This window comes from Novosphingobium sp. BL-A-41-Hi4A-0G (genome assembly GCF_055521735.1).
Map to the genome: position 1 here is coordinate 607,531 of NZ_CM145501.1, position 55,961 is coordinate 663,491.

The 55,961-nt window shown below is 62.8% G+C and carries 54 protein-coding genes (2 of these 54 only partly in view); 31 read left to right on the plus strand and 23 right to left on the minus strand.

Going from position 1 to position 55,961, the window contains the following annotated elements; genetic code table 11:
* Window positions 1-592 carry the start of a glycosyltransferase family 4 protein gene (locus tag ACZ1JX_RS03150; protein ID WP_465126346.1) on the minus strand. Its footprint begins 596 nt before the window's first position, so the window shows 592 of its 1,188 coding nt (coding positions 1-592); its start codon is at window positions 590-592; its stop codon lies off the left edge, out of view.
* A gap of 172 nt (window positions 593-764) precedes the next feature.
* Here ACZ1JX_RS03150 and ACZ1JX_RS03155 point away from each other — a divergent pair, with 172 nt between their 5' ends.
* Window positions 765-1,400, plus strand: a complete 636-nt coding sequence (locus ACZ1JX_RS03155; RefSeq protein ID WP_465125342.1) for a hemerythrin domain-containing protein — start codon at window positions 765-767, stop codon at window positions 1,398-1,400.
* A gap of 702 nt (window positions 1,401-2,102) precedes the next feature.
* Here ACZ1JX_RS03155 and ACZ1JX_RS03160 read toward each other — a convergent pair.
* The 5 genes from ACZ1JX_RS03160 to ACZ1JX_RS03180 form a co-directional block, all read right to left on the minus strand.
* Entirely contained in the window at window positions 2,103-4,037 is a 1,935-nt protein-coding gene (locus tag ACZ1JX_RS03160) for a TonB-dependent receptor (RefSeq protein WP_465125343.1), read from the minus strand.
* Window positions 4,038-4,335: 298 nt separating this feature from the next.
* Complete coding sequence (locus ACZ1JX_RS03165) at window positions 4,336-5,274, minus strand: FecR family protein (protein ID WP_465125344.1); 939 nt, start codon at window positions 5,272-5,274, stop codon at window positions 4,336-4,338.
* A complete protein-coding gene (locus tag ACZ1JX_RS03170; protein WP_465125345.1) occupies window positions 5,271-5,897 on the minus strand; it encodes an RNA polymerase sigma factor in 627 nt (208 codons plus the stop codon). Before ACZ1JX_RS03170 ends, ACZ1JX_RS03165 begins: the two co-directional genes overlap by 4 nt.
* Window positions 5,898-5,905: 8 nt before the next feature.
* Window positions 5,906-6,283 (minus strand): hypothetical protein, encoded by a 378-nt coding sequence (locus tag ACZ1JX_RS03175; RefSeq protein ID WP_465125346.1) that lies wholly within the window; start codon window positions 6,281-6,283, stop codon window positions 5,906-5,908.
* The gene (locus ACZ1JX_RS03180) at window positions 6,273-6,797 is read right to left on the minus strand and encodes a cytochrome b (RefSeq protein WP_465125347.1); all 525 of its coding nucleotides are present in this window, start codon (window positions 6,795-6,797) and stop codon (window positions 6,273-6,275) included. The genes ACZ1JX_RS03175 and ACZ1JX_RS03180 overlap by 11 nt, the downstream gene beginning before the upstream one ends.
* Before the next feature lie 150 nt (window positions 6,798-6,947).
* Between ACZ1JX_RS03180 and ACZ1JX_RS03185 the strand changes: the two genes are divergently transcribed.
* The 3 genes from ACZ1JX_RS03185 (at window position 6,948) to ACZ1JX_RS03195 (ending at window position 9,517) form a co-directional block, all read left to right on the plus strand.
* Window positions 6,948-8,291, plus strand: coding sequence for a hypothetical protein (locus tag ACZ1JX_RS03185; protein WP_465125348.1), 1,344 nt, complete (start codon window positions 6,948-6,950; stop codon window positions 8,289-8,291).
* Window positions 8,292-8,301: 10 nt separating this feature from the next.
* The gene (locus ACZ1JX_RS03190; protein WP_465125349.1) at window positions 8,302-8,673 is read left to right on the plus strand and encodes a c-type cytochrome; all 372 of its coding nucleotides are present in this window, start codon (window positions 8,302-8,304) and stop codon (window positions 8,671-8,673) included.
* Window positions 8,674-8,737: 64 nt separating this feature from the next.
* Window positions 8,738-9,517, plus strand: coding sequence for a COG4705 family protein (locus ACZ1JX_RS03195; protein WP_465125350.1), 780 nt, complete (start codon window positions 8,738-8,740; stop codon window positions 9,515-9,517).
* Between the two features lie 438 nt (window positions 9,518-9,955).
* Here ACZ1JX_RS03195 and typA read toward each other — a convergent pair whose 3' ends face one another.
* Entirely contained in the window at window positions 9,956-11,779 is a 1,824-nt protein-coding gene (gene typA, locus ACZ1JX_RS03200) for a translational GTPase TypA (protein WP_465125351.1), read from the minus strand.
* A gap of 367 nt (window positions 11,780-12,146) precedes the next feature.
* On the opposite strand from typA, the gene ACZ1JX_RS03205 reads away from it, so the two are divergent.
* The gene (locus tag ACZ1JX_RS03205; RefSeq protein WP_465125352.1) at window positions 12,147-14,819 is read left to right on the plus strand and encodes a TonB-dependent receptor; all 2,673 of its coding nucleotides are present in this window, start codon (window positions 12,147-12,149) and stop codon (window positions 14,817-14,819) included.
* Between the two features lie 275 nt (window positions 14,820-15,094).
* On the opposite strand, the gene ACZ1JX_RS03210 is transcribed toward ACZ1JX_RS03205, so the two are convergent.
* The 4 genes from ACZ1JX_RS03210 to pdeM form a co-directional block, all read right to left on the minus strand.
* Entirely contained in the window at window positions 15,095-15,841 is a 747-nt protein-coding gene (locus ACZ1JX_RS03210) for a hypothetical protein (protein ID WP_465125353.1), read from the minus strand.
* Window positions 15,842-15,931: 90 nt separating this feature from the next.
* Entirely contained in the window at window positions 15,932-16,240 is a 309-nt protein-coding gene (locus ACZ1JX_RS03215; protein WP_465125354.1) for a hypothetical protein, read from the minus strand.
* 271 nt (window positions 16,241-16,511) lie between these two features.
* Window positions 16,512-17,030: a translation initiation factor IF-3 gene (gene infC / locus ACZ1JX_RS03220; RefSeq protein WP_465125355.1), complete on the minus strand. Its 519-nt coding sequence runs from the start codon at window positions 17,028-17,030 to the stop codon at window positions 16,512-16,514.
* Window positions 17,031-17,180: 150 nt separating this feature from the next.
* The gene (gene pdeM, locus ACZ1JX_RS03225; RefSeq protein ID WP_465125356.1) at window positions 17,181-17,855 is read right to left on the minus strand and encodes a ligase-associated DNA damage response endonuclease PdeM; all 675 of its coding nucleotides are present in this window, start codon (window positions 17,853-17,855) and stop codon (window positions 17,181-17,183) included.
* A 63-nt stretch (window positions 17,856-17,918) separates the two neighbouring features.
* On the opposite strand from pdeM, the gene hemF reads away from it, so the two are divergent.
* The 3 genes from hemF to ACZ1JX_RS03240 all read left to right on the plus strand — a co-directional run bounded on the left by hemF (window position 17,919) and on the right by ACZ1JX_RS03240 (window position 21,572).
* On the plus strand, window positions 17,919-18,782 hold the full coding sequence (gene hemF / locus ACZ1JX_RS03230) for an oxygen-dependent coproporphyrinogen oxidase (RefSeq protein WP_465125357.1): 864 nt from the start codon (window positions 17,919-17,921) through the stop codon (window positions 18,780-18,782).
* Window positions 18,783-18,786: 4 nt separating this feature from the next.
* On the plus strand, window positions 18,787-19,407 hold the full coding sequence (locus ACZ1JX_RS03235; RefSeq protein WP_465126347.1) for a GNAT family N-acetyltransferase: 621 nt from the start codon (window positions 18,787-18,789) through the stop codon (window positions 19,405-19,407).
* Window positions 19,408-19,481: 74 nt separating this feature from the next.
* Window positions 19,482-21,572, plus strand: coding sequence for a RelA/SpoT family protein (locus ACZ1JX_RS03240; protein ID WP_465125358.1), 2,091 nt, complete (start codon window positions 19,482-19,484; stop codon window positions 21,570-21,572).
* 81 nt (window positions 21,573-21,653) lie between these two features.
* Here ACZ1JX_RS03240 and ACZ1JX_RS03245 read toward each other — a convergent pair whose 3' ends face one another.
* The 4 genes from ACZ1JX_RS03245 to ACZ1JX_RS03260 form a co-directional block, all read right to left on the minus strand.
* On the minus strand, window positions 21,654-22,520 hold the full coding sequence (locus ACZ1JX_RS03245) for a reverse transcriptase family protein (RefSeq protein ID WP_465125359.1): 867 nt from the start codon (window positions 22,518-22,520) through the stop codon (window positions 21,654-21,656).
* Window positions 22,521-22,560: 40 nt separating this feature from the next.
* Window positions 22,561-22,863 (minus strand): helix-turn-helix transcriptional regulator, encoded by a 303-nt coding sequence (locus ACZ1JX_RS03250; RefSeq protein ID WP_465125360.1) that lies wholly within the window; start codon window positions 22,861-22,863, stop codon window positions 22,561-22,563.
* A 610-nt stretch (window positions 22,864-23,473) separates the two neighbouring features.
* A complete protein-coding gene (locus tag ACZ1JX_RS03255; protein ID WP_465125361.1) occupies window positions 23,474-24,238 on the minus strand; it encodes a transglutaminase-like domain-containing protein in 765 nt (254 codons plus the stop codon).
* 94 nt (window positions 24,239-24,332) lie between these two features.
* Window positions 24,333-24,740 carry a DoxX family protein gene (locus ACZ1JX_RS03260; RefSeq protein WP_465125362.1) on the minus strand — a complete coding sequence of 136 codons (408 nt, stop codon included), beginning with the start codon at window positions 24,738-24,740 and terminating at the stop codon, window positions 24,333-24,335.
* 352 nt (window positions 24,741-25,092) lie between these two features.
* Between ACZ1JX_RS03260 and rpsM the strand changes: the two genes are divergently transcribed.
* From rpsM to ACZ1JX_RS03335, 15 genes are all read left to right on the plus strand, one after another.
* Window positions 25,093-25,461 (plus strand): 30S ribosomal protein S13, encoded by a 369-nt coding sequence (gene rpsM / locus ACZ1JX_RS03265; protein ID WP_465125363.1) that lies wholly within the window; start codon window positions 25,093-25,095, stop codon window positions 25,459-25,461.
* A 49-nt stretch (window positions 25,462-25,510) separates the two neighbouring features.
* Window positions 25,511-25,900, plus strand: a complete 390-nt coding sequence (gene rpsK, locus ACZ1JX_RS03270) for a 30S ribosomal protein S11 (RefSeq protein ID WP_008065643.1) — start codon at window positions 25,511-25,513, stop codon at window positions 25,898-25,900.
* A 119-nt stretch (window positions 25,901-26,019) separates the two neighbouring features.
* Window positions 26,020-27,081, plus strand: a complete 1,062-nt coding sequence (locus ACZ1JX_RS03275; protein WP_465125364.1) for a DNA-directed RNA polymerase subunit alpha — start codon at window positions 26,020-26,022, stop codon at window positions 27,079-27,081.
* Window positions 27,082-27,202: 121 nt separating this feature from the next.
* Window positions 27,203-27,628 carry a 50S ribosomal protein L17 gene (gene rplQ, locus ACZ1JX_RS03280; RefSeq protein WP_465125365.1) on the plus strand — a complete coding sequence of 142 codons (426 nt, stop codon included), beginning with the start codon at window positions 27,203-27,205 and terminating at the stop codon, window positions 27,626-27,628.
* 295 nt (window positions 27,629-27,923) lie between these two features.
* The gene (locus tag ACZ1JX_RS03285; RefSeq protein ID WP_465125366.1) at window positions 27,924-30,065 is read left to right on the plus strand and encodes a prolyl oligopeptidase family serine peptidase; all 2,142 of its coding nucleotides are present in this window, start codon (window positions 27,924-27,926) and stop codon (window positions 30,063-30,065) included.
* A gap of 59 nt (window positions 30,066-30,124) precedes the next feature.
* On the plus strand, window positions 30,125-32,365 hold the full coding sequence (locus ACZ1JX_RS03290) for a prolyl oligopeptidase family serine peptidase (RefSeq protein WP_465126348.1): 2,241 nt from the start codon (window positions 30,125-30,127) through the stop codon (window positions 32,363-32,365).
* A gap of 127 nt (window positions 32,366-32,492) precedes the next feature.
* Entirely contained in the window at window positions 32,493-33,089 is a 597-nt protein-coding gene (locus tag ACZ1JX_RS03295) for a hypothetical protein (RefSeq protein WP_465125367.1), read from the plus strand.
* Between the two features lie 114 nt (window positions 33,090-33,203).
* The gene (locus ACZ1JX_RS03300) at window positions 33,204-33,737 is read left to right on the plus strand and encodes a hypothetical protein (protein WP_465125368.1); all 534 of its coding nucleotides are present in this window, start codon (window positions 33,204-33,206) and stop codon (window positions 33,735-33,737) included.
* Window positions 33,738-33,834: 97 nt separating this feature from the next.
* Entirely contained in the window at window positions 33,835-34,158 is a 324-nt protein-coding gene (locus tag ACZ1JX_RS03305; RefSeq protein WP_465125369.1) for a DUF1476 domain-containing protein, read from the plus strand.
* Window positions 34,158-34,391, plus strand: a complete 234-nt coding sequence (locus tag ACZ1JX_RS03310) for a BolA family protein (RefSeq protein WP_144901683.1) — start codon at window positions 34,158-34,160, stop codon at window positions 34,389-34,391. Before ACZ1JX_RS03305 ends, ACZ1JX_RS03310 begins: the two co-directional genes overlap by 1 nt.
* A 24-nt stretch (window positions 34,392-34,415) precedes the next feature.
* Window positions 34,416-34,739, plus strand: coding sequence for a Grx4 family monothiol glutaredoxin (grxD, locus tag ACZ1JX_RS03315; protein ID WP_465125370.1), 324 nt, complete (start codon window positions 34,416-34,418; stop codon window positions 34,737-34,739).
* 311 nt (window positions 34,740-35,050) lie between these two features.
* Window positions 35,051-35,836 carry an NUDIX hydrolase gene (locus ACZ1JX_RS03320; protein ID WP_465126349.1) on the plus strand — a complete coding sequence of 262 codons (786 nt, stop codon included), beginning with the start codon at window positions 35,051-35,053 and terminating at the stop codon, window positions 35,834-35,836.
* A gap of 66 nt (window positions 35,837-35,902) precedes the next feature.
* The gene (locus ACZ1JX_RS03325) at window positions 35,903-36,178 is read left to right on the plus strand and encodes a hypothetical protein (RefSeq protein WP_465125371.1); all 276 of its coding nucleotides are present in this window, start codon (window positions 35,903-35,905) and stop codon (window positions 36,176-36,178) included.
* A gap of 39 nt (window positions 36,179-36,217) precedes the next feature.
* Window positions 36,218-36,691: a hypothetical protein gene (locus ACZ1JX_RS03330; protein ID WP_465125372.1), complete on the plus strand. Its 474-nt coding sequence runs from the start codon at window positions 36,218-36,220 to the stop codon at window positions 36,689-36,691.
* An 82-nt stretch (window positions 36,692-36,773) separates the two neighbouring features.
* Window positions 36,774-38,057 (plus strand): metal-dependent hydrolase family protein, encoded by a 1,284-nt coding sequence (locus ACZ1JX_RS03335; RefSeq protein ID WP_465125373.1) that lies wholly within the window; start codon window positions 36,774-36,776, stop codon window positions 38,055-38,057.
* Here the strand turns inward: ACZ1JX_RS03335 and ACZ1JX_RS03340 are convergent.
* Complete coding sequence (locus ACZ1JX_RS03340) at window positions 38,054-38,425, minus strand: winged helix-turn-helix domain-containing protein (protein WP_465125374.1); 372 nt, start codon at window positions 38,423-38,425, stop codon at window positions 38,054-38,056. The genes ACZ1JX_RS03335 and ACZ1JX_RS03340 overlap by 4 nt on opposite strands.
* Window positions 38,426-38,492: 67 nt before the next feature.
* Here ACZ1JX_RS03340 and ACZ1JX_RS03345 point away from each other — a divergent pair, with 67 nt between their 5' ends.
* Window positions 38,493-39,650: an aminotransferase class I/II-fold pyridoxal phosphate-dependent enzyme gene (locus tag ACZ1JX_RS03345; RefSeq protein WP_465125375.1), complete on the plus strand. Its 1,158-nt coding sequence runs from the start codon at window positions 38,493-38,495 to the stop codon at window positions 39,648-39,650.
* Here the strand turns inward: ACZ1JX_RS03345 and ACZ1JX_RS03350 are convergent.
* From ACZ1JX_RS03350 to ACZ1JX_RS03360, 3 genes are all read right to left on the minus strand, one after another.
* A complete protein-coding gene (locus ACZ1JX_RS03350) occupies window positions 39,625-40,665 on the minus strand; it encodes an alcohol dehydrogenase family protein (protein WP_465125376.1) in 1,041 nt (346 codons plus the stop codon). The genes ACZ1JX_RS03345 and ACZ1JX_RS03350 overlap by 26 nt on opposite strands.
* Window positions 40,662-41,399 carry an SDR family NAD(P)-dependent oxidoreductase gene (locus ACZ1JX_RS03355; RefSeq protein WP_465125377.1) on the minus strand — a complete coding sequence of 246 codons (738 nt, stop codon included), beginning with the start codon at window positions 41,397-41,399 and terminating at the stop codon, window positions 40,662-40,664. Before ACZ1JX_RS03355 ends, ACZ1JX_RS03350 begins: the two co-directional genes overlap by 4 nt.
* 123 nt (window positions 41,400-41,522) lie before the next feature.
* Window positions 41,523-43,952, minus strand: coding sequence for a TonB-dependent receptor (locus ACZ1JX_RS03360; RefSeq protein WP_465125378.1), 2,430 nt, complete (start codon window positions 43,950-43,952; stop codon window positions 41,523-41,525).
* Between the two features lie 219 nt (window positions 43,953-44,171).
* Here ACZ1JX_RS03360 and ACZ1JX_RS03365 point away from each other — a divergent pair, with 219 nt between their 5' ends.
* Window positions 44,172-45,182, plus strand: coding sequence for an AraC family transcriptional regulator (locus ACZ1JX_RS03365; protein WP_465125379.1), 1,011 nt, complete (start codon window positions 44,172-44,174; stop codon window positions 45,180-45,182).
* Here the strand turns inward: ACZ1JX_RS03365 and ACZ1JX_RS03370 are convergent.
* Window positions 45,179-46,132 (minus strand): LysR family transcriptional regulator, encoded by a 954-nt coding sequence (locus tag ACZ1JX_RS03370; protein ID WP_465125380.1) that lies wholly within the window; start codon window positions 46,130-46,132, stop codon window positions 45,179-45,181. The genes ACZ1JX_RS03365 and ACZ1JX_RS03370 overlap by 4 nt on opposite strands.
* Window positions 46,133-46,229: 97 nt before the next feature.
* On the opposite strand from ACZ1JX_RS03370, the gene ACZ1JX_RS03375 reads away from it, so the two are divergent.
* The 6 genes from ACZ1JX_RS03375 (at window position 46,230) to ACZ1JX_RS03400 (ending at window position 52,862) form a co-directional block, all read left to right on the plus strand.
* Window positions 46,230-47,777 carry an acetyl-CoA acetyltransferase gene (locus tag ACZ1JX_RS03375; RefSeq protein ID WP_465125381.1) on the plus strand — a complete coding sequence of 516 codons (1,548 nt, stop codon included), beginning with the start codon at window positions 46,230-46,232 and terminating at the stop codon, window positions 47,775-47,777.
* 13 nt (window positions 47,778-47,790) lie between these two features.
* Window positions 47,791-48,981, plus strand: coding sequence for a CaiB/BaiF CoA transferase family protein (locus tag ACZ1JX_RS03380; RefSeq protein ID WP_465125382.1), 1,191 nt, complete (start codon window positions 47,791-47,793; stop codon window positions 48,979-48,981).
* Between the two features lie 142 nt (window positions 48,982-49,123).
* Window positions 49,124-51,070 carry a TadE/TadG family type IV pilus assembly protein gene (locus ACZ1JX_RS03385; RefSeq protein WP_465125383.1) on the plus strand — a complete coding sequence of 649 codons (1,947 nt, stop codon included), beginning with the start codon at window positions 49,124-49,126 and terminating at the stop codon, window positions 51,068-51,070.
* On the plus strand, window positions 51,067-51,651 hold the full coding sequence (locus ACZ1JX_RS03390; RefSeq protein ID WP_465125384.1) for a TadE/TadG family type IV pilus assembly protein: 585 nt from the start codon (window positions 51,067-51,069) through the stop codon (window positions 51,649-51,651). Before ACZ1JX_RS03385 ends, ACZ1JX_RS03390 begins: the two co-directional genes overlap by 4 nt.
* Window positions 51,645-52,313, plus strand: a complete 669-nt coding sequence (locus ACZ1JX_RS03395; RefSeq protein ID WP_465125385.1) for a TadE/TadG family type IV pilus assembly protein — start codon at window positions 51,645-51,647, stop codon at window positions 52,311-52,313. The genes ACZ1JX_RS03390 and ACZ1JX_RS03395 overlap by 7 nt, the downstream gene beginning before the upstream one ends.
* Window positions 52,314-52,430: 117 nt before the next feature.
* Complete coding sequence (locus ACZ1JX_RS03400; RefSeq protein WP_465125386.1) at window positions 52,431-52,862, plus strand: CHRD domain-containing protein; 432 nt, start codon at window positions 52,431-52,433, stop codon at window positions 52,860-52,862.
* Window positions 52,863-53,034: 172 nt separating this feature from the next.
* Here ACZ1JX_RS03400 and ACZ1JX_RS03405 read toward each other — a convergent pair whose 3' ends face one another.
* From ACZ1JX_RS03405 to ACZ1JX_RS03415, 3 genes are all read right to left on the minus strand, one after another.
* Window positions 53,035-53,649, minus strand: coding sequence for a hypothetical protein (locus ACZ1JX_RS03405; RefSeq protein ID WP_465125387.1), 615 nt, complete (start codon window positions 53,647-53,649; stop codon window positions 53,035-53,037).
* A 968-nt stretch (window positions 53,650-54,617) separates the two neighbouring features.
* Window positions 54,618-55,832: an argininosuccinate synthase gene (locus ACZ1JX_RS03410; protein WP_465125388.1), complete on the minus strand. Its 1,215-nt coding sequence runs from the start codon at window positions 55,830-55,832 to the stop codon at window positions 54,618-54,620.
* A gap of 92 nt (window positions 55,833-55,924) precedes the next feature.
* Window positions 55,925-55,961, minus strand: the end of a protein-coding gene (locus tag ACZ1JX_RS03415; RefSeq protein ID WP_465125389.1) for an MBL fold metallo-hydrolase. The gene runs 947 nt beyond the window's last position; only the last 37 of its 984 coding nucleotides appear in the window; its start codon lies off the right edge, out of view — the gene reads right to left on this strand; the stop codon is at window positions 55,925-55,927.

The window sequence follows — 55,961 nt, forward strand, 5'->3', positions numbered from 1 at the left end:
GATGGAAGATCTCGCGATCGACACCACGCGACCAGATATCGATGTCGTAGTTCATGCGCTGGTCGCGCAGGACCTGGGCCATCGATTCCGAGGGTGCCACGAGCGCGTCGCAGCGGCGGTAGAAGCGGCGCATCAGGGCTTCGACGGCGGGTTCGGCCCATGCCATGTTGTAGTAGCGGAAGTAGGTCTCGAACCGGGTGTGGACCGAGGCAAGGATCGGCAGCTTGCGATGCCGCGCCCACGACACGGCGCGATGGGCCACCACGTCGGGCGAGGAAACGTGCACCACGTGCGGATCGAACGCTGCCAGATCGCGGCGGACGCGGGGGCTGAGCGAAAGCGGGAAGCGGTATTCGGCCCGGCCCGGAATGGCGAACGAGGGAATGCCGACGAGCGTGCCGGTGGCGGGAAACGCGGGGTTCTCGACCTTGGGCGCGTAGATGCGGACGTCCGCGCCTTGCCGCAGCAGGTAGCCGACGAGGCGGTTCAATGCCTGGTTTGCGCCATCGCGCACGTAGTTGTAGTTGCCGCTGAACAGCGCCACGCGAAGGTTCGACAGGTCGGTCGGGAAGGGGGAGTTTGCCTCGCTCATCGCCTGCGCCATAGACCGGGCGAACATGAATGGCGAGTGACAGCGGCCAAAGCTTGCGACTTTTGCGCAGCCTGCGTCAGACAGCGCACGCCCTGTCGCGGTGGGCAACTAGCTCCGGAACTGCCACCCCTGCCACCCGCTCAGCGAGTGAGCTTCAGCAGGAGTTGAGCAAATGTCGTTTCTGGACAAGATCGTAGCTGCCATCACGCCGCCCGAAAGTGAAGACGACCGCCGCCAGGCACGCGCCCATGCGCAGGGTCTGGCCCGGCCCGGAGACTGGCTGTCGCATGCACTCGAACATCATCGCCGGATCGAGGCCTGTTTCGAACTGGCGCTGGGTGCCAATTCGGTGGCCGAGCGCCGCGCGGCGCTGCGCGACCTCTCGATGGTGCTGACCGCCCATGCCAATGCGGAAGAGGCGGTGCTCTATCCGGCGATGGCCAACTTCAGCAGCAAGTCGAGCGCGGGTATGTCCTATGAGGAGCACGCGATGACCCGCATCCAGATGGGTGCGCTCGAGACGCTCGATCCGATGGGGCAGGACTGGCGCGACAAGCTGGGCCATATCCGGGGCGCGGTGATGACTCATGTCTTCGAGGAGGAGGGCAGCCGCTTCCCCGAATTGCGCGAGGCGATCGACCCGCAGGAGGACCAGCGCCTGACCCGCCGGTTCCTCGACGAGTTCGACCGCTACATGGGCAAGGACGCGTTCGAGGCGCCCCGCCAGGTGGCGGCGGAAATCCCGCCGGGACAGGTTGACCAGAGCAATCGCCAGCCGCCGAAGAACTGGGGCGCAGCGGACTACTGACGCTGACGTCCGGCGCGACGGCGCGGCCGGACAGTCCCCTTGTCCGGCGTGACAGGCGACGTGACAGGCGGCGTGACAGGCGGTGCGGAAGGCACTCGGCCGGAGGCATCGCCGCCGCCCGCTGGTGCGCGGCGCGCCCTTCAAAGGGATCGCGCATGGCCTCGCCCATGCCCTCAAAATCGATGGGGGGTTTACGGGGTTTACACTGTCCAAGGGAATAACTGGAATCGATCACTTGGGCGTGATTGATCGCTTTTTCCGATTTGCGTTCGGCGGGTTCCGCGCGGGTCTCGGCCTGCCGACCTCGCGCGCGCGGCGCATGCCCACCCCCGACCCCTCCCGCCTGCGGGAGGGGGGAAGGTCGGCGCGGATCGTGTGCGGCAGTGCTGACGGTGGGGGCGGCGGTGTGAGCGGGGGTGAGGTGCGTCATGCCCCGGAGGCTATGTCGGGCGGGGGTTTGTAGGAAAGTTGTTTTTGTATCTATTTTGTTCGTTCGCATAGAATGATGTCGGCAACGGTGAACGGATTGGGCGTTTGGTGCACCTTCACTGTAATCCAGTGTTTTGGGCCGTAGGGTTGGGCGAAGCAAAAAGTCGCGCTGTGGGACAAAGCCGTCATACCGGTCTGGCCAATCCGGCGGCGGGTTTATCGACAACAGCTGACGTTCAGCAAACGATAGGCTGGACAAGCAGCGCGGCCACGTCAGAATGCGAAACCAACATTCGCTTCCACATAACGCGGCCTCGGCGCAGACATTTGCGGGCTGGAACCTGAGGCAACCGGGCTTCCAAAGGCAAAGTCTTGTCTTCTACTGCCGAGCAGGTTGGACCCACGCAGAAGAAATGACAGCTGATTGTGTTGCAGGCGCAAGGATGCGCTCATGTCTAATGCGGCAGGCAGTCTCGCTCCCCCCAGAGTTGAGGGGAAGAAGTCACGCCTCGCTGTAAACGTCGCATCGGATTGAACGATGACGCGCCAACCGGCCAGGTCGAACTGTTTCGCAAGTTCTGCGTTGCCACGAAACGGCGCGGCGAATGTCAGCCCGATCTCGGCATCTCGCCGGTTGGCGGTGCTCAGGCTGGTTGCCAGCAGAAAGATGCCACTTCGGAACGAGACCCCATGTGACAGTGAAACCTCGCCGCGCAAGTCAAGGCCGGTCAGTGTCGCGTCGCCGATGTTGCGCGCAGAGATTATGCCTCCCGCGATCAGCACGTCGGCCTGAATGTCATGCCAGCGCGCGTGATGGAGATTTGCTTCCAGAACCAGCCCCGGCGAGCGGTGCCGCCAGCCAAGTTCCATCGAACGAAGCTCGTCGCCATCGGTTCGCGAGACGTCGGCGTCCGTGCGCGCCAGCCCGCCCTGGCGGAATCCCGTGCTGACCCGGGCGTAGATCGAATCCGTTGTGTTCGGCCGCCAAGCCAGCGTTATGGCGGGCGTGAAGGCATCCTTTGATACACTTTGTTCATAGCGTGCAGCCGAGGTAATGATCGTGTCTTCGACCGTGCCGTGGAGCAGCCGTCCGGCGAATGTAAGGTCAACCGCGCGCTGGATTGGCACTTCGATGCTCGCAAAGACGGCAAGGTCATGGGAAGCACGGGCCGCTGCTGAACCCTCGTCGCCGTAGACGCGGCCTACGTAACGTCGTGACAGGTCCTGTCTGGCAAAGACGTAGGATAGGCCCGCCAGCCATTTCACATTGCCCGATTGGCCATCGGCGCGAATTTCGTTGTCCCATGTGCTGTACTGACGATTGTCTAGCGCCTGTTCCGCATCTGGCGAGGCATCGAAAGCCTCGCTCGCTTCATGCCATGTCTTGGCCGAGATCGCGACGAGCCGGGTGCTACCCAGCTTGCCCTGCAGGCGGACCGCCAAGTGATCGAGATCGTTGTCGTGCGGTTCCGGCCTCTGCGCCGAACGGGACCGGTCGCCCTCGCCGCTGACATATTGCGTGTCGTCAATGGCCAGACGCTGGTGCAACCCGCTCAGGTTGATGTCCCAATCGGGTGAGAGCGAGGCCTTCAAGGCAAGTCGCACTCCGAACAGGGAGCCGCTGTTGCTGTCACGGCGATCTCCGGTATCGATCCAGCCTGGCATTCGCTCGCCGTAGCTGACGAGCCGCACAGCAGAAGAGCCCGATAGCGGCAGATTGACCATGGCATTGCCAAGATAGCCCTGGCCGCCATCGGTGACGCCGGAGACGCCCACAGACATGCTGGCGCTGGCATGCCGCGGGTCGGGCTGGTTCGGGATGATGCGATACAATCCGCCGATCGCGCCAGCACCGTGAAGAAAGCCCTGCGGGCCATCGATGACTTCAACCCGCGCCACATCGACAAGGCGGACGTCCGGATCGGGCGCCGAATAGGTCAGGCGGCTGTCGTCGAACATCACGCCGACCGTCGCCTGTGTCGGACCGTTGAAAGGGCTGTCGGCAATGCCGCGAAGGAACAGGCGATTGCGGCCGGGGCCAGCGCCTGCCAGTGTCATCCGCTCGTCAAGTGCCGCAATCGCAGACGTACCTGCAACCTCACCGCGAAGGCCGATCTGAGCAGGCTGTCCGACAAAGATGGAGAGCGGCAGCGCGCCGAGCAGTTCCGGCTGCTTACGGGCGGTAACCTCGATGGGGTCGCCGATCACGATGGGCGGCGGGGCCGGCGCTTTTATCCGCCGGGGTGCGAGGTTTGCCTGCTCTATGCGGTAAGCGCTGGGGCCCACGGCCACCGCACGCAAATGTGTACCGTCTAGCAATCGGGACAAGGCCGTTGCAGCAGTCATATGTCCGCGCAGGGGCTTCGTCCTGACCGCAGGTAGAGTTCCCGAAGCGCCTATCGAGACTCCGGCTTGCTGCGCTAGCTCAGCGATGGCGTCGACAAGCGGCGCTGCAGCGATTTCGATGCTGACGCTTTGGGACTGCCGCGTCGGCCTTGCCCGGGCTTCAGGGCTTGAGGCGAGAGAGACGCACGCGGTCGCCGCCGCGGTGCAGCGCAAGGCCCATGATACCGGCAAGGTCCTCAACCGCCGCGATGCCATTGTCTGTTGCCAGCGTTCCCGAAAAGCGCATCGCCGCGATCTCCGGCGATATCTCGACCCGGACCCCGGCATAGCGGCCAAGATCCTGCACGACCAGAGAAAGCGGCGCGTCTACGTAGGACAACTGTCCCTTTGTCCAAGCACCCACGCCTCTCACAGGCGTAGCGGCAACAGTGGCATTGCCAGCCCGATCCGATACGAGCGACTGGCCCGCATGGAGTTGCGTTGGCGAGGCAATTTGCGCGATCGCCACGCTCACCTTTCCTTCGGCGACGCTGACGCGGGTCTCGTCTGCTCCGGTCTTCATTTCGAAGATCGTGCCGATGTCGGTTACCTCCACAGAACCTGCTGACACGGTCAAGGTGCGTGATGGGTCGTGCCGGATCGTGAAAAGGGCATCGCCGTTCAACGCGATGCGATCCGAACCCCGGATACTGAGTTGGCTGTGCGGTGCCAGATCGATGAGTGAACCATCGCCGAGTGCGATCTGGCGCGCTTGCGAACCGGTTTCATAGGATTCGACGCGCTCGGGATTGGCGAAGGTGAGCGCAAGGGCGATCGAGGCGGCAGCTGCCAGTCCGCCACCGATCCAGCGCCACGGATGAGGGTGGGGAAGCGGGGCTGGCGGGCTCTCCGGTGGCCGACGGGATGCAGCCTCATTGGCCGCCTCATCCAGAAGGAAGTCTGCCAACGCAACTCCGTCATAGGCCGTCCGGTGGCGCGGGTCCTCCTCGAGCCAGCGCGTGAACGCATCCCAATCCATGTCATCGGACTGGCTAGCTGTGTGCCAGCGAGCCGCGATGGCGATGATCGCGTCCTCCTCGTCGTGCTGCATCTGGCTCATGGTTCCCCACCGTTTCTGGTTCTGTCTGCCCCTTCTGACGATTGAGACGTCACCGCACCTGCATCACCCCAGCCCATGAACGTCCGGCGCAAGTGCTTCATCGCGACAGCGAGGTGCTTTTCCACGGCGCTCCGGCTAATCCCCATTCGGCCTGCAACTTCCGCCTGGTTCAGGCCATCGAAGCGGTTAAGCTTCAATGCGCGCTTGGCACCTTGCGGCAGCGCATTTACGGCGTGATGCAGCAATGCAAGCTCTTCCGCTTGCGCCAAACTTTCGTCGGCGAGGCAAGCGGGATCGACCCGGTCCTGCACCTCGCCCGCGCCATGTTCGTCGGCCACCCAGCGGCCTTGGCGAGCCGCCTCACGCAAGGCGGAGCGGGACCTGTCGAGAACCAGGTTGTTGGCAACGCGGAAAAGATAGGCGCGCCCGTTTGCAATTGGGCCGGGACGCAGCGCCTGCAGCTTCAGCCACAGGTCCTGCATGTGGTCTTCGGCGTCGGCTGCACTGCCGCAGCGTGCCACAAGGAACCGGTGCAGTTCGGCACGATGCCTATCGAACAGGACAGCAAGTCCTCCCGTGTCACTACGGTCGCTAGCAGCACTGTCCTCATTCGGGTCGAGCATCGCAGGGATCAATGCGCGCGTTGCTCGCCTCCTGCAACCAGAACCCAATGCGGGCCACTTTGGCGCAAGGTCACGCCGGCCTTTCCAGCCAGTTCGCGAACGGCGGCCTCTCCCCCTTGGGCCAGACTCACGCTGCCGGTGAAAGGCGTGTCACAGATTGCCGGGAATGCTACAGCGCGAAAGCCGGTGCGCTGTGCTATGCTCTCGGCCGCTTCTCCGATCGTTGCGCGGTCGAATGTCAGCCAGTCACCGTGTCTTTCACCGAGCCACCGCGGCGGAGATTGCGCAGATTCGGCGTTCAGCAATCTCGGAATCGCAACGTCTGCGAGCACCAGTCCGCAGACCAGAAAGACCCCGCGCAACAGGAAGCGCCGCTCAAGCTTCACGCAGTCGCACCATGTCGACAAGCACCGTGTCGCGCCGGACGAAGTGGTGGAATAACGCGGCAAGGCTGTGCAAGCCAATCAGCGCAAGCAGGCCCCAGGCTACGGTCTCGTGCCATTGCGACAACACAGCGGCGAGATCGCCGTCATGGTGCACAAGCGACGGAAGTTGTACGTCGAAAAGCTTGAACTTGCGCGCCTTGGCACTTGATTGCGCCCAACCAAGCAGTGGCAAGGCCACAAGGCCGAAGTACAGCAACCCGTGGCTGGCCTTGGCAACCAAGCGCAGCGCAGCCGTTGGCTCATGGGGTGCTGGCACCGGGAAGCGCAGGCGCGAGATCAACCGCACGACTGTCAGCAGCAGGATGGCAAGGCCGATCGCGCGATGGCAATCGAGCCAGAACAGCTTGCTGTCCGGGTCCTCGATGTCTTCGCGGAGTAAGGCAATGGCGTAAGCTGCGGCGATCAGCGCCAGCGTCAGCCAGTGGAAGGTGATGCGTAACCTGCGACCCGTCATTACCGCTCCTCAAAAGAAGTCCGTGCAAACACCAGACGACACCGCAGCTTCAGCACCTCAGTCCGGCACGAAAAAATTCTCACCGCAACGACTGTGGAGGCTCGCAAACGGCGACGTCTCAGCGGCATCGGGTACTGGAAGGGAGTTTCGATGCGCGGTTATGTTCTGGGCGGCGCCGCCGTAATTCTGGGGGGATCACTGCTGGCTGGCGGTTCGCTGGCGCCGAATCGGGCAAGTGCATTGCCATCCTATGCTCGCCAGACCGGCGAGGAATGCGCGGCCTGTCATGTTGGCGGGTTCGGGCCGCAACTGACGCCGCACGGACGTGCGTTCAAGATTGGCGGATACTCCGATGGCAAGGTCACCGTTCCGCTTTCGGGCATGGCCGTCGCTAACTGGACGCATACCAAGAAGGATCGGGCCGATCCCATCTCGGGCCACGACGGGGTCAACAACAACGTCGCGCTGCAGGAAGCATCACTATTCGTCGCCGGGAAGATCGCTCCGGGGCTCGGAACATTCATCCAGACCACCTATTCCGAGATCGATCGGCACACCTCGCTCGACCAGTTCGAGGTCCGCTACGCCCACCCGATCAAGCTTATGGGGGCGGAGGCGACACTCGGCATCTCGATCAACAACAATCCGACCCTGTCCGACCCCTACAACTCGGTCGGTGCATGGTCCTTTCCTTACACATCGTCCGATCTCGGCTTCGAAAGCGCGGCAGCGCCGCTGCTGCAAGGCGGGGTGGAGCACCAGGTCCTGGGCACATCGACATACCTTGCTACCGAGAGCGGCCTCTATGTCGAAGTCGGCGGCTACCGCTCGCTCAAGCCCGCATTCCTGAGCAAGCTCGGCATCGACAGCGAAGCTGGCAGCCTCAAGGGCGTCGCGCCCTATTGGCGCGTTGCCTATGCCAAGGATTGGGGCAAGCAGAACGCCTCGATCGGCTTTATTGGCATGAGCGCGCGACTGAACCCCGACCGCGACGGCCTTGCGCCGGACAAGTACAGCGACTGGGGCGTGGACGGGACCTATCAGTTCCTTGGCAACCGCAAGAACATCTTCAGTCTCAACGGATCCTATCTGCACGAGCGCCAGACCCTGAACCATGCTCTGGCACTGGGCGACGTCTCGGCCGAGAAGCATACGCTCAACACCATTTCCGGCGATGTCAGCTGGTATCACGACAAGCACTATGGCCTAACTCTGGGTGCCTTCCACACGACCGGTACGCCCGATCCCGACCTTTATGCGCCCAACCCGGAAGACGGCAGCAGCACCGCTGCGCCCGACACCACGGGATACATCGCGCAGGCTGACTGGACCCCATTCGGTGGCGAAGGACAGTCCACTTTCGCGAACCTGCGACTTGGTCTGCAATACAAGGGCTACACCAAGTTCAACGGGGCAAAGACTGACTACGACGGCAACGGACGCAATGCTTCGGACAACAACACGCTCTCGGCATTCGCTTGGGTTGCCTTCTGAGGAGAACAGCGTGATCAGGATCTTTACGAGTTCAGTGGCCCTGTTGTTGATCGCGACCCCCGCACTTGCGCAGGGGGACGCGTCCGCTGGCGGCGATGCCTTCGACAGCTATTGCAGCGATTGCCACTCGGTCAGCCCGAAAGGCACGAACAAGAAGGGGCCAACCCTCTACAACGTCGTCGGGCGGCGTGCGGGATCGGTTCCGGGCTTTGCCTATTCGGGAATGCTCAAGGCCTCGAACATGCAGTGGACGCCGGAAAAGCTGGACATCTATCTCGCCAACCCAAAGGGTCTGGTCCCGCAGGGCATCATGAAGTTCAAGGGCTTGCCCAAGCCTCAGGACCGCGCAAATGTCATTGCCTATCTGATGCATCCGGACTGACCGACCGCGTTGACAATCTGATGGGAAAGGTGGCCATTTGCCCAAGCTCGCGACTACCAATCTGATGAAAGTCCCAGCGGCAACGCTGGGCTTCTGGACCATCAAGATTCTCGCCACCACCTTGGGCGAAACCGCCGGGGACAGCGTTTCGATGTCGTGGCTCGGCGAAACGACCGCTGACGCTTCGACATCGTTCTGGACCAACGGCTATCTTGTGGGCACCGGCCTGTTTGGCGGGCTTCTGTTGCTGCTCGTGACCTTCCAGATCCGCGCCCGAAGGTACAATCCCTGGCTTTACTGGGCGACTATCCTCGCCTCGACGACAGCAGGGACGACACTTGCGGACCTGGCCACCCGCGCGCTGGGGATCGGGTATGCGGGAGGTTCGCTTGTCCTCGCCAGCCTTGTCGGACTGTCACTCCTGATATGGCACCGCACGCTGGGAAGCGTATCGATCTATTCGCTCCATGAACCGAAAGCCGAACTCTTCTACTGGCTGACGATCACTTTCTCACAGACTCTCGGCACCGCAATGGGGGACTGGATCGCCGACGGCCCGCTTGGCTATGCAGGCTCGGCCGCGATCTTTGGGGCGCTGCTTGCCATGGTGGCGATGGTTTACCTCAGCACCACGGCAAGCCGCGTTGCTCTCTTCTGGACGGCGTTCATACTGACTCGACCGCTAGGGGCCGTCGTCGGCGATTTCCTGGACAAATCAACCGCGCAGGGCGGGCTTGATCTCAGTCGGGTTGAGGCGTCACTCGCATTGGCCTTTGCAATCGCTGTGCTGATTGCCGTCAAGGACAGGCGCGCTTCGGGCAACTCTGCCGAAATCCGACAATAAAACAGATTAATTCCAGAAGTTTTGCACCAGCCTTCGCAAAGGATGGGGCGCCGTCCTGACAGTCTGCATCGGAGCGAAACGGCGGCAGCTTCTGTAACGAGCCGACGATCGCGGTAGCCAATCTGAACGACCGGCTTTGGTCGTGACCGGACGGTAACGATCTTGATAGATAACAGTTGGTTACCGGGAGGCCTACAGTTCTATTGGCTGGTTAGCAGCCGTTTCCAAACTTCCGGGAGCGCGAGGGCTTTGGCCCTCGCATTTGTTTTGCCTTTTTATGTTTCGCGTTGTTGTGGGTGCCCCTCCACCATCCTGCGGATGGTCCCCCTCCCCGGGGCGGGGAGGAATTTTTGTGGCAGGCCCACCCCCGGCCCCTCCCGCTTGCGGGAGGGGAGGTGAAAGAGAAAGGGCGGCCTGTTGGCCGCCCTTTCGTGTTTCTTATGCCGCTTCCTTTTTCCGCGAGGCCTTCTTGCGCTCGTTCGGGTCGAGGATGGCCTTGCGCAGGCGGATGGACTTGGGGGTGACTTCGACCATTTCGTCGTCGTCGATGTAGGCGATGGCCTGTTCGAGCGTCATGATCTTGGGCGGGGTCAGGCGGATGGCGTCGTCCTTGCCGGTCGAACGGAAGTTCGTCAGCTGCTTGGACTTCATCGGGTTGACCTCGAGGTCTTCGGGCTTGGCGTTCTCGCCGATGATCATGCCTTCATAGAGCGGGGTGCCGACGCCGACGAAGAGAATGCCGCGCTCTTCAAGCGGACCGAGGGCGTAGGCGACGGCCTCGCCGTTGCCGTTGGAGATCAGCACGCCGTTCTTGCGGCCTTCGATGCGGCCCTTGTGGGGACCGTACTTCTCGAACAGGCGGTTCATGATGCCGGTGCCGCGCGTGTCCGAGAGGAATTCGCCGTGGTAGCCGATCAGGCCGCGCGACGGAGCCGAGAAGGTGATGCGGGTCTTGCCACCGCCCGAGGGGCGCATGTCGGTCATCTCGGCCTTGCGGATGGCCATCTTGTCAACCACGGTGCCCGAGTATTCGTCGTCCACGTCGATCACGACGGTTTCGTACGGCTCGGTGCGGTTGCCGTTCTCGTCTTCGCCGAACAGCACGCGCGGGCGGCTGATGCCGAGTTCGAAGCCTTCGCGGCGCATCGTCTCGATCAGAACGCCGAGCTGGAGTTCGCCGCGCCCGGCCACCTCGAAGCTGTCCTTGTCGGCCGATTCGGTGATGCGGATGGCGACATTGGATTCGGCCTCGCGCTCAAGCCGGTCGCGGATCATGCGGCTGGTGACCTTGGAGCCTTCGCGGCCGGCCATCGGCGAATCGTTGACGGCAAAGCGCATCGACAGTGTCGGCGGATCGATCGGCTGGGCCTGGAGCGGTTCGCTGACCGAGGGATCGGCAATGGTGTTGGCGACAGTGGCGATGGCGAGGCCGGCGATGGAGATGATGTCTCCGGCCTTGGCTTCATCGACCGGAACGCGCTCGAGCCCGCGGAAGGCCATGAGCTTGGACGCGCGGCCGGTTTCGACGACCTTGCCATCGCGATCGAGCGCGTGGATCGGCGAGTTGACCTTGATCGTGCCCGACTGGACCTTGCCGGTAAGGATGCGGCCGAGGAAGTTGTCGCGGTCAAGCAGCGTCACGAGGAACTTGAACGGACCGTCGACGTCGGCTGCCGGGGGCGGCACGTGATCGACGATGGTCTGGAACAGCGGGGTGAGGTCACCCTCGCGCACGGTTTCGTCGTTGCCGGCATAGCCGTTGCGGCCCGAGGCGTAGAGCACGGGGAATTCGAGCTGTTCGTCGTTGGCATCGAGGCTGACGAAGAGGTCGAACACTTCGTCGAGCACTTCCTGCGGGCGGCCATCGGGACGGTCGATCTTGTTGACGACGACGATCGGCTTGAGGCCGAGGGCGAGCGCCTTGCCGGTGACGAACTTGGTCTGCGGCATCGCGCCTTCGGAGCTGTCGACCAGCAGGATCACGCCGTCGACCATCGAGAGGATGCGCTCGACCTCGCCGCCGAAGTCGGCGTGGCCGGGAGTGTCGACGATGTTGATGTGGGTGCCGTTCCACTCGACCGAGGTGCACTTGGCGAGAATGGTGATCCCGCGTTCCTTTTCGAGGTCGTTCGAATCCATCGCGCGCTCTTCGACGCGCTGATTGTCGCGGAAGGTGCCGGACTGGCGGAAGAGCTGGTCGACGAGAGTGGTCTTGCCGTGGTCGACGTGGGCGATGATCGCGATATTGCGCTGGGCGGACATGAAAACGGGCTTTCGGTTGGATTCTTCGGAAGGACGGGACAAGCACTGACCCGCTCCGACTTCGGCGCGCGCTTACAGGGAATTGTGCGTTGCGGCAAGCACGCTTGGAACGAGTGGCTCGCGTTGCGGCAAGCACGGTGGGAATCAGGCGCGCGCGTTGCGGCAAGCGGTTGCATGTGTGACCGGCTTGCAACAGCGCATGAAAATGCATGGGGGCCGCGAAGGATTTGGTCGAGTTGGAATTGTTCGGGGCATTTCCGCACCCTAGAACGAGGTCAGGGAACAGGATGACCTACCGGCCACGTGGCCATCGGCCGAGGCTGCCCTTGCAGGCAGGAACCCGGCCCAGAAAAGGAAAAGATCGCAGATGAAGTCCGTATTCGCCGGTCGTACCGGTCAGGCAGCGCTCCTTGCCGGGGCTTGCAGCCTCGCTCTTGCCTTCTCGGCTGCCGCCCAAGCGCAGGACGCCGCGGCGCCGGCAGAGGAAGAAGCCCAGCCTGCGCCGCCGGCTCCAGAGCAGATCGCCGAGGGCAACGAGATCATCGTCACCGCCTCCAAGCGCGAGCAGACACTGCAGGACGTGCCGATCGCGGTATCGGTGACCAGCGCCAAGACGCTGGAACAGGCGCAGATCCGCGACCTCAAGGATCTGACCAGCGTCGTTCCCTCGCTGCGCGTTACGCAGCTGCAGTCGAGCGCGAACACCAACTTCATCATCCGCGGCTTCGGCAACGGCGCCAACAACGCCGGGATCGAGCCTTCGGTCGGCGTGTTCATCGATGGCGTGTACCGTTCGCGCTCTGCTTCGCAGATCGGCGATTTCCCTGACGTGCAGCGCATCGAGGTGCTGCGCGGGCCGCAGTCGACGCTGTTCGGCAAGAACGCCAGCGTTGGCGTGATCTCGATCGTGACGGCGGCGCCCAAGTTCGACTTCGGCGGGAACGTCGAGGCGAGCTATGGCAACTATGATGCCGTCGTGCTCAAAGGCGTGGTCACAGGCCCCGTGACCGAAGGGCTGGCAGTGAGCGTGGCGGGCGGCCTCAACAAGCGTGACGGCTATAACAAGGACCTCGGCACCGGCAACACGACGAACGAGCGTGACCGCTGGTTCCTGCGCGGACAGGCGCTGTGGGAGCCCAATGCGCAGGCGTGCGTGCGGCTTATCGGCGACTATTCGAAGATCGACGAGATCTGCTGCGCGGTCGTCAACCTTCAGCCCTCGACGTCGACGCTCGCGGTGCGCGCGCTGGGCGGGAAGGTCAACGGACCGAACGAGATCTATTCGAACCGGGTCTATTCGAACTTCGATTCGACCAACGATATCGAGAACTGGGGCGCTTCGGGCCAGGTCGACTATGACTTCGGGCCGCTGACCTTCACCTCGATCACCGCCTATCGCCGTACCAACGCGCTGACCAACCAGGATTCCGACTTTTCGAGCGCCGACCTGATCGGGGTCAACGCGCAGGATCAGGCGATCAAGACCTTCACGCAGGAACTGCGCGTGGCCACCAACATGGACGGTCCGCTGAACTTCCTCGCCGGTGGTTACTACTTCAACGAGAACATCCGTCAGGCGAACCAGCTTGGCTGGGGTGACGATGCGCGCAATTATGCCAACTTCCTGATCCAGGGGCTTAGTGGCGGTGCACTTTCAGTGCCGACACTGGAAGCGACGTTCGGGGCGCTCGAAGGCAATCCGGCCAAGTATGCCGGACAGTTCTTTGCCTCGGGCCAGAAGCTGGACGAGCGCTATCGCCTGCGCAACGAGGCGTTCTCGTTCTTCGGGCAGGCCGATTTCAAGATCGGTGACCGGATCACGGTGACCGGCGGGGTGAACTACACCAAGGACCGCAAGCGCTATGCCCTCGACATCAATTCGACCGACGTCTTCTCGGGCATTGACTTCGACAATCCGGCTTACGCTCCGTTCCGCCGCAACCTGCTGCTGGGTGGCGCGCTGAGCCGGGCCGGGGTCAACCCTAACGATCTTGCAGCTGTTGGCGCCTTTGCAACCAACCCGGCGACTGCAGCGACCTTTGCCGCGTTCAATGCCTTTGCCACGGCCAACCAGAACAATCCGGCGGCCAATCCCCTGGCTGGTCTTCGTCCGCTGCAGTATCTCCCGGCGGCTGTCCCCGTACCGAACGCGGTGGAGCCCGGTCGCACGAACGACGACAAGTTCACGTATATCGTTCGCGTTGCCTATGACCTGACCGACGACATCAACGTCTACGCGAGCTATGCGACGGGCTTCAAGGCAAGCTCGATCAACCTTTCGCGCGACAGCCGTCCTTTCGCCAGCGACCGGGAAGCGCTGATTGCCCGCGGTCTGACTGTGGTCAACCAGACCTACGGAACGCGTTTTGCGGGGCCGGAAAGCTCGACGGTCTATGAAATCGGCCTGAAGGCGGACTGGGGTCTGGTCACGGCGAATTTTGCTGCCTTCGACCAGCGCATCAACGGTTTCCAGTCGAACACTTTCACCGGATCGGGTTTCGTGCTGGCCAATGCCGGCAAGCAGTCGGTCCGCGGGTTGGAGTTCGAAGGCACGGTGAAGCCAGGGAAGGGCTGGCAGTTCAACGTTGCAATGACCTACCTTGATCCGAAGTACGACAGTTTCGTCCTTTCGGCAGTGGGCGATCTGTCGAAGACCCGGCCGGCTGGCATTCCGTCGATCTCGTCGACCTTTGCCGCTTCCTACGACCACGAGTTCGGCAGCGGACATCACCTGATCTTCCGTGGCGACTTCCATTATGAATCGCCGGTCCAGATCGTTGAGGGCCTGCCCGGCTTCCTTGACGCCGGAACGCAGGTTGCCGTCGCTGCGGCCCGTCCGTTCCGCCGTGAGGTGAACGAGGCCAATGCCTCGATCACCTGGGCCATGCCGAGCGGTTTCGAGCTGACGGCATGGGGTCGCAATCTGACCAACAACCGTTACCTGCTCTCGATTTTCGACACGCCGGCCCAGCCGGGCTCGATCTCGGGCTACACCAGCCAGCCGCGCACTTATGGCGTGACGGGGCGTTACCGCTTCTGAGTTGTGTGGTTTGAAGGACAAGGGGAAGGGGGCCTGCGCGGCCCCCTTTTTCGTTTCGGTGTCAAACGTTGCTGTTACTGGGATTGGGGTAGCTTGTGGGCGATAGCGATTGGGCCCCGGCCTTCGCCGGGGCGACGGGAATTGTTGGTTGCGACTTTTGACGAGGTGACTTCGGAGAGGCAATCCTCACCCCAAACTCCGTCATCCCGGCGTAGGCCGTTATCCACTCGCGCTCGTTGACGGGCGCAAGCCGGGAGACGCAGTGCTGTAACCGCTCAGCGGGTGGACGTGCTTTCCGAAGCGACCGTCGGCGCCACGGTCATGGGACGGGCGTGGAGCGGGGGAAAGGCGTCTTCCAAGGGTTTTACGTCAGGCAGGATGTAGACGTAGCCGCCTTTCCTGGCGAACAGCGGGGCGATCTTGCCGTTGTAGAGGGCCTTGGGGACGTTGATGCAGCCGAAGGTTATGCGGTTGTCGTCGATCGACGGTGAAAGCATCCGTTTGGCGCGGTTTTCCTTGGGGTTGCCGGTGGGGATGGTGTGCATGGCGACGGACGTCGCGTAATCGACCCAGAGGACCTTGTTGTGGCCGGCGGCGAGGCCGAACTTGGCGAGGTAGCGGCCTGCTGGCGTGGTCTTTTCGGCAGGGCCGATCTCGGCAAGACTTTTTGAGCCGACGCCGGGGGTGGCATCATCGCCAAGCGCACGGCCGATGAGGACCGGGCCGAAGCCCACCGGCTTGCCGGTGGCATCGAAGGCGTAGATTGCGGCCGCAGGCTTGTCGATCACGACATAGGGCAGGCCATTGTGGTCCCCGCTCTCGGCGACCCACGCGGTGACGCGCTGTGCCCCGATGGACAGGGCTGGAAGCTCAACAGGCGGAGCCGGAGCCTTCGCTTTGCGTGGCTTCTTCTTTGCGGGAGCGGACTTGGCGGATTTTGGCGCAGCCGCCTCGGCCAGGGGTGTCGCAGGGAAAGGGAGAATCAGCGCCAGACCCGCAAGCGCCACCAGAGCCTTGATCATTTTCTTGTCGTACTCAACCCGGAGATGCCGGACAGGCAGATCGTGCCACTGTAGCCACGAGCGACCTGTCCGGTGCTTGAACAGCGCGGCTTAGTTGCGAGCGCGCTTCTGAGGCCGTTGCTGCATCTGGGTTACGCGCTGGTCGATGTTATCGACGCGGCCAGTGAGCTGGTCGAGGCGCTGGGTGTTGGTCTGGGCTTGGGCGTTGGCGGCCTGGGCTTCGCTGCGCGCAGCCTGGGCAACGCCGTCAGTTGCCTGGAGGCGACCTTCGACGCCATCGATGCGCTGGTTTACCGTGGCGATCTGCTCGTTGACGTAGCCCTTGGTGGCGCAACCACCGAGGCCGAGCGAACCGGCGAGAATCGCGACAGCAGGAATGATCTTGAGAGACGGCGTCATGAAATGCTCCTTGATGTATCCGTTGGTTTTTTGGCGAACCGCAGCGGCAACGCGCCGTCGCGAGAAACGGACATGGGTGAATCGGCGGAGCGTTGGCTGTCGGGGGTGAATTGCGGAACGCGGGACAGGCCGTTGTCGTGCGTCGATGACTGGTTGGGCAGTCATGGTCTTTCCACTCATCACGAGAATCATGGGCAGGTCATGTAAGCCGAACGCGAAAAGGGCGCGCCTTGCGGCACGCCCTTCAAGCTGTCTGCGATGTGACCTGCGCTTATTTCGGCGCGAGGACCATCAGCATCTGGCGGCCTTCCATGCGGGGGAAGGCTTCGACCTTGGCGATTTCGGCAACGTCGTCCTGCACCTTGCGCAGCAGGTTCATGCCGAGCTGCTGATGCGAGAGTTCGCGGCCACGGAAACGCAGGGTGATCTTGACCTTGTCGCCGTCCTCGATGAACCGGGTCACGTTACGCATCTTGGTGTCGTAATCGTGGTCATCGATGTTCGGACGCATCTTGATCTCCTTGATCTCCTGCGTCTTCTGGCTCTTGCGGGCAAGGTTCGCCTTCTTCTGCGCCTCGTAGCGGAACTTGCCCACGTCGAGGAACTTGCAGACCGGCGGGTCAGCGTTGGGGGAAACTTCGACGAGGTCGAGGCCGACTTCGGCCGCCTGATCGATCGCTTCGCGGGTGTACATTACACCCAGGTTCTCGCCATTCTCGTCGATCACGCGCACCTTGGGCACGTTGATCATCTGGTTGAAGCGAGGCCCGCTCTTGACTGGGGGCGCCATACTGCGCCGCGGTGGGGGAGCTATAGTGCTTTCTCCTGCAGTTTTACCGAATATACGTTTCGCGCGCTCATATCACAATGTTCACGCAATTAAAGGGGCGGTTTCGCCATTCGTTCCACAGGCGCGGCGATTGTCGGGCCGCCGTTGCCCTCAGGCCGCCGCTCGCCAGAGCGAGAAGCGGGCAAGGCGATCTCCGGCAGGGACGATTGCGTCTATCGCGCGAGCCGGCTGGAGCGCCGATAGAATGGCAGGATCGCCCGCATCCATGCCGCCGGTCAGCGCGCCGAAAGCGGGGAGAATCAGGCGTTTCTCGCTTGCTACTGCGCAAGGACGGGCAATCGAGCGCCCCCGGATCGACACGCGGAGCTTGGGGTGGAAGTGGCCCGAGACTTCGATTTCAGGTGCGCCGGGGCGGGCGATGTGGCGCAAGGTTAGGCCGTTCAGCGCCAGTTCCTCGACCACGGTTCCTCCCGGCGCATTGGCGTCTTCATCGTGGTTTCCGGTGATCCAGACCCAGTCCGTGGCGCGGGTGAGGGCGGCGAGCATGCCTGCGGCGTGGGGCTCCATCCGCTCGACCGCTTGGGCGTCATGGAACGAGTCGCCCAGGCAGAACACGCGCCGCGCGCCGGTTTCGCGCAAGGCATCGGCGAGGCGTTCGAGCGTGGCGCGGCTGTCATAAGGAGGGAGCATCTGGCCGTGACGGGCGAAGAAGCTGGCCTTTTCGAGGTGGAGGTCTGCCACCAGCAGTGCGTACTCCTCTGCCCAGAACAGCGCGCGCGAGGCGCCGAGGCGGAATTCCTGAGAGGCGAACGAAAAGGGAACCATGGCTTTCCCTTGCCGGATCGCGATTCCCTTGGCAAGTCGGGCAGAAGAGTTTTGGGGGAATGCATGACTGACTGGACGACCCACACTGCCCGCGCCCGGACATGGTTCGAAAGCTTGCGGGACAGGATCTGCGCGGAATTCGAGGCGATCGAGCGCGAGGCGGGGTCTGACGCGAGCTTCCAGTACACGCCGTGGAACCGCGAGCATGAAGGCGAAGCTGTCGAGAATGGCGGCGGCGGCGTGCAGGGCCTGATGAAGGGCAAGGTGTTCGAGAAGGTTGGCGTAAACGTCTCGACGGTGCAGGGGGAGTTCTCGAAGGACTTTGCCGGATCGGTCAACGGGGCGAGCGCGGATTCACCGGGCTTCACCGCGACGGGGATCAGCCTGGTGGCGCACATGCGCAATCCGCATGTGCCGGCCGTCCATATGAACACGCGGTTCCTGACCACCAGCAAGGCGTGGTTCGGTGGTGGCGGTGATCTCAATCCGCCGATCCCCTATGAGGAGGACACGGCCGAGTTCCACGCCGAGTACAAGGCTGCGTGCGACAGGCACGATCCGGAGTACTACCCGAAGTTCAAGAAGTGGGCCGACGACTACTTCTGGATCCCGCACCGCAAGGTCCATCGCGGGGTGGGGGGTATCTTCTACGACCATCTGGAATGCGCTGACGATGCCGCGTTTGAGGCGAACTTCGCCTTCACCCGTGATGTGGGCGATGCCTTCGTCAATGTGTTTCCGCGTCTTGTGCGCAAGCGGATGGGGATGGAGTACAATTCCGCTGAGAAGCTGACCCAGCTCGAATATCGCGGGCGCTATGCCGAGTTCAATCTGGTATGGGATCGCGGCACGCTGTTTGGCCTCAAGACCGGCGGCAACATCGACGCGATCCTGATGAGCTTGCCGCCGGAAGCCGTCTGGAGCTGACGTGATCGAAGCGGACGGCCCGCCACTGGGCCACGGTTTTCACAATGTGCGCGCGGGCGATCTGGCCTGCGTGGTGACGGCGCTGGAGATGCTGGCGCCGCCCGAAGGGTTGCGCCGTCTCGTGCCCGAGGGCGACGTGCCGGTGCAACTGGTGCGGTGGAAGGAGGCGGCTCCGGAGAAGTACCGCCTGCTCTACAAGCGCGTGGGCGGTCCGTGGCTGTGGTGGACGCGGCTGGGCAAGAGCGACGAGGAAATCGCCGCGATCATCCACGATCCGCGCGTGCAGCTCTATGCGGTGGTGGACCGGGCGCGGGTCGAGGTCGGGATGCTCGAACTGGACTTCCGGGTGGAGGGGGAATGCGAGATCGTGTTCTTCGGCTTCATCAAGGGCGCGACCGGCAGAGGGCTGGGCAAGTGGCTGATGCGGCGGGCCTTGCAACTGGCGTGGGTGCCCGGCGTTGCGCGGGTCTGGCTCCATTCATGCACCACCGATGATCCGCGCGCGGTGCCGTTCTATATGGCGCAGGAGTTCACGCCCTTTGCCCGCTATGTCGAGATCCTGCCCGACCCGAGGCTCGCCGGACTGTTGCCGGAAAGCGCCGGTAGCGCGCCGATCATCCGCTAACGGACCAATTCATTCGAATTTCCGCCGGGTTTCCCCTTGCGGTATCGGGCCGCTTGCCGCCATCTAGGGGCCAGATGCTCCGCCAGTACGAACTTGTCGAACGTGTTCTCGCCTACGATCCCGATGCGGACGAGGCGATGCTCAACCGTGCCTATGTCTATACCGTGCAGAAGCACGGCAGCCAGAAGCGGGCGAGCGGGGACCCCTACTTCTCACACCCGGTGGAAGTTGCCGGCCTGATGACCGAGCTGAAGCTCGATCAGGACACGATCATCACCGCGCTGCTCCACGATACGGTGGAGGATACGCTTGCCACCGTGGAGGAGATCGAGCGGCTGTTCGGGCCGGACGTGGCGCGGCTGGTCGATGGGGTGACCAAGCTCTCGAAGATCGAGACGATGAGCGAGAGCGAGCGCGCGGCGGAGAACCTGCGCAAGTTCCTGCTGGCGATGAGCGAGGACTTGCGCGTCCTGCTGGTGAAGCTGGCCGACCGCATGCACAACATGCGCACGCTCCACTACATCAAGAGCGAGGACAAGCGCCGCCGCATCGCGCGCGAGACGATGGATATCTACGCGCCGCTGGCCGAGCGCGTGGGCATGTACGAATACATGCGCGAGATGCAGCTGCTCGCCTTCGAGCAGCTGGAGCCCGAGGCCTATGCGACGATCACCGGCAGGCTGGCCGCGATCCGCAGCGAGGAGGGCGCGCAAGTCGATGCCATCGCGCTGGAGATCAAGAAAGCGCTGGCGCAGGCGGGCATGCGGGTCGAGGTTTCGGGGCGCGAGAAGCACCCCTATTCGATCTGGCGCAAGATGGCCGAGCGGCACGTCTCGTTCGAGCAGATCACCGACATCATGGCCTTCCGCGTGCTGACCGACAGCGAGGACGATTGCTACAAGGCGCTCGGCATCCTGCACCGCGCGTGGCAGATGATTCCGGGGCGGTTCAAGGACTATGTCTCCACCCCGAAGATGAACGGTTACCGTTCGCTGCACACCGCGCTGATCTATTCCAACGCGATGCGCGTGGAAGTGCAGATCAAGACGCACGAGATGCATGAGCGCAACGAGTACGGCCTTGCCGCGCACTGGTCGTACAAGCAGGGCGGGGTGCAGCCCGATGCGCAGATCGGCTGGTTGCGCGATCTCGTCGAAATCCTCGATTCCAGCCACGATGCCGAGGAACTGCTCGAGAATACCAAGATGGCGATCTATCAGGATCGCATCTTCGCCTTCACGCCGAAGGGCGCGCTGTTCCAGCTGCCCAAGGGCGCGACGCCGATCGACTTTGCCTTTGCCGTGCACACCAACCTTGGCGCGCAGGCGGTGGGCGCCAAGATCAACGGGCGGCACGTGCCCTTGCGCACCCCGCTTGGCAATGGCGACGTGGTGGAGATCATCAAGAGCCGCAATTCCGAGCCGCAGCTGTCTTGGCTGGGCTTTGTCGTGACCGGCAAGGCGCGCGCCGCGATCCGCCGCTTCGTCCGTCAGAAGGAGCGCGCCGAAGTCGCCGCGATCGGGCGCAAGCTCTATGAGGAAATCGTCGAGCGGCTGCCGACCAAGATCGGCAAGAAGGCGCTGAATGATGCGCTCAAGCGGCTGAAGCTGGCGGGCGAGGAGGACTTCATGTTCGCCATCGGCTCGGCCAAGCTGGACGACCGGCAGGTGATGGAAGCGCTCGTCCCCGGCAGCGCGGCCAACCTGCCGCAGGAGGACTGGCCGAGCCAGAAGCGCGCCATCGCGGTGCGCGGCCTCACGCCGGGCATGGCGTTCAAGCTCGCCGACTGCTGCCACCCGGTGCCCGGAGACCGCATCGTCGGCCTGCGCCGCCCCGGCAAGGGCGTGGAAGTCCACGCGATCGACTGCATGAAGCTGGCCGACGGCATCGACGCCGACTGGATCGACCTGTCATGGGACGCCCGTACAGATGGCGCGATCGGGCGGCTGCGGGCAGAACTGTATAACCGCCCCGGCACGCTGGCGGAAATGGCGGGGATTTTCGCCAAGAACCACGCCAACGTGGTCAACCTCGAAATGACGCAGCGGGAGAACCCGTTCCATACTTATGAGGTGGATCTGGAGGTGCGGGACCTGGCGCATCTGACGCGGATTATCTCGGCGCTGCGGGCGAGTGAGGCGGTGGCGCAGGCGGAGCGGATTTGAGCGGAGGGAATTGAAGGTACTGTAAAGTGTGACCGTAATTCTAACGCGAGCGTTCCCAAGAAGTCGCCTCTAGCCGCCGCTCTAAACTTGCTCGACCTGCCGCTTCTGTGCTAGTCGACCAGAAATCTGGTTATCAAGCATTAATTTCAAAATTTTGTTTCTTGCCTTGTGCCGCTCCCCGCGAAGTTCGAAGAGCCGCTTCAATTGTCTATTCGGAAGCTTGACTCGATCACCATCGACAATCACTCCCGTTATGTCAGCCGGTCTATCAATCAAACTGTGCTCTTTTTCGGCTTTAATCCTTAGGCCGTGCTTGTGGACCGCCCGTTTGATCGTCCAGATCACTTCCTTCCGTATGAGGGAGCCAGATATGGTGATGTCGTCAGCATAAACGCTGTGGACCAACCCTGCGTGTGTCACCGCCTCCTCAATCTCTTTCCAAAGATCCAAGTTGGAAAAGTAGGCGAGAATGGGGCTGCAGGGAGAGCCCTGCGGCAGGCACTGCTGCCAAGTGGTTAAAAAGACCATGATGGCAGTTACATCTGGTGAGCATTCGAGCTTACGGCGAAAAAAATGTGCAACGCTGTTGGCAGTGCAACTTGGGAAATAATCCGCAATATCGAGTAACCAGAAAGCTCTACTGCCCCGGTGCCGTGCGGCATTATCGACATAGGATCGGCCCTTTACCGGGCTGAACAGCCAGTCTGGCGGCGTCACTCTCGAAAGTAGGTCCGCAATTCTCGATTGAAGCGCTTTGAGACCGGCATCAGGGATGTCGATCGGGCGATAATGGCCGGCAACATCGGGACTCGGCGCGGCCCGTAACCACCGATCTTTTTCCCGTTTGTGTTTCCAGCATCGAGCGTAAAGATCACTTCGCTTGCAAAGATTGGCAAGGCCAGCCTCAGAGACATTGAGCAGCGCTGCCAGTTTCTTGCGACTGCTCATCCGGAATAGCGGGCTGTCTCGCAAGGTGTATGGCACTGCCCTATCTCGCGGAGGCATCCGCCTTCCTCTCGATAAAGCTAAGCAAATCTAGCACTGACGAAGCAATTTTCGTTCTCGCCTTCTCACCCCGTTTGGCGTTCGGAATTTCCTCGGCGAAAAACATGATCGCCGAAACCGGAATCCTAAATTCAGCTGAGTACTTCCCAATCAGCTCTAACGAAGGCGTCTTAGTGCCCCGCTCGATTTCCGAGATGTGTGATTTCGAAATATCGAGTCGATCTGCAAGCTCAAATTGCTTCATATCGTGAAACACACGAATAAGTCGAAGAGCTTCGTTTAACATATCGATTCCAATCGGCGTCTTGCCAAGGATTTTAGATATTAGGTTGGCGGTCTACTCAAAAAGCTCCAAAACTTTCAGAACCCAACGGTAAGCCCGATGGATCAGGAGGCCCACAGTAACAATGAGCCTCCAGGTATTCGGGGACCGGAGTGTCCTCCAGAACCCGCGACGCTGCTCAAGAGGTTTACCTCGCAGCCCACGCCGCCGCCGTCGTCGGTATGTGATCTTCGAAAAAGCCATTGGCTTTCCCTTTCCTGTTCGCCTTGGCGACCACCCACCATGGATGTTCTGACCAAGGATTCTCGCCGAACAGGTCGGACCCGACAACTTAACCCTTTACCTAGCGACGATAACAATTCTCGTTATCGTCGCTGCTTCGCCCGCCTCGTCCGCGCCTTCCCCGTCGCCGGGGGCATCGCGCCCTGAGCGGATGAAGTGACAGAGAACTTTCGCTCTCCACGTTCCAGCCAAAGCCGAAACTGAGTATGAGAACTTCTTCCGTTATTCACACCCTGATTACATAGCTGGGGCCATCCAAGGCTTCAAGGAAAAAATTCACTCACAGCGAATTTAATCTACAAATTGGGGCCGAGGTGTCAGTGGTGTCGGCTCATGCTGATCGCACACCGCCCCGCTGGTCCACCAAATTCACCTCAACCACCTGCGCATTCAGCATGGCGCCGCCGAAGATCGTCAGGAAGGCGATGTCCGCCGCGTCGCGGCCTACGCCGATGATCGCGGTTGTCGCAGGGTCGGCCATGCCGGTGGCGTCGACGAGGTGCCAGGTTCCTGCGAGCCAGACCTGGGCGAGGGCGTGGAAGTCCTGGGGGGTGACGTCGGGGCTGTAGGCGCTGACCATTCGGGCCGGGATGCCGAGGCCTCGGACGAGGGCGATCAGGAGGTGGGCGTAGTCTCGGCAGACGCCTTCGCGGGCGTGGAAGGTGTCGAGCGCGGTGGTGCCGCCGTGGCTGGCGCCGGGGGCATAGGCGAGGTGGGTGGCGATCCAGTCACGCACGGCCTCGACCGCCGCGCCGCCGGTCAGGTGGCCGAACATGTCGACGGCGGCGGCGTGCATCGTGTCGACCGGGCAGTAGCGCGAGGGGAACAGGTATTCGAGGACCTCGCCGGGCAGGGTGGTGAGGCTGTCGGCGGCGAGGCTGCCTAGCGGCAGGGGCTGGCGGTCGATCTCGACCGTGGCGCGGTAGTCCACCGCAAAATGCGTTTCGGGTTCAAGCCAGAGCCGTTCGCCAAGGCCGTCGTGGCCGGGGACGGTGCGGGCGATGCCGGGCGTGGTGGTGCAACTGGTGAGATGCACGCGCTGCCCGGCCACCTGTGCCACGCCGATCTGCATCAGCACGGGGGCAGGGCCGTTCATCGCATAGTCGAGCTTTACGGCAATACCGATGGTCTGGGTCAGGGAATACGTCCGGTTCTGGAGTGTGCGTAGCCGCCACCAGCGCCGCAAGGTCTCAAGTAGTGGCGCGCGCGCGTCCTGCAAAGAGCCAGGCGAGGAATGCTGTGAGCAGGATCGACACGACGTTCTGTGGCAGCGACGCGCCGTCCTGCGTGATCTGGTGGGTGGCGGTCGAAACGAGTTCAAGCGCGATGAAGGCGTAGCAGGCGAGCTGGCCGGTGCGGCTGAGGTGCGGGCGCAGCAGCGCGGCGAGGAGGGCAACGACGAGGCCCATCTCGATCAGGCCGATGATCTTGCCGAGCCAATCGGGCAGGTGGACCGTCCATGCGGTGTGCTTGAGCAGTTCCTCGCGCGAGGAGAAGGTCTTGTGCCAGCCGACGAAGCCATGGAACGCGGCGAGCAGCAAGGTCAGCGGCACGATCAGTGCGAGCCGGACCAGCGCGGGCATGCGGATTGCGGACACGGTTGTTCTCCCCCTCGTTTTTAGAACGAGAAGTCTAATATGGATCAGAGGAAGCTGCAACTGCCGGGACGGACGGTTTTGACCTTTGCCCGGTGTTGGAGTATGATTGGTCCGCAACAGATCAGGACCGCGCCCATGACGGCGCGCCGTCCGCCGTTTGCGTCTGCGAAATGGTTGACGTGATAGCCGAAAGCGCCTAATCGCGCCTTTCACTCATTTCCGGGCAGTTTCTGTGAAATCAGGCTTAATCACCTGAAAACCTGCAGAAATTCCGGTTTTCCCGAGTGAGTTTTCGCGATGAGATAGGCGGCGTGAGTGATTCGCGCGGCCTGTGGAGCAAACGGAGAAGCAAGTGGCTCGTATTGCCGGGGTCAATATCCCCACCAACAAGCGCGTGATCATCGCGCTTACCTACATCCATGGCATTGGCGCTCACAAGGCCAAGCAGATCGCCGACAAGCTGGGTATCGACCATACCCGCCGTGTTCAGGACCTGACCGACGCAGAAGTGCTCGGCATCCGTGAAACGATCGACGCCGATCACACCGTGGAAGGCGATCTTCGTCGCGAAGTGGCGATGAACATCAAGCGCCTGATGGACCTCGCGTGCTATCGTGGTCTGCGTCACCGCAAGGGCCTGCCGGTCCGCGGCCAGCGCACCCACACGAACGCCCGTACCCGCAAGGGCAAGGCCAAGCCGATCGCCGGCAAGAAGAAGTAAGATCTGAAAAGGTCCTTCTTCCGTCTAAAGTTTCTCGAGGATAGATACCATGGCACGCGAACCTCAGCGCATTAAGCGCCGCGAGCGCAAGAACATCACCAGTGGTGTTGCGCACGTAAACGCCAGCTTCAACAACACCATGATCACCATCACCGATGCTCAGGGCAACGCCATTTCGTGGTCGTCGGCCGGCATGATGGGCTTCAAGGGCAGCCGCAAGTCGACGCCGTACGCCGCACAGGTCGCTGCTGACGACGCCGGCAAGAAGGCTGCGGAACACGGCGTCCGCACCCTCGAAGTCGAGGTCAAGGGCCCCGGTTCGGGTCGTGAGAGCGCCCTGCGCGCCCTCCAGGCGGTCGGCTTCACCATCACGGCGATCCGTGACGTGACCCCGATCCCGCACAACGGCGTTCGTCCTTCGAAGCGTCGTCGCGTCTGATCCTGCCTATGGTGGATGGGGCGAAGGTACCGGCACCCCATTCGCCCAATATTTCGACCGGAGCCGGACATTCGCGTCCGGCAACCGGCAAAAGCCCGCACAAACCCCAGGGGAATTCCATGACTGTCAACATCAAGAACTGGCAGGAACTGAAGAAGCCCAACAATCTCGAGATCAAGCCGGGCAACGATGCCAAGCGCCGCGCGACGTTTGTCGCAGAGCCGCTTGAACGTGGTTTTGGTCTCACGCTCGGCAACGCGCTGCGCCGCGTGCTGCTGTCTTCGCTGCAGGGCGCAGCGGTCACGTCAATCAAGATCGAGAACGTGCTTCACGAGTTCTCGTCGCTTGCAGGCGTGCGTGAAGACGTCACCGACATCGTTCTGAACGTGAAGCAGATCGCCCTCAAGATGCAGGGCGAAGGCCCCAAGCGTCTGCAGCTCTCGGCCACCGGCCCGGGCGAAGTGAAGGCGGGCGACATCGCCGTCACCGGCGACATCGAGGTCATGAACAAGGACCTCGTGATCTGCAACCTCGACGAAGGTGCGACCTTCAACATGGAACTGACCGTCGACACCGGCAAGGGCTACGTCCCCGCCGTGTCGAACCGTCCTGTCGACGCGCCGATCGGGCTTATCCCGGTCGACTCGCTCTACTCGCCGGTGCGCCAGGTTTCGTACAAGGTCGACAACGCCCGCATTGGTCAGGAGCTTGACTATGACAAGCTCAACCTGACGGTCGAAACCGACGGCACGATCACTCCGGAAGACGCCGTGGCCTATGCCGCGCGCATCCTTCAGGACCAGCTCGCGCTGTTCGTCCACTTCGACGACCAGATGCCGGTCGGCCATGTTCCTTCGGTTGCGGGCGTTGCTGCCCATGCACCGGAAGAGAGCGACGCGAACCAGCTCAACCGCTACCTTCTCAAGAAGGTGGACGAGCTGGAACTGTCGGTCCGTTCGGCCAACTGCCTCAAGAACGACAACATCATCTACATCGGCGATCTGGTCCAGAAGACCGAAGCCGAGATGCTGCGCACGCCGAACTTCGGCCGCAAGTCGCTCAACGAGATCAAGGAAGTCCTCTCGTCGATGGGCCTGCGCCTCGGCATGGACATCCCCGGCTGGCCGCCGGAGAACATCGAAGAGATGGCCAAGAAGCTCGAGCAAGAGCTGCTTGGTTAAGGAAATTCGGGGCGTCCCTGCCGGGGTGCCCCGCTTTCAAGGGTGACTTGGCGGCAGCCCGAATTCGCCGCCTGGATCGGGGTACCTCGTACGGCCCCCCTACGAACGGAAGGAAGATACCATGCGTCACAAGCTGGGCCAGCGTAAGCTGGGTCGTACCTCTGCCCACCGCATCGCAATGCTGCGCAACATGGCGGCATCGCTGATCAAGCACGAGCAGATCACCACGACGCTCCCCAAGGCGCGCGAACTGCGTCCCTACATCGAAAAGCTGATCACGCTGGGCAAGAAGGGCGGCCTTTCGAACCGCCGTCTCGCGCACGCCCGTCTGCTCGACGATGCGCAGCTGCAGAAGCTGTTCACCGTTCTGGCCGAGCGTTATTCGGACCGCAACGGCGGCTACACCCGCATCATCAAGGCTGGCATCCGTTCGTCGGACGCCGCGCCGATCGCCGTGATCGAACTGGTTGACCGCGATACCTCGGCCAAGGGTCAAGACTCGGGTCCGGTGATGACGGCTGACGAAGACGAATACGAAGCTGCGTAATCCGCGCTTCGGCTTCGGCTGACAGGATTGACGGGCGGGGCTTCGGCTCCGCCCGTTTTCGTTGTGGGTTTTGTCTTTTGCAAATGCCGCCCCAATCATGGCGTCATTGCGAGCGTAGCGATGCAATCCAGGGAGCGATGTATGGCGCTCTGGATTGCTTCGTCGGCTTCGCCTCCTCGCAATGACGAAGCTCAGTTGGCAACGACATAAGCCCCTTTTCGTCAGGGCGGACTTGCGCGGGACGGTGGGGTGGCTAGTTTCCGTCGCAACGAATGACTCAGTTGAAAGTCCCCCCATGCCATTGCGCCCATCGTTACTCGCTGCTGCGGCAGCGGTCGTCTGCGTTTCCGCCCCAATCCATGCCCATGCCGGAGAGACGGCCTTGAACTACCCCAAGACTGAGCGCGGACCAGTGGTTGAGACCTTCTTTGGCGAGAAGGTTGCCGATCCCTACCGCTGGCTTGAAGCCGACGTGCGCGTGGACAAGAAGGTTGCGGCGTGGGTTGATGAGCAGAGCAAGTTCACCGATGCCTACCTGAAGGCCTTGCCCGAGCGGGCGGCGTTCGAGAAGAAGCTGACCAGCCTGTTCGATTTCGAGCGGTACGGCTTGCCGGTGAAGGCGGGCAAGTACCTGTTCTTCCGTCACAACTCAGGGTTGCAGAACCAGTCTGTGCTTTACGTGCGCAATGCTGACGGAAGGGGCGAGCGGCGGGTGCTGATCGATCCCAATGGCTGGGCCAAGGACGGGGCAACGGCGCTGGATGACTGGTTACCATCGCCAGATGGAAGCAAGGTTGCCTATTCCGTGCAGGATGGCGGGACGGATTGGCGCTCGGTCAAGGTGATTGACGTTGCCACGGGGGAGGTGCTGGCGGACGCGATCGAGCACGTGAAATTCTCGCGCCTGACCTGGGCAGGGAACGATGCGGTGATCTATTCGCGGTTCCCCGAACCCAAGGCGGGTGAGGCGTTCCAGGCGGTCAGCTCCAACCAGTCGGTGTGGTATCACAGGCTTGGGACGGCACAGGGCGAAGACCGGCAGCTTTACGCGACCCCGGACAATCCGCGGCTCTACCATTCGGCGCAGGTGACGCATGACCAGCGCTGGATGGTCGTTTCGACAAGCACGGGCAGCGAGAAGGGCAATGCTGTCGGTCTGGCTGCTGTTGGCAAGGGTGACTGGACGGTCCGCCCGCTGATCACCTCGCTCGCCGATGAATGGACGCTGGTCGAGGGCGTTGGGGATCAGTTGTGGTTCATCACCAGCAAGGATGCGCCGCGCAAGAAGATCATGCGCGTCGATCTTTCCGGGGCTGAGCCTGTGTTCACGACGGTTGTGCCCGAAGATGCAGCCGTGCTCGATCTGGCGAGCATTGTCGGTGACCGGCTGGTGCTCAACTATCTGCGCGATGTGAAGGCCGAGATGCGGGTGGCTGGGCTCGACGGGCAGGGCGTCGCGACGGTGGCACTGCCGGGGATTGGCAGCATTGGTGCCGTCATTGGTGAGCCCGGCGATCCGAAAGGCTACTTCTCGTTCAGCGGCTTTACCCAGCCTGCGACGATCTATGTTTTCGATGCGGCAAAGGCTGCATCGGCGAGCGTGTGGGAGGCGCCCAAGCTGGCGTTCGATCCGGCCGCGTTCGAGACGGCCCAAGTTTTCTATCCTTCCAAGGATGGCACGAAGATCCCGATGTTTGTTGTGCGGCGCAAGGACCTGAAGGGACCGCTGCCGACGATCCTCTATGGTTATGGCGGGTTCAACGTCTCGATCCTGCCGGGATACTCTCCTGCTCGGATGGCCTGGCTGCAGGCGGGCGGGGCCTATGCCGTGGCGAACCTGCGCGGTGGCGGAGAGTATGGCGAGGCCTGGCACCTTGCGGGCAAGGGGCCGACCAAACAGAACGTGTTCGACGATTTCATCGCGGGCGGCGAATGGCTCAAGGCCAATGGCGTGACAAGCAAGGGTGGCCTTGCGGTCGAGGGCGGCTCGAACGGCGGATTGCTGGTGGGGGCTGTCGTCAACCAGCGGCCCGATCTGTTTGCGGCGGCGCATCCGGCGGTGGGCGTGATGGACATGCTGCGCTTCGACAAGTTCACGGCCGGCCGCGAATGGGTGTTCGACTATGGCTTCCCGGAGAAGGAAGCGGACTGGCGTTTGCTGCGCAGCTATTCGCCCTACCACAACGTCAAGGCAGGCACGCCTTATCCTGCCGTACTTGTGACGACGGCCGATACCGATGACCGCGTGGTGCCGGGGCATAGCTTCAAGTATGCCGCCGCATTGCAGGCCGCAGGACTTGGGCCCAAGCCGCAACTGATCCGCATCGAGACGCGCGCCGGGCATGGATCGGGCAAGCCTGTATCGAAGCAGATCGAGGAGAGCGCGGACGTCTTTGCTTTTCTGGCGCACTGGACGGGCCTGACACCGAAAGAGTGATAGGCATTCAGGCCATCTCCCGCACGTTCATGTGATGTGCTAAATCACTGGCAACGATGATGTGGGAGACGGACAGGTTCGGGCGGCGCCTCGCTGGCGTCATGCTGATGGCGGCGCTGCTGTTGTCGGCGCAGCCTGCGCTTGCCGATAGTGCCGAGGCCGTGCTGCCGTCCTCAGGGGGCGGGTCTGCGTCTGCTGCACTTCACCGTCTTGTCCTGCCGCGAAGCGCCTATCCTGCCACCAGGAACGATGGTCTGGTCGAGCAGGTGTTCGGGCAGCGCGTGGCCGATCCGTTCCGCTGGCTCGAAGCCGATCCGCGCAGCGATGGCGATGTGGCGAAGTGGATTGCACAGCAGAACGCGCTGAGCGGGGATTATCTCGCACGCCTGCCGGGGCGCGAGCGCTTTGCCAGCCGTATCCGCGAGCTGTTCGATTTCGAGCGTTATGGTCTGCCGCGCAAGGCGGGGCGGAGCTACTTCTACAGCCGCAATACCGGTCTGCAGAACCAGTCTGCGCTGTGGGTGCGCAAAGGCGTGGATGGGGAACAGCGCCTGTTGCTCGATCCCAATGGCTGGAGCACGGACGGAGCGCTCGCCCTGGCGCAGTGGGAGCCTTCGCCCTCGGGCCGATATCTTGCCTACGCCGTGCAGGAAGCGGGCAGCGACTGGCGGACGTTGCGGGTGGTCGAAGTCGGCACGGGCCGGGTGCTCGACGAGCAGCTTCAATGGGCCAACGATACCGAGATTGCCTGGGTGGGAGAGGAGGGCTTCCTCTATTCGCGGTTTCCCGCGCCCAAAGCGGGTGATGATCCGCGTGCGCCCCGATTCAACAAGGCGGTGTGGTTCCATCGCATTGGAACGGCGCAGGAGCAGGACGAACTGGTCCACGCATCGCCGGATCACCCGGAATGGAGCCACAAGGCGCTGGTGACCAGCGACGGGCGCTGGGCAGTGGTGGTCAGCGAGGTCAGCACGGACAAGCGCAACGCGGTTCACCTGATCCAGCTGGAAGGCAGGCCCGCAGGCCAATGGAACGCACAGCCGCTGGTGCCCGAGATTGCCGATCACTGGAAACTGGTGGCCGGGATCGGCAACCGGCTGTGGTTCCTGACCGACCGGGGCGCTGCGAACTATCATCTGGTCAGTATCGACCTTGCCCGCCCGAAGGACGGCTGGAAGATCGTGGTGCCCGAGCGTGGCAATACGCTGGAAGGGGCGCGGATGATCGGCGACCGCTTCCTGCTCTCGTATCTCAGGGACGGACAGACGGTAGCGGTGATGACCGACCGCAAGGGCAAGCCGGGCCGGGCGATCACGCTCAACGGGATCGGCACGGCAAGCGGCTTTGGCGGACGACCGGGCGATGCGGAGACGTTCTACCAGTTCACCAGCTTCAACTTGCCCCCGGCGATCTATCGCATGGACCTGCACAGCGGCGCGGTGACGCCGTTTGCGGTGCCGAAGATGGCGTTCGATCCGGCCGACTACCTTGTCGAGCAGCGCGAATATCCATCGCGCGATGGCACGATGGTGCCGATCTATATCGTGCGCAAGCGGGCGCTGGCGACGGCGGGCAAGCCGCTGCCGACGCTGCTTTATGGCTACGGTGGTTTCGATATTGCGCTGACACCGGGATACTCGCCGGTGCGCATGGCCTGGCTCGAGGCAGGCGGGGCCTTTGCCCTGGCCAATGTGCGCGGCGGGGGAGAACTGGGGCGCGGCTGGTATGAGGCCGGGCGGCGCGACAAGAAGCAGAACAGCTTCGACGACTTCATCGCGGCAGGCGAGTACCTCATCCGCGAGGGCATTGCAGCCAAGGGCGGGCTTGCGGTGCAGGGGGCATCGAACGGCGGGCTGCTGGTGGGCGCGGTGGTCAACCAGCGGCCCGACCTGTTTGCCGCAGCGAACCCCGACGTCGGCGTGATGGACATGCTGCGCTACGACCGGTTCACCTCGGGGCGGTTCTGGGTCGACGATTACGGCAGGCCTGATCGCGAGGAAGACTGGCGGACGCTGCGGTCCTATTCGCCCTATCACAACATCGCCGATGCCAAGGCCTATCCGGCGATCCTTGTCACCACCGCCGAGAACGACGATCGCGTGGTTCCGGCACACAGCTTCAAGTACGTGGCGGCCCTGCAAGCGGCGCAGATCGGGGAGCGGCCGCACCTGCTGCGCGTGGAAACGAAGGCCGGGCACGGGGCGGGCAAGCCGGTGGAGAAGGTCATCGGCAGCGGGGCCGACGTGCTCTCTTTCCTCGCCTATTGGACTGGCCTCGGGAGCGAAACGGCGCAGCGATAGTTCGTTCATCTTCGTTGTCAATTAGCTGAATGGAAGCTGTCGCCGTGGTTCAGCGTCATCTCACGGCGAATCAGGCAATCCTTCATGCGTGGCGGGAAAGGCTCGCCGGACTTGAAGGACTTGCACCATGAAGACTCTACCCAAGGCCCTCGTCGGAACCGTTGCCGCCGCTGCGGTTGCGGTGTCTTCGGCCACGCCGGCAGTCGCCCGCGACCATCGCGGCGGAATTGACGGTGGCGATATCATCGCAGGCGCGCTGGTGATCGGCGGCATTGCCGCGATTGCCGCTGCCGCCAGCAACAACAACGACCGACGCGATTACGATCGCTATGGCTATGGCGACGACTGGCGCGGCCGCGATGGCTGGAACGACCGTCGCTACGGCGATGGCTACTATGGCCGCGGCAACCCGCGCCAGGCGATCGAGCAGTGCGTGCGCACTGCCGAACGCAATGCCGCGCGCTACAGCTATGGCCGCGCGGACGTGACCGACATCCGCGACGTGCGCAACACCCGCTGGGGCTATGAAGTGCGCGGCCGGATTGCCGTGAACACACGGGGCCGCGATTGGCGCGACGGTGACCGCTACTATGGTCGCGGCTGGGGCGGCGACTATCGCGGCTGGGACAATTCGCTGCGTGGCTATGACAGCGGATCGTTCAAGTGCAAGGTCGAGCGGGGCCGGGTGGTCGATATCGACTACAGCGGCATTCGCGGCCTTTAACGGACAACAAGGCGGGCGGTTCAGGCATCGGAAAGCCTGGGCCGCCTAGCCTTTCGGGATCCGGCTGCCCGCCCGTGGATCGGGGCAGGTGGCCGGCTGGAAGGGAACAGCATCATGGCAGGACGGATTGCGAAGATCGCGCTGGCGGGCGCTGCACTGGCCACGACGCTCCTGCCGGTTGCGGCAGAGGCGCATGGCCGATGGGATCGCGGAGGCTGGGGTGGACGTGGCTGGCATCGCGACCGCGGCGGCATCGATGGCGGCGACGTGCTGGCAGGGCTGCTGATCATCGGCGGCATTGCCGCGATCGCGACAGCCGCGAGCAATGCCGACAAAAGGAACCGCAACGCGCGTGAGGACGACAGCTATCGCTATCGGCACGAAGACGAGCGTCGTGATGACAGGCGCGACGATTGGCGCGATCAGGGCGGTGCGACTTCCGGTTCCAGCGCACGTGGCTTGAACGATGCGGTGGACGCCTGCGTTACCGAGGCAGAGCGCAGCGGCGATATCGAGGAAGTCTACGATGCCACGCGCAATGGCGACGGCTATCGGGTTTCGGGCACACTGCGCAACGGTGACCGGTTCTCGTGCGACGTGAGCCGCGACGGTGGCGTGCTGCTCGATCTCCGGAAGGGTCGCCTTTGATGCTTCTGGCGCTGTGTTTCTTTTCGTGATCCCTTGCGGCGGGAGCCGGGTCTGATTATCGGCAAGGTGATCTCGTTTTCACAGAGGATACCGGCCGATGACCACATTCGACGATCGCGAGAAGGCATTCGAGGCCAAGTTCGCCCACGACGAGGAAATGCTGTTCCGCGTCCATGCCCGCCGCAACCGTCTGCTGGGCACCTGGGCCGCCGAACGCATGGGGCTCGATGCGGCTGAGACCGAGGCCTATGCCAAGTCGGTCGTGCAGGCAGATTTCGAGGAATCGGGCGACGAGGACATGATCCGCAAGGTGCTGGGCGACCTTATCTCCGCTGGCGTCGACATCGACGAGAGCGATGTGCGCCTGGCTCTGGAGGCCAAGTCGGTCGATGCCCGTCGCCAGCTGATGGGCGAAGTCTGATGGCGATGCCCGCCGCCGAGATTGAAGCGATGATCCGTGCGGCCTTGCCCGACGCGGTGGTCGAGATCACCGATCTGGCGGGCGATGGCGATCACTATGCCGCGCGCGTGGTTTCAGCCGCGTTTGCCGGTCTGCCACGAGTCAAGCAGCACAAACTGGTCTACGAGGCCTTGGGCGGACGCATGGGCGGCGAACTGCATGCCTTGCAACTGACCACTGCCGTTCCCAACTGAGAGCGGAAAGGAAACCGATCCCTCATGTCTACCGAGCAGCGCATCTCCGAAATCGTCAATGGCAATGACGTCGTCCTGTTCATGAAGGGCACGCCGCTGTTTCCGCAGTGCGGCTTTTCCAGCAAGGCGATTGCGATCCTTGAACACCTTGGCGTGGAATATGCCTCGGTCGACGTTCTGCAGGACATGGAAATCCGCAGTGGCATCAAGTCCTACTCCGACTGGCCGACGATCCCCCAGCTCTACGTGAAGGGCGAATTCGTGGGTGGCTCGGACATCATGATGGAAATGTTCCAGGCTGGCGAGTTGCAGCAGCTCATGGAAGAGGCGGGCGTCAAGGCCGCCTGATCTTCCGAGTTTCCTGACAGATAATGCAAAGGCGCGGTCGGCATTGCCGGTCGCGTCTTTTTTTGCCTGCTGTGATGAGAGGTCCCGGGAGAGGCGGAGCCATAAGAGACCGGGGGGACTGGCTCCGCCTCGAGAAGAAGCTACTCTTCGGGACGAAGAGGGTTATGCAGACATCGTGCCAAACTTGAGAATCCGCCAAATTCTGTGGGTTTTGTTGCGCCACCGAGCCGTTGCGTGGAGGGAGGTGTAAAATGAACCGACAAGTGTTGCAGGCTTGGCAAGCGACGCTGCGCCAGACATGATGCACGATGATGGAAACACACGATATCGAGCCCGAAAACTGGCTGAGCAAGACGACTCCCGCGGCAACGATCGTCATCTTCCGGCATGATCCGCAAGGCGGTGCGCCGCAAATCCTGATGGTCGAGCGCAATGCGAGCCTCAAGTTTGCAGGCGGCGCGACGGTGTTTCCCGGCGGCAAGATCGACCCGGCAGATCGCGAGCTGGCTGCGCGCATCGGCGGCGACCTTGACGACATGGCCGCGCGAGTGGCGGCGGTACGCGAAACACTGGAGGAGACCGGGCTGGTCGTCGGTATCGACGGCGTGGTTGATGGAAGCCTTGCTGCGCAGGCGCGGCGGATGCTGATCTCGGGCGGTGATCTGGCGCCGGTGCTGGATGCTTTCGGCTGGAGCCTTGCGCCTGAGCGCCTGGTGCCCTTCGCGCGCTGGTGGCCCAAGCACCGGACTGAAAGAATTTTCGACACCCGCTTCTATCTCGCCGATCTGGGCACGGGGGCGGTCGATATCGAAGTGGACGCCACGGAGAACCGGCACCTGTTCTGGGCGAGCGCAAAGGGGGCGCTCGATCTTGCAGAAGAAGGCAAGATCCGGGTGATCTTCCCGACGCGGCGGAATCTGGAGCGGCTGGCATTGTTCGGCAGCTTCGAGGACGCGAGAGTCCACGCCGAGGCAACGCCGATCGGTACGATCAGTCCGTTCATCGAGAAGCGCGATGACAAGCACTGGCTGATGATCCCGGACAACCTGGGCTATCCCGTGCTGGGTGAGCCGCTTGAAATGGCGCAGCGGGGGTGATCCGCAAGACTGCGTAGGGCTCCGCTAAGCGGAAGTTGAGCGCGCCGCGACAAAGTGGTCTCCACGATGCCCCAGCCTCTCCTCTCGATGGACATGTCCGCAGCGCCCGAAGTGGAGGGCCGCTCGTCACGCGATGGTCCACGCGAGGCGCGTGCCATGGATGTCCCCGTCCATTCCCCCGTCCATGCTCTGCAGCATGAGATTCTGCGGGCGCATGAGGACGGCCCGGTGGGTGATTCGCGGGTGGACAAGGCTCCTGGCTGGGTGAGGCTCGGATTTCCTGCCATCGCATCGCTAATGTTATGGGCTGTAATTATTGGCTTTATCCGCGCGCTCGGCTGAGCCCTGCGTGCCGTAACGAATTGTTGAGACGGCGCATGCATGATCCACATCATGCGTAGCCCACTCGACATGTTGACCCCAGGTCAGATCGCCCGTTCCGGCCGCGTCGTCGCGCTTGCGACCGCGCTTTCGCTAGGTTTCGGATACGTTACCGATACGCTGACGCCGACTATGGCGGGCGTTGGTTCGTTCCTGCTGGCAAATGCGTTGCTTCTGGCAGCTCCGCGCCAACGTGCGACGGAGCTGTTGGGCGCAGTGACGGTCTGGCAGTGTTTTGCCGAATTTCTCTCGACCGTGCAGAGCGGGCAATTTGCAATGTGGCGCCTTTCCGTGTCGATCGCGACGCTGGGGTGCGTCATGGCGGTGATCCGCGTGCAGCACATGCGCGACCTGACCCGTCAAAGCCCGGATATCCGTCTGGCCGATCTCGACCGCCGCACTGTCGGCGGCATCGGCGTGCTCCCGCGCACCGATGCGCAACTGGCCGAACTTCGTCACGAAGAAGCTGCCTGACAGGGCCATCGTAAAAGGTTGCCGAGGCGCATTGTTGCGAGCGCCATGACCGCTATGCTGAGGCCAACCGAAAGGATGGCCCATGCGTCTGATTTCTCGCGTTTTCGCTGCAGCCCTCGCGCTTTGCGCAAATCCCCTGCTTGCCGCTGAGAAGCAGGAGGCGCTGACGCTGCTGCGCCCCGATGCCGTGTTCGATGGCGAGAACGCGGTTCTGCACAAGGGTTGGGCCGTGCTGGTGCGCGGCAATCGCATCGAGGCGGTCGGGCCTGACCTTCCCGCTCCTGCGCAGGCTTCGATCATTGCCTTGCCCGGCACGACGCTGATGCCCGGCATGATCGAGGGGCATTCGCACCTCTTCCTGCATCCCTACAACGAGACGCCGTGGGACGATCAGGTCCTGCACGAATCTCTCGCACTGCGCACGGCTCGCGCCACGGTCCACGCCCGCGTTACGCTGATGGCAGGATTCACCACGGTGCGCGATCTTGGAACCGAAGGGGCGGGCTATGCCGACGTCGGGCTCAAGCAGGCGATCGAGCAGGGCATCGTACCGGGTCCGCGCATGCTGGTGGCGACGCGGGCAATCGTTGCGCCGGGAGCCTATGGACCGCGCGGATTTGAACCAGGCGTGGCGGTGCCGCTGGGCGCTGAGGAGGCGGGCGGGCCAGAACTTGTCAATGTCGTGCGGCGGCAGATCGGAGCCGGGGCCGATCTTGTGAAGCTCTATGCCGATTATCGCTGGGGCCCAGGTGAGCCGAGCCGTCCGACGTTCACCGAAAGCGAGTTGAAAGCAGCGGTCGAGGCGGCTCACAGTGCCGGGCGTGAAGTGGTTGCTCATGCGAGCACCGCAGAAGGCATGCGCCGCGCTGTGGCAGCGGGCGTCGATACCATCGAGCATGGCGATGAAGGCACGCCTGAAGTCTTCGCGGCAATGAAGGCCAAGGGCGTTGGTTTCTGCCCGACGCTTGCCGCAGGCGATGCCATTGCGCGCTATCGCGGATGGAATGGTGAGGCACCGGTGCCCAAGGGCGTGCAGGAAGGTTTCGATGCACTGGCCAAGGCGCGCAAGGCAGGCGTGGCGATCTGCATGGGCGGCGACGTTGGCGTGTATGCCCATGGCGACAATGCGCGCGAGGCCGAACTGATGGTCAAGGGCGGGATGACGCCATCCGAGGTGGCGATTGCCGCGACATCGGGCAATGCCAAGATGTTCGGGATCGGCGACAGGCTTGGCGCGGTCAAGGCGGGGATGCTGGCGGATCTGGTGGCGGTCGAGGGCAATCCGCTCGCCGACATTTCCGTGATCCGCAAGGTTGCGCTGGTGATGAAGGACGGCGTGCTGTGGAAGGGGCCAGTGGGGCGTTAGGCCTTCTGGCTGGCCTTCGGTTCCGCCAGCATGGCCTTGGCGAGGGCCTGATAGTCCGGGCAGTCTGAGCTTCCCTGCAAGCGCTCCTGCAGAGCGCGGTAGTGGTTCAGCACGGCTTGTCCGAGCGCGGTGAGCTTTGCGCCGCCGCCTTTGGCGCTGCCGGGGGAGGTTTCGACCAATGGTTCGCGCCAGCAGCGGTTCATCGCGTCGACCAGCAGCCATGCGCGGCGGTAGCTCATGTCCATGGCGCGGGCGGCGGCGGAGATGGAGCCGTGCTTCGCGATGGCGTCGAGCAGGTCGGCCTTGCCGGGGCCCATGGCGATCTCGTCGGCGCAGTAGAGCTGGATCTTGAGTTTGAGGCGCTGCATCGCGGGGCAAGGTATCGGTGTGAGCGCTGCACTTGCAACTTGTTTCGGTGGCAACTAGCACGCTGCGATGATTGCTGAAGTCGAACCGTTCCACGCCATCGCCGTCTCCCGCCTCGCGCATGACATGGAGGCTGCTGGGGCGAGCGTGATCCACATGGAGTTCGGGCAGCCTTCCACCGGGGCACCCGCCAAGGCCATCGCGCTGGCGCACGAGGTGCTCGACAGCGAGGCGATGGGGTACTGGGAAAGCGTGCCGTTGAAGGAGCGGATCGCGCGCAGTTATGCCGATGCTTATGGCGTGAGCGTGGAGCGGGAGCAGGTGATCCTGACTTGCGGGGCATCGCCTGCGTTCGTCATGGCGCTGTCGTGCCTGTTCCGGCCGGGCGCGCGGATCGCTTTGGCGCGGCCGGGCTACGTGGCCTACCGGAATTCCTTGAAAGCGATGTACCTCGAACCGGTCGAGATGGAATGCGGTCCGGACGAGCGTTTTCAGGTGACGGCGGCTGCGGTCGATGCGCTCGACCCCGTGCCCGAAGGGTTGATCGTGGCGAGTCCGGCCAATCCGACCGGCACGATCATCGCGCCCGAGGAACTGGCGGCGATTGCCGAAGTGTGCCGCCGCAGGGGCATCAAGGTCATCTCGGACGAGATCTACCATGGGCTGAGCTATGGCGCGAAGGCGGCATCAATGCTGGAGCATCTGCCCGATGCGGTGATCGTCAATTCGTTCTCGAAGTATTTCAGCATGGCGGGCTGGCGGCTGGGCTGGCTGGTCGTGCCGCCTGCGCTGATTGATGCGGCGCGGGCGCGGATGGGCAGCCTGTTCCTGACGCCGCCGGTGCTGGCGCAGAAGGCGGGGCTGATGGCCTTCGAATGCCGCGACGAGCTGGATGGGCATGTCGAGACTTATGCGCGCAACCGGGCGATCCTGCTGGAGGCGCTGCCGAAGATGGGTTTGGGCCGCATCGCGCCGCCCGATGGCGCGTTCTACATCTATGCCGATGCCAGCGAATTCACCGACGACAGTCTGGCGCTGTGCGAGGCCTTGCTGCGCGATACCGGCGTGGCGACCGCGCCGGGGTTGGACTTCGATCCCGTGAACGGCAAGCGCTTTATCCGCTTCAGCTTTGCGGTCTCGACACCGCTGGTGGAGGAAGCGGTGCGGCGGATCGGGCCGTGGTTTGCTGCACGGCGCAGTGTCAGTCCGGCACAAGAACCATCTTGAGCGCGCCTGCCTCACGGGCTTCGAACAGGCGGTAGGCCTCAGCGCCCTGTGATAGCGGCAGGCGGTGGCTGATGTAGCGTTCTGGCTTAAGGCGACCCGAGGCGACGAGCGGGAACAGTGCGGGCAGTTCCTCCGGGACCGAACAGGTGCCGATGCGGAAGGTGAGGCCACCGGCGAAGGCGCGCTCGAGCGGGAAGGGGAAGCGGCGCGATTGCTGGACGCCGATGACCGAGACCGTACCGCGCACGCGGACGAGGCGCAGGGCCATGTCCACGGTGGCATCAGATCCGACGACTTCGACGACGCAGTCGAGCCGGCGGCCGTGGGTGTCTTCCTTGATGCGAGATGCCGCTTCGTCAGGGTGGAGCGCGATTGCACCAAGGCTTGCCGCGATGGCGCGGCGTTCGGGCACGGGGTCGATCGCGTAGACCACATGCGCGCCCATCACGAAGGCGCTTTCCACCGCCATCAGCCCTATGGGGCCGAGGCCGATCACGCCGACCGACGATCCGGGCCGGATGTCTGCCTGCCTTGCGCCGAACCACGCGGTGGCAAGGGCGTCGGTCATCATCAGGGCCTGATCGCTGGAGACGCCTTCGGGGATCGGCACCGCGTTCATATCGGCCGCTGGAACGCGAACGGCTTCGGCCTGTGAGCCTTGCAGCTTGGCGGAGAGGCCGTAGCAGCCGAAGGCGTTGTTCTCGCAGGTGTTTACCACGCCTGACAGGCACGAACGGCAGGCACCGCAACCGACGGCTGCCGGGATCATGACTTTCTGGCCGACCTTCAGGCGATGGACGGCGCGGCCAACTTCGACGACTTCGCCGACAGCTTCGTGACCGACGCAGAAGCCGATGTCCTCGGAGAAGCCGTGGCCGTGGTAGATGTGGAGGTCCGAGCCGCAGATCGAGCAGGCATCGACCTTGACGATGGCATCCCGGTCCGACTGTGGGGTCGGATCGCCCATGCTTTCATGACGGATGTCGCGTGTGCCGTAGTAGCGAAGGGCCTTCACAGGGTGAGCCCTCCGTCGACGACAAGCGTGTGGCCGGTGACGTATGAGGCCAGCGGCGAGGCAAGAAAGATAGCCGCCCCGGCCATGTCTTCGGGCGTGCCCATGCGCCCTTGGGGAATGCGGGCCACGGCGCCGGCGAGGCGTTCCGGATTGGCGGTTGTGACCTTGGTCAGCTTGGTGTCGACAAGGCCGGGAGCGAGGCCGTTCACGCGGATGCCCTCGGCGGCGAAGGCTTGACCCAGCGTCTTCGTCAGACTTACCGCGCCTGCCTTGGATGCAGCATATGCGGGGTTGCCGATGTTCGCCTTGAAGCCCGAGACCGAACTGACGATGACGATGGAGCCTTTGCGCTCGGCGAGCTGCGGGCGGAACTTCATTGCACAATGCATGACGCTGTCGAGGTTGACGGCCATGACCTTGTCCCAGCCTTCACGGGCAAACTCCCCGCGCTTGTAGACGACGGTGCCCTGGCAGAGGATCAGGGCATCAAGTGTGGCAAAAGGGCTGGGTGCAGCCACGATCGCATCGGGATCGCCGACATCGACACAAGTGTAGCCAAGGCCGGAAAGGTGTGAGCCTTCTGCCGGATCGTAGTCGGCCGCAGTCGTGCGCGTGCCCCAGACGTGGACGTTGGCACCGCGCTGGCGGAATGCGTGGGCCACGCCGTTGCCTATGCCGCTGGAGCCGCCGACGACCAGCACGTGCTTTCCGGTGAAGTCGGTATCGTCGATCATCGCTCTTCCTTTTGGGTCGCATTGCCGCGACTCCTCCTGCAAGCTTAGCGGCCTTGTCCGAATGCAAAAGGCCCCCGCCATCAGATGAGAGCGAGGGCCTTTGCTGCCGTGGTCCGCTCTACCTCAGAACGAGGCGCGGACGCGGATGCCGTAAGTGCGGGGTGCGCCTGGATAGGCGTTCTGGTCGCCCGTCTGGAGCGGGGTCGGGAAGGACTGGGTGAACCAGGTCTTGTCGAACAGGTTCTGCACCCAGCCTTCGACCAGCAAGCCGGTCTTGGGCAGCTTGAAGCCGAGGTTGGCGTTGACCAACGTGACCGGGCCCTGTTCGGCAGTGGTCGCGGTGCTGATCAGCTGGCGGCTCTGGTACTGCGCCTGCACGCGGGCGAGGATGTTGAGGTTGTCGTTGATCGGCTGATCGAGGTTCAGCGTCGCGTTGCCCGAAAACTTGGGGCTGAAACGGAAGCGCGAGTCCGACAGGACCGGGTCGATCGTGGTGTCCTTGCCATACTTTGCATGCGGGATCCAGGTGCCGTCCAGGCCCAGGGTCAGGCTGTCGGAGAGCTGGAACATGTTCTCGATTTCAAGGCCATAGTCCTTGGCGGACTTGGCGTTGAGCACGGTGAAGCGCAGACCGATGAACTGCGCGATCTGGAGATCGGACAGGTCGTAGTAGAAGAAGGCGATGTTGGTGCGCGCGCGGCCATCCAGGTACTGGAACTTTCCGCCGACCTCGAAGGCGTTGACCTTTTCGGGCTTGTAGCGCGGATTGAGCGGGGCCTGGGCAGGAGCATTGCCGAAAAACGCTGCGCGGATCGGAGCAGGCAGGGCGTTGTAGGCGGTAGCGTTGTTGATCAGCGTTCCGGCCGCGTTGACGTCCATGTTGACGCCGCCTGCCTTGAAGCCACGGTTATAGGTGGCATAGAGCATGACGTCGTCGGTCGGGCGGTACTGCAGGCCGAGCGTGCCCGAGAGCGCCTTGTTGGTCGTGGTCGCATCGTAGGCGGGCGACGGGGCGATGCCGAGCAGGGTGAATACGTCGGTCGGCACCGGGCGATAGAAGGCGTTGTTGAAGAAGCCGCGCTTCTTTTCGACCGAGTAGCGCAGACCCGCGATCACGTTGACCTTGCTCGTTACCGCGAAGTCGAGGTGGGCAAAGCCGGCGTAGGACTTGGCCGTGCCGCCCATGCGCTCCGTCGTCCACGTCCCGGGTGCGGCGAAGGCCGTGCCAGGGGGCACGCCGAGGCTGGCGAAGATCGCGTCCCAGTAGAATTGCGCCTGATTGGCCCAAGGCAGGCTGCGGCCCATCTTGAGCTTTTCATCCGAGAAGAACAGGCCGAAAACTGCCTCGGCGTTGAGCGCAGGAATCTTGGTGTTGTAGGTCAGTTCCTGCGAGATGAAGCGGCTCGAGAAGCTTTCGTTGTAGCGGAAGATATCGGCGCCCGAGAAATCGGGGTCGAGATCGCGCTGGTCGACGGTGAATTTGCGCACCGAGGTAACGGACTTGAGCGTGCCTTCGCCAATCTGGGCATCGACGAGCAAGGTGCCGCCGTAGTCCTCGATCTCCTGCATGCCATTGCCGTTAAGGGTCTGCTCGAACTTCGACGGGTCATTCGAGGGCAGCTTGCGACCGGTCGGGGTCATTGACGAAGCGGGGATCAGGCCTGCCAGAACGCCGAGGAACTGCTGGCTGCTGGCCGGCTGATAGAGCGTGAGCAGATTGATGATCGGCTGGGTCGGGCCGTCGATGAACGGTGAGGTCGCGTAGCAGCAGTTGCCCTGGCTGTGCGAATAGTCGCCGATCACGCGGACGGTGAGGTTCTCGTTCGGCTCGAACAGGAGCTGGGCCTTGACCGCGCGGGTCTTGTTGTCGTTGAGCGTGCGGCCGGTCGTGCTGTCGGTAAAGAATCCGTCAGCGGTGGAGGCGAGGCCTGCGATGCGGAAGGCGACCTTGTCGGACAAGGGCACATTGATCGCACCGCGCGCAATGAGCGTATCGTAGTTGCCGTAGGTAACTTCGACGGCGCCGTTCACATCGTTCAGCGAAGGCGAGGCGGAGCTGAGCAGCAGCGCGCCGGCGGTGGTGTTCTTGCCGAACAGCGTGCCCTGCGGGCCGCGCAGGACCTGAAGATTGTCGATATCCAGGAAGTTCTGCAGCGCTGCGGCAGCGCGGGTGCGATAGACGCCATCGATGAACACGCCCACCGAGCCCTCGAAGGAGCGGCTGTTACCCGTGGTGCCGAGGCCGCGGATGACGAGGTTTGCGCTCGACGTGGCGATGTTGGTCACGCGGAAGCTGATCGAAGGGCTGATCGCCTGGATGTTCGAGACGTTCTCGACACGGGCCTGTGCCAGCGTTTCGGCATTGGCGGCCGTGATCGCGATCGGCACGTCCTGCAGATTTTCGGTGCGGCGTTGTGCAGTCACGATGATTTCGGCAAGACCCGGACCAGCCTGCTCGTCGGCCTGCGCCTGCTGGGCGAGGGCGAGCGAGGGAGCAAGCGCTCCGACCAGAACGGCGCCAGCTGCGGCGCTCCGCAAGAACATTGCTTTCATGCATACCTCCCATGCCGCGTGGTTGGCGGCTGTTTCGATGACCGGAGCCGCCTTTTTGGCAGCCTGCCTGATTGATGACCTGACGTCCGGCGCTGGACACGAAGCAGGTGTGAAGGCATTGTGCGTTTAATCGCTTAATTGATCTTGACGGATTGCGGCACAGTGTTGTCAAATCACCTCATGATGGAATCAGAAAATGGTCTCGCGCATGCCAGTGCCATGCGTCAGTTCATCCAGTTTGCCGAAGTTTCCGGGTTGGACCTCAGGGGGCTGTGCCCGCCAGACGTCTACGCCTTTGTCGAGCAGGCGAAGGAAGCGGAGTGGCTGCCGGCCAGCGCCCATGTCGACGTGCTGCAGTCTGCTGCCATATCGTCTGGCCGGGCCGATCTCGGGGTGGCCTTTTCGATGTGGTGCAACGTGCGGGGGTTCGGTCCGATCAGCCTGCTGTGGGACCACTGCACAACGCTGGACGAGGCCAGCCGGATTACCCAGCGCTACATGCATCTCGAAAGCGCCGCGATGCGATCAAGCACTGACATCACCGGGCACGAGGCTGCCTTGCGGCATGTGCTGATGGTGCCTGCACGCTTTGGTGGCTCGCAATTCCTGCAGGCAACTCTGACCCTGCAATTGCGCATCGTACGGATGTTGCTGGGCGAGGAATGGACGCCGATCCGGCTGGAACTGGATCATCCGGCACCGCCGAGCATCCGTTACCACCAGGCGGTATTCCGCTGCCCGATCGAGTTCGGGTCGGACCGTTGCGCGCTGGTGTTCCGCAAGTCGGACCTCCATCGCCCGTCGCCGCGCGCTAACCCGAACATGGTCCGCTACCTAGAGAAGCAGCTCGCGCAGGCCGACAGTCTCTGGCCGGGGGATCTCGTCCAGCAGGTACGCTATTTCATCGCTGCCAACCTGACCGAGCGCAAGGCGAGCCTGCCGCACGTCGCGGCGCTGGCCGGTCTTTCGCCACAAAGCCTGCAGCGGCGTCTGGCCGAGCGAGGAACGACCTTTGCCGCAATTCTCGAACAGGTCCGAAAGCAAACGGCGGACGAGTATTTCCGGACGGCGCGCAGACCCAACCTGACCGAGCTGTCTCACCGACTGGGCTATACCGATGCCAGCGCGGCGAGCCGCTTCCTGCGTCAGCACATGTCGACGGGGGCCAGGGCGCTTATGGCCCGCAGTCGCTCGCCAAGGATGGAAAAGGGTGGAGTCCTGTCGGCTTAGGCTTTGAGATTGGACGCAATTTCCCAAAGTCGATCTTCGATGCCCGAGCGCCGCTTGCGGTTGCCGCGCAGCACGGCCAGCTCGGTAAAGACCGAGAGCCCGGCGACCGGGCGATAGACGACGTTGCCGTGATCGCGTGGTCTGAACTGGGCAATCGAGATCGCAGGAATGCGATATTCGCGACAGTAGCGCTCCAGCGCGAAGGCATGGGCTTCTGGGGGCAGGAAGCCGGATGCGCCTGACGCAGACAGCCAGGCAGAAATCGGTTTGTAGAGGCTTCGGCCGTGCAGCGGGGCGAGCATCGCGATCACAGTTCCGGACAGGGCTTCGGCCGGGACGATGTCGAAACGGGCAAGTGCGTGCTCCTGCGGAATGGCAAGGCCGATTGGCTCACGGCTGATGGTGAGGCGTGGTAGGCCATCGGGCATTTCAAGTTCGCCTGCGCTACCAGCGGCCATGTCGGAAAGGTATCGCTCGTGTGGTACCGGGGCAGCGACGACCATGGCGAGATCCACGGTGTCGCGGATGAGGCCCTCGCAGAGCGAATGCGCGAAGTCGTTATCGACGCGCAAGGCGATGTCGGGAAGTTCGCGCGCGATCGCCGAGAGCAGCGCGCCGTGCTGAGGCAATTCGAAGGTGTAGATCGGAGCGCCGAGCACGATGCGACGGTCAGGCCGTTCGCGCCATGCGGCGAGGTGGGCCGAGAAGGCATCGGCCTGGGCAAGGAACGTCCGCGCCTGCTCGAGCAAGGACTGGCCCACTGGCGAGAGCCTGACTGCGCGGGTGGTGCGTTCGAACAGGCGCTGGCCGACCTGCTCTTCCAGTTTGCGGATCTGTGCCGAGAGACTGGGCTGGGTAAGATTCATCCGCTGTGCCGCACGCCCGAAGCTGAGCTCCTGCGCAAGCGCGATGAAACAGCGGATCGCCTTGATGTCCACCTCGGTCTGCATGACGCATATATATTCGAGATATCTATAAATCGAAAGGTTAAATCGATTGGACGGCGCAAACTCACACGCATAGCTTCGGCTGAAAGGGAATGAGAGGATGACTATGCAGGTGCCAGACAGCACACCGGTGATCGTCGGGGTGGGCCAGTTCGTCGAGCGGATTGATGCCGATGACTATGCTGGTTTGTCCTTTGCGGACCTCGCTGCACGCGCCGCCGCTGCGGCTTTGTCAGATACCGGGGCCGCAGCCGCTGTCGCGCGCATCGTCGGCGCAGTCGGCTCGATCCGCACTTTCGAAGAGTCTGGCGCAATGCAGGTTCCGTTCGGGCGGGCCGACAAGATGCCGCTGGCAGTGGCGCGGCGGTTGGGAATCATGCCGCGGGTGGCCATCCTCGAAAAGGTCGGCGGGCAATCTCCACTCGCGCTGCTGGCCGATCTCGGCAACCGTATCGCTGCAGGCGAGACGGCGGCGGCATTGCTGTTTGGCAGCGAGGCAATTTCAACCCTGCGCCATCTCATGAGCCGGGGCGAAAACCGCGACTGGGCAGAGCACGACGATGCAGCCGGCGTCGAATGGATCGACAAGGGCATGGGCTTCGAGGGGACGCTATCTGCTGCCAGCATCGCCCATGGCATTCGCGCGCCGGTAACCGCCTATGCCCTGTGCGAGAACGCCCGGCGCTTTCGCCTTGGATCGTCGCGCGAGGCCTATGCTTTGGAAATGGGCCGCCTGTTCGCCCCTTTCACCGAAGTTGCGGCGAAAAACCCGTATAGTGCCGCTGTCGTAAAGCCGATGGGTCCCGAGGAAATCGCCACTCCTGGCGAACGCAACCGCATGATTGCCGATCCCTATCCGCTCAAGCTGGTATCGCGAGATCAGGTCAATCAGGCAGCGGCGGTCGTGCTGATGTCGGTAAAGGCGGCGCGGGAAGCGGGGGTGAGTGAAGACAAGTGGGTCTATCTCCACGGCGCCGCGCTGGCGAACGAGCGGGAGTTACTCGAGCGCCCCGACATCGGCGGATATCCGGCGGCCAATGCGGCGATCGCCTCGGCGCTGGCACGTGCAGGGCGGGGCGTCGACGAGATCGCGGCGTTCGATTTCTATTCCTGCTTTCCGGTGCCGGTGTTCAACGCCGCGATCGACGGGCTCGGCCTTGCCGCCGATGATGCGCGAGGGCTGACGGTGACGGGCGGGCTTCCCTATTTCGGCGGGGCCGGAAACAACTATTCGATGCACGCCTTTGCCAGCATGGCTGAGCGATTGCGCGCGCATCCCGGCAACTACGGGTTCGTCGGGCTGAACGGCGGCTTCCAGTCCAAGTACGGCGCTGCGGTGCTTTCGAGCGTGCCGCGTCCATGGCCTTCGTGCGAAACGGCGTCGGTGCAGGGATCGCTGGATGCCGTGCCAGCTGCGGTCATGGCCGAGCAGCAGGCCGGCACCGGTCGCATCACGACCTACACGGTGACCTACGCAAAGGGCACTCCGGATCAGGGCATTGTGATCGGCGATCATGCCCAAGGCGGGCGCTTTATCGCCGCAACCCGCGATGCCGCCACGATTGCCGCCATGCTCGAAACGGATCCGCTGGGCCGTGACGTTATGATCGAGCAGGGCGAGAAGCGCGCCGAGTTCCGCTTTGCCTGATGGAGACCGAAGCATGACCGGCAATCCCGTGCTGCTCGAAAGCATTCGTGTGGTCGACCTGACGACAGTGGTGTTCGGACCTTATGCCACGCAGATACTCGCCGATCTTGGCGCCGAAGTGATCAAGGTCGAGGCACCGGGGATTGGCGATGCCTTCCGCTGGTCGGCCAGAGCGGCCGTGACGCCGGGCATGGCCCCGGCCTGGATGGCGCTCAACCGGGGCAAGAAGTCGGTTGCGCTCGACCTGAAACAGGAGGCGGACCGGAGGGTCATGCTCGACCTGCTGCGCGAGGCGGATGTGTTCGTGGTCAACGTGCGCGGCAAGGCGCTGGAGCGGGTCGGTCTCGACTACGAGACGCTGCGCGCAATCAATCCCGGCCTCATCTATGTCCATTGCGTCGGCTTCGGTCAGGACGGGCCCTATGCCGACCTGCAGGCCTACGATGACGTGATCCAGGCGGCCACCGGGACGGCGACGCTGCTTCCGCGTGTCGATGGCGATCCGCGCCCGCGCTATCTGCCATCGCTGATCGCGGACAAGGTGGCGGGCTTGCACGCTGCCTATGCCGCCATGGCCGCCATCGTCCACAAGCAGCGAACGGGCGAGGGGCAGCGGGTGGAAGTGCCGATGTTCGAGGTGTTTTCAAGCTTCATGCTGCTCGAGCATCTGGGCGGACTGACTTTCGATCCGCCGAACGCCCCCGTCGGCTATGCCCGCCAGATCGATCCGCATCGCCAGCCTTTCCCCACGGCAGATGGCTGGATCAGCATCGTTGCCTATACCGACGATTCGTGGGCGCGGATTTTCACGCTGCTCGACCAGCCGGACTTTCTGGATCAGGAACACCTGTCCAACCCGCAGTTGCGGATCAAGGCGCAGGCCGAACTGTATCAGGCCATTGCCCGCTTCACGCCCGCACTGGCCACCGCCGAAATCCTTTCCCGCTGCCATGCGGTGCAGATCCCGGCGCAGGCCGTGCGCGATCTCGGCGAGGTCATGGATGACCCGCACTTGACTGCAGTCGACTTCTTCCGTCGCCGCGAACATCCCGTCGAAGGCGCTTATTTCGAGCAGGCGGCTCCAGTGAAGTTTGCGGTTTCTGCAGATGGTAAACCGAACCTGCCGCCTCCGCTGATCGATCAGGACGGCAAAGCGGTGCGCACCCACGGTTGGCAAGCGTTTGATCTTCCGAAAGATGGTTAATGCAAGCCAATGTTTCTATTAGGGAAATTACCGATTAATTCGAGATAAATCCCGAATGAAAACCCACTCAAGGTAAGACTCTGGAAACTCTCCGACCCGCTTCTGGCTCTCTCGCTTCGCAGCATAAGGCAGTTCGGTCGCAATGTCGGGGTTTCTTACCAGGCTACATCGCAGCACGAGCGGCAGCGTTTTGCCGATCGCTGCCGCGAGCGTTCCGGTCATCATCGCCCTGATCGGCGGCGGGCTAGACATCAACCGTGTGTACAAGGCGCGCAACCGGCTGCAGTCGGCCTGCGACGCGGGCACTCTTGCAGGTCGCCGGGCGATCACCACCAATGGCTACGACGCCACCGCGCGGGGTCAGGCCTCGGCCTATTTCAACACCAATTTCGTCCAGGCCGATCTTGGCGCGACGAACACGACCTTCACGACGTCTTCGACGAACAACGGCAATCTGATCACCGGCACGGCGCAGACCACGGTGCAGACGGTCGTGATGAACCTGCTCGGGGTCGACAGCATTCCCGTGAGCGTTTCGTGCAGCGCGACGATGGGGGTGGGCAACAGCGATATCACGATGGTGCTCGACACCACCGGATCGATGGGCAACACCTTGTCCGGCACGTCGCAGACGCGCATTCAGGCCCTGCGCGTGGCGATGAAGAACTTCTACGATACCGTAGCCACGGCCACGCAAGGTTCAAACGCACGCATCCGGTATTCGTTCGTGCCCTACAGTTCCTCGGTCAACGTCGGACGACTGATCTACAACCTCAATCCGGCCTATCTTGCCGATACCTGGCCGATCCAGTCGCGCGAGCCGGTGTTCAACACGATTACCGAGCGCGTGTTCACGGGCTGGTCCGCGCCGGTCAATACCAGTGAACAGACCTATTCGACCGAGACGATCGGCAACACCACGCAGCACAGTTCGACCAACTACTCCTCGCAAGCGAACTGCAACGCTGCGCGGCCAGCTGACTTGCCTTGGGCAAACAACGGCAATCCGACAACCGGGACCACGACCACGACCAACGGTTCCGGACAGCAGGTCGTTACCACTACCACGACCCAGCCGCAGCGCATGACGACGTACATCTGCCAGCGGCAAAACAACAACCGCTGGCGCGTCTTTCTCTACAACACGACGCGCGACTTCATCACACGCAACTATGCGACGTCTGATCCGATCTACGAGACCCGCACCCGGCAGGAGTTCGCGAGCTGGGCCTACAAGGAGGTCAATGTCGACACTAGCGTCTACAAGACCTTCGCGGATGTCAGCAAGCCGAACGGGTCCAGCGGTGCCGCAGCCAGCTATACATGGGGCGGCTGCATCGAGGAGCGCGAGAGCGACGCGACTGGTAGCATCAGCTACTCGGGCGTTACGGGCATGTCTCCTTCGACCGCGCTCGATCTCGACGTCGATCTGGCGCCGAGTGATGACCCGGACACGAAATGGGGGCCGATGTGGCCCGAGCTGGCGTACTACCGGACCGTGACGAATTGGCAGGGCACGTTCCTGACCAATGCCGTGCAGACCTCGCAGGGCACGCGTGCCTCGTCGTATTGCCCCTATCAGGCGCAACTGCTGTCGACGATGAACCAGTCGGCATTCTATTCCTACGCCGATGCCCTGGCGGCCTCGGGATCGACCTATCACGATATCGGGATGCTCTGGGGCCTTCGCCTCAGCTCTCCCGAAGGACCGTGGGCGAGCACGGTGAACGTGCTGCCGACCAACGGCGGCAAGGTCTCGCGCCACATCATCTTCATGACCGACGGCCAGATGGAGCCGAGCATCTCGATCCAGTCGAGCTACGGGATCGAATGGCACGACCGGCGCGTGACAGACGATGGCCAGACCGATCAGGCTGCCCGACACACCCTGCGCTTCCGCGCCCTTTGCGATAATGCCAAGGACAAGGGCTTTCGCATCTGGGTCATTGCATTCGCTTCCAGCCTTACCACGGATCTCAGCTATTGCGCTTCGAGCAATAGCTCCTTCCTCGCGACGAATGCCACGCAGCTGAACAGCGCATTCCAGGAAATCGCCAAGAACGTGGGCGAACTGCGGGTGTACCAATGACACGTCACCAGCAACTGGTTCGCGACAGGAACGGCGTGACAACGGTCGAATTTGCCATGGTCATGCCGGTATTCCTGCTCGCACTGGTCGGATGCCTCGATCTCGGCCAGATGGTCTATGCGATCGGCGTGCTTGACGGGGCGGTGGAAAAGGCTGCGCGCGATTCCACTCTGGAGACTGGCAACACGGCCAACGCTGATGCAGCAGTCATTAGCGCGGTAGAGAAGATTCTGCCGGGCGCGCGGATCAGTTCCACGCGCAAGAGCTATTTCGACTTCGCCCACGCCAACAAGGGCGAGCCACTGAACGACCGCAACGGTGATGGCCTGTGCTCGACCGGCGAGGGTTACACCGACGAGAACGGCAACGGCTCGTGGGACGACGATCTCGGTCGCACTGGCAATGGCGGAGCGAACGACGTCATCGTCTATACCGTCACCGTGCGGTATGATCCGGTCTTTGCGATCCCGCTCCTCCCGTTGGACTGGAGCGAACGGGAGATTTCCTCGACTGCGGTCAAGCGCAACCAGCCTTATGCCCTGCAGGAAGGCAGCTACGGATCGACGGCACGCGTATGCTGAAAGCTGCGCTTCCCTTCGTCCGCAACCTTGCGCGCCGCCTGCTGCACAACACGTCGGGCGTGTCGGTGATCGAGTTCGCGATCGTCACGCCTTTCATCCTCTCGATCGCGCTCTACGGCATCGAGGTTGCCTACATGAATGCTGTCGACATGAAGCTCAGCGAGATTGCCCTGTCGCTGGCAGACAACGCCTCACGCATTGGCCAGACCGACAACAGCGTGGTCACGCCGACGGTCAGCGAGGCAGACATCAACGAGGTCATGCGTGGGGCGCAGGAGCAGGCGGCGGGGCTGGAATTCGCTACGCGCGGCAAGATTATCCTCACCAGCCTCGAACGCGACAGCGCCACGGGCAAGCAGCACATCCGCTGGCAGCGCTGCTACGGACGCCTCGCGCGGCAGTCCGCCTATGGCGACGCTTCCACGCGCAACGGGCTGACCGGCACGCCTCTTGCCGGCATGGGCAGCGGCACGACCAAGATCACGGCTGCGGCCAACAGCGCGGTCATGTTCGTCGAGGTCTACTACCAGTACGAAGGACTTCTCGGGACGACGTTTGTGAGCAATCCGGTGATGCGCAAGGAGGGCGCGTTCCTGATCCGCGACAACCGCAATCTTACCCCGGGCGTGACGGGAACGGGCGGAACCTATCCCTGCACCTGAGCATGCGGTCTTGCGCGCGATCAATTCACGCGGGGGCTGCGAAGGTGTAGTCTGTCCAGTGCATCCCGGAGGCAGGCAGAGTCGCATGCGACCGGGCCGGAGCAGGGAGAGATGTCGATGAAGCAGGCAGATATTGCAGCGATCACAGCAGCGGTTGCCCTTGTCGCAGGTACGGCTGGCCCTGTCGTGGCCAAGCCCGCAACGCTCGTCGCCACGCTAAGCGGTGCGACTGAAACAGCAGGCGGCGATCCGGATGGCGTTGGCGGCTTCAAGGCCGATGTCGACGACGAGACCGGCGACTTCTGCTTCACCCTCTGGGCTGACAAGACCGCCAAGCCGACCATGGCCCACGTCCACGAAGGCACCGCCGGCAACGACGGCAAACCCGTCGCCACGATCGAGGTTACCGGCAAGGACAGCGACGATTGCATCGCGATGGAACCCGAACTCCTCAAGAAGATCATCGCTGCACCGGGAGCCTACTACGTCAACATCCACACCGCCGATTTCCCCAAGGGCGCGGTGCGGGGGCAACTTGAGGTGAAGTGAGGGTCTGGAGTCTGCGACTATGATCCTCCCTGATTTTCCGAAGGACGATCGGGAAGGGGGCGTCCCGGATTTGATCCGGGATGTTGGAGAGGCTTCGTACCCCTCCGTCATTCGCTTACGCGAATGCCACCTCCCCGTTTGTGCTCTGCCAAATCAGGGAGGATCTTTGCTTTCAAAGCTCGCTCTCGTAGGATTGGGTGCCGATTCTCTCGAATATCTCCACTTGTTCTGTGCTCAATCTCGTTAACAGAATTTCTTGACTGGAAGGATCTTGTTTAATCATCCAATTCATGAAGGATATGGACTTCTGTAAGAGGATATCTGTGTCGGAAAAGTAGGCAGCTATATTCATCCATCTGTAAAACTTAGTTCCTAGTATTTCACTATTTTTAATGCATCTGGTTAGATCTGATGCATTTTTGGGAAGCTTTTTCACGTAATCTGCTATGGCGCGAACGGATATTTCTAAGTCATCGGGAGATGCAACAGGTTCGAATGCAGGATTATCCGATGTGTCCGGCAAATTCATGTAGTGCAGGGCAAGTGGTAGACTGTTGTCAATTAGCCGCTCTGACCTGGAAAGGCCGCCGCGCCATTTTGCTTCAAACGCCGCGCAATAGATTCCGAATGCGCCACCATATCTTGAAGTGCCGCTCCATCTGGGGAACTGGGGCATATAGCAGCCGGAAAACTCCTCCAGACGTCCGTGAACGTAAAGATTTCTGCTCCCCTCAATGCGTTTGAACCCTCCTGCCGCAAGACCGGCCATGAGGTCGCTTTTTCTCATCGCATCAAGTCCTCACTACGCAATGCAGATCCATCGTCGTTATTGTTACTGCTCTGCGGTAGTGGGATACGAATGCCAACATCTTTGGTGGCAGAAAAGTATGGAGACAGTCTCCTATCATCCGCGCACATCACTCGCGCTTCTTCGAACCCCAAACAGCAAATGGGGGCCAGCATTGCTGCCGGCCCCCACTCTACGTCCGCTCTGGCTTGTTTCGTCGCGTCTTGCTTCGGCCTTTCCGCGCTGGTCCGTCATTGCTGACGTCCATGCGCCTTGTGGCTTTGCTCGGCGGAGCGCGCTTTGCGCGTGGCGTGCGTCTGGTTGGATGCCGTCCGGGGCGCGTAGCCCCTGGGCTGCTGCCGATCCGTGCTTTCGCACAAGGTCGCGCCGCTATCCGTCCTTTCGCCGTCCCGCGCCGGTCGAGTGCCAGGCACTCCTCCGTCGCTCCGGTTTTCCGCGACTGTCCCGGCGCTCTTGCGAGCGGGCCGGAAAAAGCCGTCCGTGGGCGTTTCCCCTTTGTCTGGTGGCTCGCTCCCGACCGGGCTTTAACCTAGTCGGACGAACGCCGCCGTTCGCCGGGGTGAAATGCTGTCCGTCATCCTTGTCTTCGCCGCATCGCGCTGGATGGAGACCGAAGTCTGCCCGCGCGCTGCACCGTGGAAAACGATGCCGTTCCGCATTCCAAGTCCGATCACGAAGGCCGCAGTTTTGCACATCCGCAAGCGGCCCGAAGGCACCTGCCGGTTGGTTACGCTGCAAACTATCCGTGGTCGTGTCGTTTTGCGCTTAGTCCTTTGAATTCAGAGGTTTAGGCCCTGAATTCCGAGGCTTCCGCGCTCTCGACACACAAAAGCTGCGCCTGTAGCCCGAGTCGCGCAAGCAAAAAGTGCGGGAGTTATCCACAGCCCCCGCACCTTCTGGTGGATAGTTTTTTGCAGCGCCGAAGCGCACTGCGCTAACCGTTGAAATCAGCGGCCTTGTTGAGCAAGCAGGCGCAACCGGAGCGCATTGAGCTTGATGAAGCCCGCCGCATCCTTCTGGTCATAGGCGCCCGCATCGTCCTCGAACGTCACGTGGCGTTCGGAATAGAGGCTGTCAGGCGACTTGCGGCCGACGACAGAGGCGCTGCCCTTGTAGAGCTTGAGCCGCACGGTGCCGTTCACGCGGGCCTGCGAATGGTCGATCGCCGCCTGCAGCATCTCGCGCTCAGGGGCGAACCAGAAGCCGTTGTAGATGAGCTCCGCATACTTCGGCATCAGCTCGTCCTTGAGATGCGCCGCGCCGCGATCGAGCGTGATGCTCTCGATGCCGCGATGCGCGCGGGCATAGATCTCGCCGCCCGGCGTCTCGTACATGCCGCGGCTCTTCATGCCGACGAAGCGGTTTTCGACCAGGTCCAGCCGGCCGATGCCATGCTTGCGGCCCAGATCGTTGAGCGCAGCCAGCAGCGTGGCGGGCGACATCGCCTGACCGTTGAGGGCAACGCCATCGCCCTTTTCGAAGTCGATCGTGATGTATTCCGGCTGGTCAGGCGCGTCCTCGGGATTGACCGTGCGCGAATAGACGTAGTCCGGGGTCTCTTCCCAAGGATCTTCCAGCACCTTGCCCTCAGACGAGGTGTGGAGGAGGTTGGCGTCGGTCGAGAACGGGCTCTCGCCGCGCTTGTCCTTGGGCACCGGGATCTGGTGCGCTTCGGCCCACGCGATCAGCGCGGTGCGGCTGGTCAGGTCCCATTCGCGCCACGGTGCGATGACCTTGATGCCGGGTTCGAGCGCATAGGCCGAGAGCTCGAAGCGGACCTGATCGTTGCCCTTGCCGGTCGCGCCGTGGGCGACAGCGTCTGCTCCGGTCTCGCGGGCGATCTCGATCAGACGCTTGGAGATCAGCGGGCGGGCAATCGACGTGCCGAGCAGGTAATCGCCTTCGTAACGGGCATTGGCGCGCATCATTGGGAAGACGAAATCGCGCACGAATTCCTCGCGCAGATCGTCGATATAGATGTGGTGATCGGGCACGCCCATCAGCTTGGCCTTGGCGCGCGCAGGCTCCAGTTCCTCGCCCTGGCCGAGGTCGGCGGTGAAAGTCACGACCTCGCAGCCGTATGTGACTTGCAGCCACTTGAGGATGACGGAGGTGTCGAGGCCGCCGGAATAAGCGAGGACGACCTTCTTGATATCGGACATGGGCGGAGCGACTCCCCTTAGAAACACGCGCCGCGCGCCTAACAGGCGGGGGGCAGGGGTGCAAGGTTTGCCGGGATGTGTCCGACCCGCAGTCAGGGGCCGAAGTCGGGAAGCGGCTTGTCCTTGTAG

Excerpts from the sequence above, each read along its gene's own strand:
- ACZ1JX_RS03155 (WP_465125342.1), top strand. The coding sequence starts at position 765 with ATGTCGTTTCTGGACAAGATCGTAGCTGCCATCACGCCGCCCGAAAGT.
- ACZ1JX_RS03165 (WP_465125344.1), bottom strand. The coding sequence starts at position 5,274 with ATGAGCCAGATGCAGCACGACGAGGAGGACGCGATCATCGCCATCGCG.
- ACZ1JX_RS03170 (WP_465125345.1), bottom strand. The coding sequence starts at position 5,897 with ATGCTCGACCCGAATGAGGACAGTGCTGCTAGCGACCGTAGTGACACG.
- ACZ1JX_RS03180 (WP_465125347.1), bottom strand. The coding sequence starts at position 6,797 with ATGACGGGTCGCAGGTTACGCATCACCTTCCACTGGCTGACGCTGGCG.
- ACZ1JX_RS03185 (WP_465125348.1), top strand. The coding sequence starts at position 6,948 with ATGCGCGGTTATGTTCTGGGCGGCGCCGCCGTAATTCTGGGGGGATCA.
- ACZ1JX_RS03195 (WP_465125350.1), top strand. The coding sequence starts at position 8,738 with ATGAAAGTCCCAGCGGCAACGCTGGGCTTCTGGACCATCAAGATTCTC.
- typA (WP_465125351.1), bottom strand. The coding sequence starts at position 11,779 with ATGTCCGCCCAGCGCAATATCGCGATCATCGCCCACGTCGACCACGGC.
- ACZ1JX_RS03205 (WP_465125352.1), top strand. The coding sequence starts at position 12,147 with ATGAAGTCCGTATTCGCCGGTCGTACCGGTCAGGCAGCGCTCCTTGCC.
- ACZ1JX_RS03210 (WP_465125353.1), bottom strand. The coding sequence starts at position 15,841 with ATGATCAAGGCTCTGGTGGCGCTTGCGGGTCTGGCGCTGATTCTCCCT.
- ACZ1JX_RS03215 (WP_465125354.1), bottom strand. The coding sequence starts at position 16,240 with ATGACGCCGTCTCTCAAGATCATTCCTGCTGTCGCGATTCTCGCCGGT.
- infC (WP_465125355.1), bottom strand. The coding sequence starts at position 17,030 with ATGGCGCCCCCAGTCAAGAGCGGGCCTCGCTTCAACCAGATGATCAAC.
- pdeM (WP_465125356.1), bottom strand. The coding sequence starts at position 17,855 with ATGGTTCCCTTTTCGTTCGCCTCTCAGGAATTCCGCCTCGGCGCCTCG.
- hemF (WP_465125357.1), top strand. The coding sequence starts at position 17,919 with ATGACTGACTGGACGACCCACACTGCCCGCGCCCGGACATGGTTCGAA.
- ACZ1JX_RS03240 (WP_465125358.1), top strand. The coding sequence starts at position 19,482 with ATGCTCCGCCAGTACGAACTTGTCGAACGTGTTCTCGCCTACGATCCC.
- ACZ1JX_RS03245 (WP_465125359.1), bottom strand. The coding sequence starts at position 22,520 with ATGAGCAGTCGCAAGAAACTGGCAGCGCTGCTCAATGTCTCTGAGGCT.
- ACZ1JX_RS03250 (WP_465125360.1), bottom strand. The coding sequence starts at position 22,863 with ATGTTAAACGAAGCTCTTCGACTTATTCGTGTGTTTCACGATATGAAG.
- ACZ1JX_RS03255 (WP_465125361.1), bottom strand. The coding sequence starts at position 24,238 with ATGAACGGCCCTGCCCCCGTGCTGATGCAGATCGGCGTGGCACAGGTG.
- rpsK (WP_008065643.1), top strand. The coding sequence starts at position 25,511 with ATGGCACGCGAACCTCAGCGCATTAAGCGCCGCGAGCGCAAGAACATC.
- ACZ1JX_RS03275 (WP_465125364.1), top strand. The coding sequence starts at position 26,020 with ATGACTGTCAACATCAAGAACTGGCAGGAACTGAAGAAGCCCAACAAT.
- rplQ (WP_465125365.1), top strand. The coding sequence starts at position 27,203 with ATGCGTCACAAGCTGGGCCAGCGTAAGCTGGGTCGTACCTCTGCCCAC.
- ACZ1JX_RS03285 (WP_465125366.1), top strand. The coding sequence starts at position 27,924 with ATGCCATTGCGCCCATCGTTACTCGCTGCTGCGGCAGCGGTCGTCTGC.
- ACZ1JX_RS03290 (WP_465126348.1), top strand. The coding sequence starts at position 30,125 with ATGTGGGAGACGGACAGGTTCGGGCGGCGCCTCGCTGGCGTCATGCTG.
- ACZ1JX_RS03295 (WP_465125367.1), top strand. The coding sequence starts at position 32,493 with ATGAAGACTCTACCCAAGGCCCTCGTCGGAACCGTTGCCGCCGCTGCG.
- ACZ1JX_RS03300 (WP_465125368.1), top strand. The coding sequence starts at position 33,204 with ATGGCAGGACGGATTGCGAAGATCGCGCTGGCGGGCGCTGCACTGGCC.
- ACZ1JX_RS03305 (WP_465125369.1), top strand. The coding sequence starts at position 33,835 with ATGACCACATTCGACGATCGCGAGAAGGCATTCGAGGCCAAGTTCGCC.
- ACZ1JX_RS03310 (WP_144901683.1), top strand. The coding sequence starts at position 34,158 with ATGGCGATGCCCGCCGCCGAGATTGAAGCGATGATCCGTGCGGCCTTG.
- grxD (WP_465125370.1), top strand. The coding sequence starts at position 34,416 with ATGTCTACCGAGCAGCGCATCTCCGAAATCGTCAATGGCAATGACGTC.
- ACZ1JX_RS03320 (WP_465126349.1), top strand. The coding sequence starts at position 35,051 with ATGGAAACACACGATATCGAGCCCGAAAACTGGCTGAGCAAGACGACT.
- ACZ1JX_RS03325 (WP_465125371.1), top strand. The coding sequence starts at position 35,903 with ATGCCCCAGCCTCTCCTCTCGATGGACATGTCCGCAGCGCCCGAAGTG.
- ACZ1JX_RS03330 (WP_465125372.1), top strand. The coding sequence starts at position 36,218 with ATGATCCACATCATGCGTAGCCCACTCGACATGTTGACCCCAGGTCAG.
- ACZ1JX_RS03335 (WP_465125373.1), top strand. The coding sequence starts at position 36,774 with ATGCGTCTGATTTCTCGCGTTTTCGCTGCAGCCCTCGCGCTTTGCGCA.
- ACZ1JX_RS03340 (WP_465125374.1), bottom strand. The coding sequence starts at position 38,425 with ATGCAGCGCCTCAAACTCAAGATCCAGCTCTACTGCGCCGACGAGATC.
- ACZ1JX_RS03345 (WP_465125375.1), top strand. The coding sequence starts at position 38,493 with ATGATTGCTGAAGTCGAACCGTTCCACGCCATCGCCGTCTCCCGCCTC.
- ACZ1JX_RS03355 (WP_465125377.1), bottom strand. The coding sequence starts at position 41,399 with ATGATCGACGATACCGACTTCACCGGAAAGCACGTGCTGGTCGTCGGC.
- ACZ1JX_RS03360 (WP_465125378.1), bottom strand. The coding sequence starts at position 43,952 with ATGAAAGCAATGTTCTTGCGGAGCGCCGCAGCTGGCGCCGTTCTGGTC.
- ACZ1JX_RS03365 (WP_465125379.1), top strand. The coding sequence starts at position 44,172 with ATGCGTCAGTTCATCCAGTTTGCCGAAGTTTCCGGGTTGGACCTCAGG.
- ACZ1JX_RS03370 (WP_465125380.1), bottom strand. The coding sequence starts at position 46,132 with ATGCAGACCGAGGTGGACATCAAGGCGATCCGCTGTTTCATCGCGCTT.
- ACZ1JX_RS03375 (WP_465125381.1), top strand. The coding sequence starts at position 46,230 with ATGACTATGCAGGTGCCAGACAGCACACCGGTGATCGTCGGGGTGGGC.
- ACZ1JX_RS03380 (WP_465125382.1), top strand. The coding sequence starts at position 47,791 with ATGACCGGCAATCCCGTGCTGCTCGAAAGCATTCGTGTGGTCGACCTG.
- ACZ1JX_RS03385 (WP_465125383.1), top strand. The coding sequence starts at position 49,124 with ATGTCGGGGTTTCTTACCAGGCTACATCGCAGCACGAGCGGCAGCGTT.
- ACZ1JX_RS03390 (WP_465125384.1), top strand. The coding sequence starts at position 51,067 with ATGACACGTCACCAGCAACTGGTTCGCGACAGGAACGGCGTGACAACG.
- ACZ1JX_RS03395 (WP_465125385.1), top strand. The coding sequence starts at position 51,645 with ATGCTGAAAGCTGCGCTTCCCTTCGTCCGCAACCTTGCGCGCCGCCTG.
- ACZ1JX_RS03400 (WP_465125386.1), top strand. The coding sequence starts at position 52,431 with ATGAAGCAGGCAGATATTGCAGCGATCACAGCAGCGGTTGCCCTTGTC.
- ACZ1JX_RS03405 (WP_465125387.1), bottom strand. The coding sequence starts at position 53,649 with ATGAGAAAAAGCGACCTCATGGCCGGTCTTGCGGCAGGAGGGTTCAAA.
- ACZ1JX_RS03410 (WP_465125388.1), bottom strand. The coding sequence starts at position 55,832 with ATGTCCGATATCAAGAAGGTCGTCCTCGCTTATTCCGGCGGCCTCGAC.